Source organism: Halobacillus sp. AWH4_228, assembly GCF_056158365.1.
The window spans coordinates 3,761,262-3,817,034 of the sequence record NZ_JBSWTE010000001.1 but is presented as its reverse complement, the minus strand read 5'-3'; the positions used below and the strand labels follow the sequence as shown (position 1 = coordinate 3,817,034).

The window sequence follows — 55,773 nt, the reverse complement described above, 5'->3', positions numbered from 1 at the left end:
TTCCTTATATTCAGCCGACCACCCGTTATTTTTCAGTCGTCACCCCGATGAGTGAAGAGGAAATCACAGAACAGGTGCAGGCATTTATCGGAAAGGTGAAGGAGTTATTTCAATTGTCATAAAACCTTAACGTCACAGCATGACCATTTTGTTATGATGGAAGGGAGAGAGATTTGGTGCAGATAAGAAAGATGGGGAACAACGATACAGATGAAGTCATCCGCTTGATGGTTGGTGCGATTATGGACATTCCGCTGGACGTGTATACGGATGAACAGAAAAAAGCATGGGCCGGGGCTGTTTCATTGAATGAAAGCTTGTCTGGAAGGCTGCTGAACGGGTTCACCCTGCTTGCCTTGGAACAGGATCAGGTCATTGGAATGGCCTCCTTAACCGATGAGGAATGTATCGATTTCCTATATGTAAGCCCGGATTACCAGCGGACAGGAACAGCATCCATCCTTTTGGAACAGTTGGAAAGAAAGGCTGAATCCATGGGAGCGGTGCGCCTCCATACGGAAGCCAGTTTTGCTGCTGTCCCTTTCTTCATGAAGCACGGGTATGAGAAGATCCGTCATCAAGAGAAGACACTGAACGGAACGGTTATAAAAAATGTTCGAATGTGTAAAAAGGTGCATAACTGATTTAAGACAAGGGTATGGTTCATTGTAAGTCAAGTGAAACGTTTTGCGATGGGAGACGTATATAGAGTAATAAGTAGATTGTCGTCAGATTTCCTGCCAATTCTATTTCATACTGAGGTGAAAACATGCAGAGACTGGACCAGATCGTCGATTACTTGAAGACACTGGGGATCGAGGTTGAAAAAGTGTACCGTACACCGAAGGAAGAGACAAGATAACCGTACTTAACTTATACATGACCAAAGGTATGCTTTTGAAAAGCATGCCTTTTTTTATGATCAGGCGGTTCTCCGGTTTGTTACCGCTTGAAAATCTGGATGGCGGGACTGGATATGTGCCCACAAAATACCGGCACCAGCTGGAAGAAGCAGCCATAGGAAGACAAAGGAGACACCGGAAGTAGAAGCAATGGCTCCAAATACCGGCCCACTGATGACGACAGAAGACTGATTGGCGAGCATACGCAGACTGGAGAGTCTTCCGTGGAAAGCCGGATCCGACGCCATCTGCTGAACCGATTGAAGTAAAGCGCGAATGGATGATGTGCCGAAACCGATAAAGAAAAAACCTATAAAAGCGGGCCATACGTTGGTAGTCAGGCTGACGAGGAGCAGACCACATGAAGTAACGGCAAAGGCCCATACCGCCAGGCTGTTTTTGAATAGTTTCCACCACCACGTCCCCAGCAGCCCGGCTGCCATGCCTCCAATCGAAAACACCGCATCGAGCAGTCCGTAGAGGAAAGCCCCCTGCAGCAGGTGGGCACTGGTATAAACGCTTAAAAAGCCGAGAGAAGTATGAAAGGTCAGCTGCCCGATCATCAAGAGAAAGAACAAACCGTAAAACAGCGGGTGGTGATGGACATAACGGAAGCCTTCCTTCATATCCAGAAAAAATGAAAGGCGTTTCCGCTTTTCTTTTCTAAAGGGAGCTTCATTCAGCTGCATCACGGACAGGGTAGCTGCTGTAAACAGGAGAAGAACGACTGCTAAGGGGATTTCCGCAGGAAGGGTCCCTGCCAGAACCCCGCCTGTGCCTGCACCGATCAGGCTGCCTGTGATCGTCGAGGAATTGGACCAGGAGAAGATTTTCGGAAGCTCGTCTTTCGGAATGATCGCCGCTGTCAGAGCCTGCAGGGCAGGACGGAATAAGGAGCCGGCTGTCTGAAGGAGCATATGGATGAGAATAATCAGCCAGGGGGCTTCTGTATCCACGGCAGATGTCGTCCATAAAAATAAGAGGATGAGCACACTGGATGCTCCGGCAGCTACAGCGAGTTTCTTCCGGCTGTACCGGTCTACAAGTACTCCGAAGAACAGGTTGGAGACCATCCCGGGCAGAAAGCCGAAGCTGACAAATAACCCTGTATACAAAGGGTCGTTCGTCCATTGGAACAAGATCCAGGTGGTCAGCACAAAATACATGGCCCGCCCGCATTCGTATAGAAAGTAACTTCCGAGCAGACGTCCGGTTTTCAAATGAAGCATGTGATCCCTCCTTTTTCCCTTTTATCTTACTGGAAGGATAGAGATTTGAATAATATTTAATTATAATAAAGGGTGATAAGAAAAATGGATAGGGGGAACGTTCGGTGAGAATGGAAGATTATGATCTGTTAATCCAGCTTCATGAATGTGGTACCATCCGTTCGACAGCAAAAAAAATTCTTCTTTCCCAGCCGGCGATCACTCAGAGATTGAAATACATAGAAGAAGAACTGGGAGGAGCCATTTTCGTCCGCACCTCGAAAAAGCTTTGGATCACTCCTTTCGGTGAGCTGACGCTTGCTTCAGCCAGGGAAATCCTGCAAAAGGAAAAAGAGCTCAAAGATAAACTGGCGATGGCAGGAGGGAGGGTGTCGGGCACCCTTTCCATAGGAGCGTCGTCGCTGTACAGCCAGTATTTTCTTCCGGAAATACTCCAGTCATTTACAAAGATGTATCCTGAGGTAACGGTTGATCTTATCACAGGTATCAGCAGTGAAGTCCGCTCATCAGCGCTCGATAATCATCTATCCATCGTGAGAGGGGAGCCGATTTCCGGATTCAACTCGACCCATTTATTGAATGACCCGCTTTATTTATTCGATTTGTTACCTCTCCCCCCTGTAACGGAGAGGCCGTTCATCGAATTCAGAACAGATCCGGACTTTACACGTCTTCTTGAGGAGTGGCGGGAAAATCAGAAGGAACTCACTTACAGGCCGACGATGAAGGTCGATCATTTCGAGACCGCTAAACAAATGATGAAACACGGACTCGGAATGACGGTCCTTCCAGGAAGTATTGCGTACGAGGAAAAGGAAGAGTATGCCTGCCTGCCTCTTGTAGATCAAGAGGGGAATGCTGTAACCAGGGAGACATGGGCATGCGTGAAGCCGGATGTCCGTTCCCTTCCACAGGTAGAGGCCTTTCTTCAACACCTGAAAAAAAGGAGTGGAAATCATGAATGCTCTGGAAAGCGAGCTGATCGAAATCATCCAGGAGAAAACCCCTCACCTCCTTCCGATCTTTGACCAAGCCGATCATTATTTTTCGAGTTATTACATAGGAGCGGGGGCACTTGTGCAGAGTGTATGGAATGAGAAGCATGGGTTTGACCCCGCGTATGGGATAGGAGATGCGGATTTGATCTATTTTGATCCAGAAGGAACATTGGAAGAGGAGCGGCAGTTGGAAAGGGACATGAGAAAGCAGCTTTCCCGCCACCCTTTTGAAGTGGATGTAACGAACGAGGCGCTCGTTCACTTATGGTATGAAGAAAAATTCGACATTCCGCTTGATCCCTATCCGTCCCTCGAAGCAGCCGTGGATACATGGCCGACGACAGCCTCCTCACTCGCTGTCCAAAGAAGAGCACCAGGCACCTTCGATATGTATGCCCCTTTCGGTCTGGAGGATTTATTCAGCTTAATTGTCCGGCCGAACAAGCGGCTGATTCCGGAGGAAGTCTATTTGAAAAAGGCAGCGAAATGGAAAAAACGCTGGCCGAAACTTACTATTTTACCTTGGGAATAGATGGAAGTGGATGGATTAACTTGCAAGGGGTTTGTCATTCATTTTATTATAATAGTATTCATTCCATTTTAAAGGGAGCTGGATGACCGTGAATGAACTTTCGTTTGCTAGATTAGAAGAAATTCAACAAAATGAATTCATAAAAGCTGCGATCGACCGCGTGGGTGCAGGTGTCGTAATTTCAGATCCGGAGCAGGAAGATAATCCGATGATTTACTGTAATAAAGGATTTGAGGAACTGACTGGTTATAAAGCTGAGGAAATTCTCGGACGCAACTGCCGTTTTCTTCAAGGGGAAGACACGAGCGAAAGTCAGGTTGAACGCATCAGAGAAGGATTGAAGAGCAAAGAGCCGGTTCTGCTGGAGATTAAGAACTACCGGAAGGACGGGACACCGTTCTGGAATGAGCTGCAAATCTTCCCGGTCTATATCTCGCAGATGGATCAGACTTATTTTGTAGGGGTTCAGAAAGACGTGACCCAGCGCAGGGAGCAGGAGGAATTGATTGGCCATTACCTTTCTGAAGTGAAGCGGCTTTCCACGCCGATTGTACCTGTGGAAGACAACATTTCTGTACTGCCACTTGTTGGAACAGTGGATGATGAACGGCTGCAGCAGATGTTGGAAGCGGTCAGTCATCACGTTAAAGAAACAAAGGAAGATTATCTCATCATGGATATGTCAGCGGTTCATTCCTACAATGAAGCGGTACATATGGGGATTTATCAAATGAATCAGCTGTTGGACTTGATGGGGACGACGCTGGTCATTACGGGCATTAAGCCGACCTTTGCGATTCAAAGTGCTCCATACGCGGACTTCAGTGAACTTTCGCTGCAGACGTATGCCTCTGTAAAACAGGCGTTGAAACAAATTCCCAGAAGGAAATGATCAAAGCACCGATCTGATGCATTCAGACGGTGCTTTTTTATGTGGAGGAAGAGCGCTTGGTGAGCGAATCACTTCCTGCCCGGCGGTTTATCCATTACGATGTAGAGGAGAATCCGGCTCGAGGTACCTGGATGTCTGCTGATAAAGAGCACGATTCCGGGTGACTCTATTGGAGTACGAATTCACAAATGCGATACGAAGAGAGGGAAGATGGTATGTATATTATTCATGCTGTATTTGAAGTGGCTCCTGATAAGGAACATGGCTTTCTGGAGGAAATCCGTCCACTGATCCAGGCATCCAGAGAGGAAGAGGGAAATGTCTCTTATGATCTGGTCAAGGATATGGACAAAGCATACACCTACAAAATGGTGGAAGTGTGGCAGAACGGGGAAGCCGTAGAGAAGCATAATCAAAGTGAGCATTTCCAGGCGTTTGTCGGAAAAGCTTCTGAATTTCTAGCTGCTCCTCTTTCTATTAAGATATACGAAGGTGAAGAAGTAAAACAAGGATAAAACAGGAACCCGGCTGAAGGCAGCCGGGTTTTTTACATACAAAGAGGAGACGGGAATGATTTATGAAGAGGCAGGGTATGTTGAAAAGAGAATCAAAAGAAGCACCGCGTTGGCTTCATTCCGAGTTGTCAGGTATGATTTAATTATAGATTACGAACCGGGAGTGGATAGGAATGACAGGTATGATTGAAACGTGGATTAAAAACGAACGTCAGGAACGTCTTTTTCAAAAAGCCGGAGCGATTGCGGATGAAGCAAAAAAACACATCCAGGAAACCGATCAGCACGCAGCCTTTTCTCCGCAAACGCTGCAGGTCATGAAGGAAGTGGGGTACCCATCCCTCGCTCTCCCCCCTCAAGACGGCGGAGAAGGCCTTTCCCTGTATGAGCTGCTGCTGCTTCAGGAAAAAATTGCAGAAGGTGATGGTTCCGTCGCTTTGTCCATCGGTTGGCATATGGGCACAATGATGGAACTATCGCAGGAGAAGTTATGGGAACCCGCTTCCTACAACAGACTCGTCCAGGAAGTCGTCTCCAGCCAGAAAGTCGTCAACCGTGCAGCTACAGAACCGGCAACCGGGAGCCCGACCCGCGGAGGAATCCCTGAGACGACCGCAGTGAAAAGGGACGACCGCTATGTCCTCAGCGGACGAAAGTCTTTCACGTCAATGGCTGAGCATCTGGATTATTATATTGTATCCGCCTATGTGGAAGATAAAGACAGTGTCGGATGGTTTATGATCGACCGCCACCAGCCCGGACTTTCGGTGGAACAGACGTGGGATACCCTCGGAATGAGAGGGACGGCCAGTCATGATTTGGTTATGAACGATGTGGAGTTGAATGAAGAGGACCTCGTCGAATTAAAGCAGGAGGGAAAGCCGTCTCCAAAAGGATGGCTGCTTCATATCCCTGCGTGTTACTTAGGCATTGCTGTCGCTGCACGCAATGATGCCGTGGCTTTTGCGAAGGAATTTCAGCCGAACAGTCTCGATCAACCGATCGCAGAAGTCCCTCACATCCAGGATAAAATCGGGGAAATGGAATGGAAGCTGATGCAGGCGCATGCCTACCTTTACAGTGTGGCACGTAAATGGGATGAAGAACCGGAAAAGAGGAAACATATGGGTCCTGACTTGGGCGCTGTGAAGCTTGCGGTTACCAACACAGCGAATGAAGTGGTGGATCTTGCCATGCGGATTGCAGGCGGCCGCGGACTGTCAAAGACTTATCCGTTTGAGAAATACTACCGTGATGTACGTGCCGGGCTGCATAATCCGCCGATGGATGATGCGGTTGTGTCCATGCTTGCCAAGCACGCCATTTCCGATGATCAATAAAAAATCCCAAAGCGGTTCGCCGCTTTGGGATTTTTCTCTTATTGTTCAGCGAGCAGGTCTGCGAAAGCTTTCGCATAAGGGGGAAGATCCGGCGGACGTCTTGCGGACACGATGTGGGCGTCCTGGACGACTGCTTCGTCCACCCATGTGGCTCCTGCATTTGTCATGTCATCTTTAATACCTGGTGTACTGGTTACCGTTCGTCCTTCCAGAATACCTGCAGAAATCAGTACCCAGCCGGCGTGGCAGATCTGACCGATCGGCTTTTCATGTTCATTCATATGCCGGACCATATCGAGAACTTTGTCATATCTGCGGAGCTTGTCTGGAGACCAGCCGCCGGGGACGAGAATTCCGTCATAGTCAGAAGGATCGATTTCATCAAAAGCGAAATCAGATACGGCAGGAACACCGTATTTCCCTGGGTACTCCTCGCCGGCTTTTTCACCGACAAGATGAACCTCAGCTCCTTCCTCCTGCAGACGGAGAAGCGGGTACCATAATTCCAAGTCTTCAAAATCCTTGCTCACAAGAGCGATGATTTTCTTATCTGCTAAACGCATAGACTACCTCCTCCGATTTAATTCCTCTTCATTTTATCAAACCGCTGCGCTGGTTTCGAATCCTGCGAACAGGCCAGTACCCACCAGATGAGCACAGGCTGGAAAAGGGGGCGGATCCAGAGAGCAGCCGGACTTGCTTCCTCCGACCATGGAGCCGGTATAGAATAGATGGCTGCGTAGATATTGGCAGGGAGCACAGCAATCAAGAAGACGGCTGTAGCGAGGCCGGCGGCTTTTCTCGTCTGCGGGAAAACCAAGAGCAGCGACAGCAGCCATTCGGTGATGCCGGACATGTAAACAATTTCAAGCTTCAGCGGCACCCATTGCGGAAGCATCCTGGCAAATCCGTGGTCGTAGATGAAATGAGTGATTCCTGCGTAGAACAAAGCGGCAGCAAAAATATAAAGGCCGATTTTTCGTATCATGTCATAGTCACGCTCCTTTAAAAATATCAGTGCTTTTGAAACCTTTTTTCCCTCCCGGACGTCTATGTAAAAGACCCGTTTGAGAATGCGGGTATACTAGTAAGGTGATTCCGCCTCGTTGTATGAGAAGGAATCAACCACGATTAAGGGGTCGACGTTATGAAAAAACTGACAAGTATCTGGATGATGGCTCTGCTTCTCTTTTCTGTTTGGGCGGTGCCTCTGGAAAGTTACGCCTCTACAGGAGACCAGGGCATCAATGAAAAGCTGGGACTGCCGATTGTTGTCTACGGTGAAGCCCTTTCAGAAGCGCAGAAATCTGAGGTGGCGGACTTACTCAAGGTGGACCAGCATGAACAGGTCGACGAGTTTTCGGTCAACGGACAGGATCTGAATGAGTACATCGGTGGTAATCCAAATTCGAATATGTATTCTTCTGTGAAAATTCTTCATAAAGACAACGGAGAAGGATTGTCCATTGAAATCGTTACACCAGATAACATAACACAGGTGACTAAAGAAATGTATACGAATGCTCTCCTTACTGCCGGCGTCGAAAACGCTGAAGTGCTGGTGGCTTCCTCTGTGAAAGTGAGTGGACATTCCGCTCTTACCGGGATCTACAAAGCGTATGATGCCAAAGGGGTGAAACTGGATGAGAGCCGTATGAAAGTCGCGAGCGATGAACTGGATATTGCGACAGATATTGCAGAAGAAGAAGGGATTGACCAGGATAAAGTCAGCGAACTGCTGACGGAAATCAAGAAAGCCATCGCTGAGCAGGATCCAGCAACGAAGGAAGAGGTCGAGCAGATTGTTCAGGAGCAGCTGCAGACGCTGAACATCGAACTCAGTGAAGAAGACCGCCAGCGATTGACGGATTTGTTTGATCAAATGAGAAATTTGAATATCAATTTCGATCAAGTGAAAAACCAACTGGATGATCTGACAGGCAGCATCCAGGATATCATCAATGATGATGGGTTCTGGAACAGCTTCCGTAATGCCGTTCAAAGCTTCTTCCAGTCTTTGAAAAACTTCATAAGCTCCTTGTTCAATTAAGCCGGTTCTCCGGCTTTTATATCGGTGGATGTCTGCCGTGGGCAGGTATTCAACTGACTTGGTCAGGAAGGACGCCTGCCGAAAGAAAAGCCGCTCTCCCTATAAGGAGAGCGGCTTTTGGCTGTAGAAAAAGACTGTGTTAACCAGTTAGAGTTGTCCATTAGTCGTGTAAAGGGTCACATTCCGCTTATTGGTGGATGAATGCCGCGGGCACGCCCTCAGCTAACTTGGTCAGGAAGGCCGCCTGCCCAAGTGGATCTTCGGCCTGTGCTGTTCCCGCAGGCATCACCACCGAACGCTCCTCATCGACGGTAGAATATAGAGGAGAGAGATTGTGCACGAAGCAGGTTCGCGGATTCAAAAGAACGGCACGAGCTGCGCTATGGCCGCTTGCGTGGAAAAGAAAAAGGGAAAGAACAGGCGCTGATGACGGCTGCCTGCCGGAATATGAAAAAGATTGTCCTCCATCCAGCAAGGGTGAGCGGGGTGGAGGAGAGTCTTTTTCAATTTTAAAGAACTTCCAAGGAGCGGTGCCCCTTCCACTCCTGCGGAAGAACGAGTGGTCCGAGATCACCGAGCGTGGGTTTTGCGAGGAAGCTCGGGCGCTCGTCCGCGGAAAGGGAAGGGGCTTTCGCTCCTGGCGGTAAGAAACAAAAAAAGCTTGTAAAGAAACAGAGGTTTCTCTACAAGCTGAAGCCGCTCTCTATGAGGAGAGCGGCTTCTTGTTTATGAATCCACGGCGGTTTTCGTATCTTCGACAATCTGTTCGAAAGGAACGTCGGTGTCCCCTCTATATTTTTTCAGGACTTTCCCGTCTTCTCCTACTAAGTAAAAGGATGTACCGTGGGTGACCTGGTCATTGCCCTCCGTCTTTAAAACAGAGGCTTTGAAGCTTTCCCGTGCAAAGTCTTGAATCTCTTCCTGTGTATATTCCGTCAAAAATGTCCAGTTGGATTCATCCACGCCGTATTTGCTTCCGAACTCCTTCAACTTGTCTGGTGTGTCGACGGTCGGGTCTACACTGAATGAGACACTATGTACATCCACGCCTTCTTCTTTCAACATTTCTTTCACTTTCACCATGTTTCTTGTCATAGGCGGGCAGACTGTGTTGCAGTTGGTGAAAATGAAGTCCGCCAGCCATACTTCGCCTTCCAGTTCATCAGTGGAAAAAGATTCCCCATTCTGGGTGGTCCCTTCGAATGACTGGATCTCCCAGTCCAATGTATCTTCCAATTCGCTGGATCCACAGGCCGCTAGTATAAGGGCGAGGCTGAGCAATCCGCCTAAGAGTAACAAGCGCTTCATAGGTTTCTCCTTCCAGGTTATAAAGTCTCTTCTAGTTTACGACCGCCTTAAACAACGTGTCAATCGGCTGAGGGACTGTTCTTAAATTGGACAAATATACCTGCTTGTATAACCCTTTCAGTCCAGGGAATCCTAAGGGTCCATGATATTCGATCAGGGAGTGACAGGGTATGCCTTATTATACGGACAGCCATTCCGGAAAAGCATTGTTTTATGAGGATTCAGGGGAAGGGCAGCCGGTCGTTTTCATCCATCCGCCGGGAATGGGACGGATGGTGTTTAAAATGCAGCACGAGCTGGCAGCAAAGTACCGCATCCTTCTACCGGATTTGAGTGGGAACGGAGATTCTGATGTGGTAACACACTCCCCTGACATTACCTGGTATGCAAGGGAAGTGATCAGTCTGCTGGATCATCTCCAGCTGGAATCTGCTGTCATCGCCGGCTATTCATGCGGAGGGATGGTGGCTCAGGAGACGGCTTTGACCTACCCTGAACGAGCCAGAGCAGTCATTCTTGCAGGAGGATTTCCAAAAGTTGAAACCGGCGGGCTCCGTTTTGAGTTCCACGGGGGGATGTACTGGGTGGAGAAGAGCCCTGAAACCCTCGCTAAGCTGTTAAGTCATTCTCATTTCAGGGATGAAAAACTGAAGCGGGAGCTGAATGAACATATGGCGAAGTCGGATCCGGAAGCATGGCATGCCTTTTATGACCGGGCACTTCATTATGACTGCAGCCACCGGCTGGAGAACTTAAGGCAGCCGCTGCTTCTGGTTTATGGGAGCAAGGAGTTCTGGATCAGTGAACACAGTCATTTTTATCAGGCGTGTCCGCAGGCGAAGATGGTCGTCATCGAGGACGCCTATCATCAGACACCTGCGACTCACTATGACCGTTTCAATGAAGCCGCATCTCAATTCATAGACGCATTATAAAAGCAGAGGCTGTGCCTCTGCTTTCAGCTTGCTGGAAAGATACTTTTTTCATCCCGGGGTCATGCTCCTACAGCGTGTAGGTGGTCACGTTCCGCTTATCGGTGGGTGCCTGCCGCAGGCGTCACCACCGATAAGCTCTACGTCACCTCTTTCATCATCTCAATCATGGGAACAAAGTACTTTCTTCTTATGGACGTTAGTGCGCAAAGAGAAGGTTCAGAGTTCCTGTAAAGCTGTGCCTCTGCTTTCTTATTGGGGTTTCAAATCAAATGTCGTGTCGACTTCTTTTCCATACACCATCTGGTTGACGGTAATAGTGAGCGTCGAGGCTTCCTGAAAGTTGTTGGTCGGGAAAGATATCGTGGCCATCCCATCGGTACCTGCATAATCGGCCTGGACTTCCTGGCCGTTATCTCCCAGAACAGAAACGAAAGAAGAAGGTTCTTCTTGTCCTTGTTCTGATGCAGGAAGGGGATGAAAGGATTCTCCGACCAGCTTTTCGTTTTGGTGGTAGTCGTGCGGGCTGTAGCTCAATTCCAAGCTCATGTGCTGGTCACTTGTTGTTTCCACGCTGTCCAGGTAAATATCCGTTTGGCGCGCTTCTCCGATTTTTTCGCTGATCCGTTTAGAAGTAGACGCGTTCAAGTCCATATGGTCTATATCTACAGTAAACGAATAAGAGGCATCTTCCTTAAGGTGGATATCTTCTACAACAAGCGTAAGCTCTTCAGGAATCTCTCCTAATGGTTGAAACCGCCCTTCATAAGTGCCGGCGTTCTCTTCCTGATCATAACCGAGAAATACCGGGATCTTCTCGCCTGTGTCCATCTTAAAGTAGGAATTCATCGTATGATTGAACACATCATCTTCATCTTCAATGGCCATTCTCACTTTTCCATAGGATGCTCGGACTTGGACTTCTTCGGGTTCAATGACAAGACCATCTTTTTCGTAGGTCCCGGTGGTGGTGAATGTTTTCAAGATATTCGCTTCCTCATTGTATACATAAGAAACAGGTGCGGCTTCTGTTTCATAGGTCTCGCCGTCCATTTGAAAGGTCAGGGATGTGGGAACCGTCCGGTTAACCTCTTCAACCTTCGTCTCAAAATCATTTAGTTCCCAAGGGTCATTGACCGGAGGGGTGGAGACTGCTCCATACAGGCGGTTTTCGTAGATCACAGCTTCCTGGTTACCAACCCCATCCTGCCTGAGGTCCAATGTCTGGGCACCGTTATCCTCTGTCGCTTTCATATGGATGGAATGCAGCGACGGCATATTCCCGATCCCCTCCGTTTCCTCCGTCTCAGAAACGAGGGCAGATAAATCAATACGGTACAAGAAGTGGATGAATTGTTCCCCATGCCACACTTCGTAAATCTGAGCCCTGCCGTCGCGTCCCGGCAGCGAAGCCGAAGCTTCGGTTGTTGTGGTCAGCCCTTCTTCCCGTGCAAGGGCCAGGCCCGGAATGCGCTCTTCAAAAAACTCGTGAAGACGCTCCTCTGACTCGATTTCCTTCCAGCTGCCAGGAACGTCTTCCATATCGACAGGCTTGGCTTTTCTATGTAAGGAACCGTCTTCTTCGTGAACCAATTTGGAGGAGTCTTGAGAACCTGTATAAATGTATGTACCTCCTGCAAAAAGGGTCAGGACAGCGCCAATGATGAGCCACTTCCATTTTCCTATGTTTTCCCCCATGGTGAATTCACCCTTTCATCATGCTTGTCACGCTCCCTTCTATACTAACAGAATTTTCTATATTTTTGAGAGGTCATAAAAATAACCCGCGGATAAACGCAGGTCATTTTTCGTCATCGGAGTAATGATGGAGCAGGGAGTCTCCTTCCGAATGGTTATGATCTTCCTGTAAGGCTTGCGGGGGCTCGTGGGAGAAAGCCTGATTGAATTTTGCTGACCGGTTAAAAGCTTCTGCCGCCTCATTCGATCGTTCGACACGGCCGCGGCGTGTTTTCTTTTCGCTCATCGTTCCACCTCCTTTTGTTTAAGATTTCCTCCTTGCTGTTAAATTAAACTTCTGGATATCATAGATCGTAATCACAGAAAGATCCGTATATAGGGAGAGGGGCTTAAGAGATGGAGGAAATGCTGGATATTTTTAATGAAAAGGAAGAAAAAACGGGTGTTAAGGCACGCGGGGAGGTTCACAGAGATGGAGACTGGCACGAAACGTTTCACTGCTGGTTTGTAAATAAAATCGATACAAAGTGGCATGTGCTGATGCAGAAAAGGGCCTTTGATAAAGAAGATTATCCCGGCTTATATGATATAACGGCCGCCGGACACATCGAAGCAGGAGAGGGATTGATGAAAGGGGGACTGCGCGAAATTCAGGAAGAATTGGGGCTGTCACTGGAACGTTCTGCTTTAACACCGGCAGGATATGTGAAGGAGGAATTGATTGGGAAAGACAAGGTGGACCGGGAAATCTGCCGGTTGTTTTTCTATCATTGGCCTGGCGGGGATATGCCGGTGGGAGTTGAAGTGGCTGACGTTCTTGCCATCCCTCTGGATCAGTTATCCTTCTTAATGACGGGAGAGAGGGAAGTGGCTGCAGGTGTTTCGATTTGCACCGGGGAATCAGAAACTATGAAGGCGGAATCATTTGTTCCTCATACCCCTGCCTATCAAAGCCAGTTGCTGAAGGCTTTGTCTGAATATGTCGAAAAACTTTGACAATAACACCTCTCCATCGATATAATTTTTGATTAAGTGATCAGAAAGGAGTCGACGAATGACACACCCAAGCTTTGAAACAAAAATTGTCCACCATAAACAGGATCAATCACAGGTGCATAACAGCAAGACGACACCGATTTATCAGACATCCGCCTTTACCTTCAAGGACCTGGACCATCTGGAAAGTTACTATGAAGGGGAAAGTCCATACTTATATACAAGAGAAAAAAATCCGAATACCGATGAACTTGCGGGAACGGTTGCTGAGCTCGAAGGTGCTCCATCTGGAGTCGCTTCCTCCTCAGGAATGTCAGCCATCCTTGCAGGCATTCTGGCGGCTGTTGAACCCGGAGGCCATATTGTAGCCGCAGAAGATGTGTATGGAGGTACGCACAAACTCCTGACTAAAGAACTGCCATCCTTCGGAATCGACGTCACCATGGTATCCTTTAACAATTTGGACGAGGTGGAGAAATCCATCCAGCCTCATACCCATCTGCTTTATACGGAATCGATTTCCAACCCGTTCCTACGCGTGGAAGACTTGAAAGGTCTGAGCAGTCTCGCTCAAAAACACGGCATAAAGACGATGGTGGATAATACATTCGCCACCCCCTATCTTGTCCAGCCCTATCAGTATGGAGTGGACCTTGTTGTGCACAGTGCAACGAAATACATAGGCGGTCATAGTGATGTCACGTGCGGCGTCCTTGCCGGTTCGGAAGCATTGATTTCCAAAGCAGCCCAGAAAATCGTGACTCTTGGAGCAAATTTAAGTCCGTTTGAAGCTTGGTTGACCCAGAGAGGAGCCAAAACCCTTGCACTCCGGATGAAACAACAGTCTGCGAATGCAAAAAGTGTTGCAGAGGCACTTCGGGAGCATATTGGGGTTAAAAAGGTGTTTTATCCTGAATACGTATCTGAACGTGGTCATGGAGCGATTGTTACCATCGAGCTCAATGAGAGCGTGGATGTGGAAGCCTTTTTCAAATCTCTTGGATGGATCAAAATTGCACCGACACTCGCTGGTGTCCAGACAACTGTGTCCTACCCTGTCCGTACGTCGCACAGGGCTCTGTCAGAAACTGAACGTGAAAAAATCGGAGTGAACGATTACGTCATCCGCTTATCCATAGGAATTGAGAGCGATGAAGATATCATTCATCAGCTGAAAAGAACCATTGACGCTTCAATAAAATAAAAATTCAGAATGTTATTGACATTGATGCAGATGGTCAGCTATAATTCACAACATAATCAAAATTAAATAACTAGTACTCTTATTAAGAGCGGCTGAGGGAATAGGCCCTGTGAAGCCCGGCAACCTTCAAACATCGGTTTGAAAAGGTGCCAAGTCCTACAGATCATGGATCTGGTAGATAAGAGGAGGATATCAGCACGTTCAGCCCTCTTCTTATATGGAAGAGGGCTTTTTGCATGGATAAAGACGCTGTAAGGACCAGTTTCTTTTTAAAACTGATTAAAATGATGAGAATAATAAACTTTAGGAGGCCATACAATGACCAACTCTTTTGAAGGCTACGATATTGATACCATTTCTCTGCACGGTGGACAGTCACCAGATCCTACGACCGGTTCAAGGGCCGTTCCGATTTACCAGACCACATCCTATGTGTTTCATGATACCGATCACGCCCAGAGCCTTTTTGCCCTCGATGAACCGGGGAATATTTACTCCCGGCTCGGAAATCCGACGGTGGACGTATTCGAAAAACGCATGGCTCTTCTGGAAGGCGGAGTAGCCTCGGTAGCGACGGCTTCAGGCATGTCCGCCATTGCACTGGCCATTTTGAATGTAGCTGGTGCAGGAGATGAAGTCGTGGCAGCATCCAATTTATACGGCGGAACTTATAATTTATTCGCCAACACTTTACCGCGGTATGGCATTAATGTTCATTTTGTTGACCCGGTCGATCCGGACAATTTCAGACAGGCCATCAATGAGAATACGAAGGCCGTCTTCGCTGAGACCATCGGCAACCCGAGTCTTCACGTGCTTGATTTTGAGAAGGTGTCCGCCATTGCCCATGAACATCAGGTTCCATTGATCGTCGATAACACGTTTGCCACACCTTACACGTGCCGTCCGATTGAACACGGAGCTGACATTGTCGTCCATTCGGCCACGAAATGGATTGGTGGCCATGGAACAGCTATCGGCGGCGTCGTTGTCGACGGCGGGCAGTTTGACTGGGGCAATGGAAAGTTCCCTGTTTTCACAGAGCCGGATCCGAGCTACAACGGGATCGTTTATACAGCCGATTTCGGCACGCTCGCCTACATTACAAAACTCAGGGTTCAGCTGCTTCGTGACTTTGGCTCCTGCCTCAGTCCGCAGAACGCTTTCCTTCTGCTCCAGGGACTTGAAACGCTACATTTGCGGGTGGAACGTCATTCAGATAATGCCCGGGAAGTGGCTGAATACTTGGCGGAACACCCCGATGTGGAGTGGGTTTCCTACCCCGGCTTGAAAAACCATCCGGCCCATGAACTGGCCAATCAATATTTAGAGGGCGGCTACGGTTCCATTGTCGTATTTGGAATCAAAGGAGGCAGAGAAGCTGGGAGTCAGGTGATCAACAACATCTCGTTGTGGTCCCATGTCGCCAATGTCGGCGATGCGAAATCTCTGATCATCCACCCGGCGTCTACGACCCACCAGCAGCTTTCTGTTGAAGAGCTTGCGGCGACCGGAGTGACGGAAGAGCTGATTCGTCTTTCCATCGGACTCGAATCCAGCAAGGATTTAATCAATGACCTGGATCGGGCCATTGCCAAGGCAACAGGCAATGATTCCGGAAAGCGGGCAATCACAGAGAATGATGAAGGTGTCATCAAGTGGGCGCTCAGCTCTGCGAAGATTACAGAAGGAGGAGAAACACGTCCGAAACGCCTGGCTGTCGTCGGTCTCAGTGGAAAGCCTTCCCGTCCGAGTCACCGACTCGCAAGAAAAATGCAGCGGCTCGGGTATCAGATCGTCCCGGTGAACCCTCGGGAGGAGGAGGTGCTTGGCGAGAAAGCTTACCCGGATTTGAGATCGATCCCATTCAGCATCGACGTCGTCCAGGTGTTCCGCAGCCCTGAGGCCGCCATTGAGATTGCCCGGGAAGCAGCGGACATCCAGCCTGGTGTGTTCTGGCTCCAGGAAGGTGTCATTTCTCCAAAAGCAGCGGAAATTGCCAGTGAAGCAGGTCTGGAAGTTGTCCATAACCGTTGTACCTACAAAGAAGCACAGCGGCTGCGCGGAAGCATAGATACGTACGCATGCGAAATTTAAATAGGGGAAGGGGTAAAAAGATGAATTGGAAAAAAGCCATAGCTGTCCTCAGTGCAGCGGCCGCCATCGGGCTTGCCGGTTGTTCAAGTAATGCCGAAGGTCAGGAGGATCAGCCGGATAAGGTAACCCTTGATTATGCCTACTACTCTCCAACCAGTCTGGTCTTGAAAGAAAAGGGATGGGCCGAGGAAGCGTTTGAAGAACTGGGCATCGAAGTGGAATGGGTGCTCAGCCAGGGAAGCAACAAGGCGCTTGAGTTTTTGAATTCAAGCAGCGTTGATTTTGGTTCTACAGCCGGAGCAGCCGCGTTGATGGCTAAAGCGAATAATGCTCCTGTAGAATCCGTCTATCTCTATTCCAAGCCGGAATGGACGGCTTTAGTCACGAATCCGGATTCTGGCATATCTACTGTAGAGGATTTAAAAGGGAAGAAAGTCGCCGCCACGCTTGGAACCGACCCTTATATTTTTCTTGTTCGTGCTTTAAAGGACCACGGACTGAGTGTGGATGATATTGAGCTTGTCAATCTGCAGCATCCCGAAGGGGCTTCTGCCTTGAACTCCGGCAATGTCGATGCATGGGCAGGGCTTGATCCCCACATGGCACGTAATGAACTGGAAGCAGGGGCAGAGTTGTTTTACCGTACGCCTGAATTCAATACGTACGGAACGTTGAACGTCCGCTCTGCGTTTGCGGATGACCATCCTGACGTCGTCAAAGATGTGATTAAAGCCTACGAAAAAGCGCGGGAGTGGACGATAGAACACCCGGATGAAGCCGCTGAAATTCTGGCCGAGGAAGCCAATCTCGATCTTGAGGTAGCGAAGAAAAGCCTGGATCGCAACGACCTGTCGGATCCTGTTCCGGGAGCTGCTTTAAAAGAAACGATTCAAGGAGCCGGCACGGTCCTTCAGGAAGAAGAAGTGATCAAACCGGATGTGGATATTGATCAGTTGACGGAAGATCTTGTCCGGCCGGAATTTGCAGAAGAAGTGATTGAATAAGGAGGTCCAACGATGTCCAGTCGTACAGAAGCTGCTGTTTCATCACCAGCTGTGCAGCGAACGAAAATCAAACCGGCTCCTAAAAGGAAGTGGGGAGGGGCGTTGTTAGGGCTGGTCCTCCCGGTGCTCATCCTTATTCTGTGGGAAACAGCTTCCCGGGCGGGATGGGTGGCTCCTTACCTGCTTCCTTCTCCAACAGCTGTCGTTGAAGAAATGACCGGCATGGCACAGGAAGGGGAATTGTGGGGGCACATCAGCATCACCCTCTACCGTGTTTTTGCAGGATTTCTTGCTGGTCTGGCCGCGGCTGTTGTACTGGGGGCGGCTACAGGGTACAGCCGGATCGCCCGTCAGCTGCTTGATCCGATGCTCCAGGCCCTTAGAGCGATCCCATCGCTTGCCTGGGTGCCTTTGTTCGTCCTTTGGATCGGCATCGGTGAAGCGTCGAAAATTACGCTTGTTGCTGTAGGGGTATTTTTCCCTGTGTATTTAAATTTAACGTCAGGCATTCAGGGAGTCGATCGTAAACTGATCGAAGTCGGGCGTATCTATCACTTTACGAGTCTGCAGCAGATTAAAAAAATCATTCTTCCTGCCGCGCTTCCATCTTTCATCGTTGGTCTCAGGAGCGGTCTCAGCCTCGGCTGGATGTTCGTAGTGGCCGCTGAGCTGCTGGGTGCCAGCCAGGGACTTGGTTATTTGATGGTGTACGGTCAGAATACGTCTGCCCCTGCCCTTGTTATAGGAAGCATCCTGCTCTTTGCTGTTTTCGGCAAGGTTACGGATGAAATATTGAAGAGAATACAGACGAGAGCATTGAAGTGGCAGGATAATTTAGAAAATGCCTGACAGAAAGGAACGATCCATGTGCTGGCAGTCAATCAAGTGTCACGAACGTTCCAATCCGGAACGACAGGATTTGAAAATATAGATTTACAGGTAAAAAGAGGAGAAGTTGTCGGAGTGCTCGGCACGAGTGGATGTGGGAAGAGTACGCTTCTTCGTGTTCTTTCCGGTCTGGATCAGGAGTACGAAGGGAGCATCCAGACAAAGTCTGAAAACCGTGAGAGTGCCTTTGGGATGATGTTTCAAGAACCGCGTCTGATGCCGTGGCTGGATGTCCTTGACAACGTCACGTTCGGTTTTTCCAGGCCGTCCAAAAAGGAGCCCGCCTTGGAACTGATAGAAACTGTAGGATTAAAGGGGTTTGAACATCATTATCCAAAGGACTTATCCGGTGGTATGGCACAGCGGGCTGCTATCGCAAGGTCGCTGCTCAGCCAGCCTGACATCCTTCTCCTTGATGAACCCTTCAGTGCCCTGGATGCTTTTACGAAAATGCAGCTGCAGGACCTTCTGCTTTCTATATGGGAGAAACACCATACGACAACACTCCTTGTGACTCACGATATTGATGAAGCTCTATATCTGTGTGACCGCATTGTCATCATGAGAGGGCAGCCGGGACAGATCGAGTCGGAACTGTTCATCCAGAGGCCGAAGCCGAGAAAGCGTGGCGATGCCGTTCTAGGTGAATTGAAAGAGCAGATCCTCAAGGAACTGGACTTTACGAAACGATAAGGAGGTACATCTATGACAAACGCGACAATCCCTCCGGAGAAGGGAGACTACCAAGTCGGACGCGAATGGAGGGAAGGCGCTCCATTTCATTGGAAGGATATTCATTCCAACTTTACCTGGCACGAGACCGGAAAGGTGAATATGGCCTATGAGTGTGTCGACCGGCACGTGGCGGAAGGCAGAGGGAACAAAACCGCGCTGCATTATTTGTCGGATGAAGAAGAAATCACCTATACGTATGCCGAGCTTCAGCGTGAAGTGAACCGATGGGCGCGTGTGCTTCAGAGGCATGGGGTGAAGAAGGGGGATTTTGTTTTTGTTTTCCTCCCAAAGCATCCTTCCTGTCATATTGCCATGCTGGCCGCCATCAAGCTGGGAGCTGTCGTCGGGCCATTGTTTGAAGCCTTTATGGAAGAAGCCGTAAAGGATAGGATCAACGACTGTGAAGGGGAATATTTAATAACCGACCACTCTTTTCTGGATCGTGTCCTTCGGGAGGACATCCCAAGCCTGAAAAGTATTTTTGTTACCGACAGGCAGGGCGGGGACTACATTTCCATTATAAAAGAAGCGGAAAAGGAAGATCCGGAGCTCGAAACGGTATGGGTCGATCTGGAAGACGGTTTAAACATTCATTACACAAGCGGCTCTACCGGGAAGCCGAAAGGCATCATCCATGCCCACCGTAATATGATCCAGCAGTACCAGACAGGACGCTGGGTACTGGACCTCCATGAATCGGATATATATTGGTGTACCGCCCACCCTGGCTGGGTGACAGGTACGGTATACGGCGTGTTTGCTCCTCTGTTGAACGGGGTGACCACAGTCATTCACGGAGGGCGCTTTTCTGCTGAAGCGTGGTATGAGGTGCTGGAACGCGCGGGTGTAACCGTCTGGTACAGCGCACCGACCGCTTTCCGTATGCTGAAATCCCAGCCGGAACGTCTGCATAAAGACTATGACTTATCTAAACTACGACATGTCCTGAGTGTCGGAGAGCCGTTGAACCCGGAAGTTATTCACTGGGCTTACGAAACGTGGAGCCTGAGAATCCACGATACTTGGTGGATGACGGAAACAGGCGCCCAGCTTGTAGCCAATCTGCCGACGAGAACCATCAAACCTGGATCCATGGGCCGGCCGATACCGGGAATAAAGGCAGCGGTGCTGGATGATGATGGAAATGAGCTTCCCTCCAATAAAACAGGCCATCTTGCCATACAGGCATCCTGGCCGTCCATGATGAAGGAAGTTTGGAAAAATCCCGAAAAGTATCAGACGTATTTCCCGTTCGGAGGAGACTGGTATCTCGCTGGTGACCTTGCGTATATGGATGAAGACGGCTATATTTTCTTCCAGGGCCGGAGTGATGATATGATCAACTCTTCTGGAGAGAGGATCGGACCTTTTGAAATTGAAAGCAAGCTGATGGAGCATCCTGCTGTAAAAGAGTCCGGAGTCATCGGAAAACCGGATGATGTACGCGGAGAAATCGTCAAAGCCTATATCATTTTAAATGAGAAGTATGAAGGAACGGAAGAGTTAGCGCAAGAAATCCGGATCTTCGTGAAGAGTGGGCTCGCGGCACACGCTGCGCCAAGGGAAATAGCATTTATAGAAGAGCTTCCTAAAACACAGATTAGTGGTAAGGTTCTGCGGAGGGAACTTAAGAAGTGGGAAAGTGAAGGGGTTCTTTAATAAGAACGGCCGCTTGAGAGGCGGCTGTTTTTTTATGCATGGATTGTATATAATATACAACGCCTTTTATATTTTTATAAAATTGTAATATATTCTAAAATTTCTCATAATCCTGTAAAGACTGTCCTACAGCGGTTCTTCCGGCCGGTGAATCGCAGCAATCTCTCCAGTATGCGGATGCATAAAAAACTGCCAGCAAATTCTATTCAAAATTTAGTCATTCTGTGCTATAATCTATAAAGCACGATCCATCCACATGGTTGCAGCCAATAGTTAATGTCCGAAACTACGCCTACACACTCACACCCAAAGAGGTACAAACGCCCCGCTGCGTACGTCTTTTTTTAATGGTTCAAGACTGTTTTTTTCACTTTTTTTAAGAAATCAAGCTTGAAGGAAATAATAAGAAAGCGCTATCATATCTGTTTTCAGGAGGTTACGTCATGAAGTTAACAACCAAGATTTTTATTGGTTTAATCCTTGGTGCTGCGGTAGGTCTGGGTCTCCATTTAGCTGCACCCGATCTATTTACAACTTTGGATGCCTATATTTTCAGTCCATTGGGGACCGTCTTCTTAAATCTTATTAAGATGCTCGTCGTCCCGATTGTCTTCTTCTCCATCACTTTGGGAACGGCTTCCCTGGGTGATCCGAAGAAACTGGGGAGAATCGGCGGGAAAACCATCGGCTTCTTTCTAGCTACAACAACGATCGCCATTTCCATTGCGATCGGGCTTGCCTACCTCTTCCAGCCGGGCGATATTAATATCAGTACGGCTAATGCGGAGTATGAAGCCCAGGAGGCACCTGGTGTTGTAGAAACCTTTACGAACATTATTCCGACCAACCCGATCCAGTCTATGACGGATGGAAATATGCTGCAAATCATTGCCTTTGCGATCTTTATCGGTTTTGCTCTTGCTATGCTCGGCAAGAAAACAGAAGGGATCTATAAACTGGTGGAGCAGGGGAACGAAATTATGATGTTCCTCGTTAATCTGATTATGCGTTTTGCGCCGTATGGTGCTTTTGGTCTTCTTGCTTCCGCTATCGGAACAATGGGCATTGACGGTATGCGTGCGATGGGTATGTATATGTTTGTCGTCCTTCTCGGGCTGTTCATCCATGCCATTGTCACGTACGGTTCTGCTGTATCCTTCCTGGGTAAGATGAATCCGATTACGTTCTTCAAAGGGTTTTTCCCTGCTATGACGGTTGGATTCAGTACATCCAGTTCAAGTTCCACGCTGCCGATCTCTATGAAAACGGCGCAGGAAAACTTAAATGTCCCTAAACCTGTCAGTAGTTTCGTTCAGCCTCTCGGGGCCACCATCAACATGGACGGGACAGCAATTATGCAGGGTGTGGCGACGATTTTCATCGCCCAGGTTTATGGATCTGATTTATCTTTCACTTCATTAATTATGGTCGTGTTAACTGCCGTACTTGCGAGTATCGGTACGGCCGGAGTGCCGGGTGTCGGTCTGATCATGCTTGCCATGGTACTGAATCAGGTATCCCTGCCGGTCGAAGGTATTGCGTTGATTATCGGTATTGACCGTCTTCTTGATATGACAAGAACAGCTCTTAACATTACTGGAGATGCTGCGTGTGCAGTTGTTGTCGCTGAATCCGAGAAAAAGCACGGTGGATTGGATGAGGAAACACAACGTATGCAAGCATAAACGGAACACTGAAAAAGTGCAACCTTTTGGTTGCACTTTTTTTATTTTCTAAAAGTCTGCTGTGCCGGGCTTCATTCTGTTTCAAATGGAAGGAGGGAGCGCTGGGGATCATCCACGTCTCGACGTGTAAGGAAAGTCCTGCAGGGGTATAGTAGAAGATAGATATAAAAGTAGGAAGAGGTGAGTGTTCCCATGTTTTATTCTGTAACATTTCAAAAAATTATCTACTTAACCGCCATCGGGGTGATTATCGGGGCAGTTGTCGGTTTTTCCGCTGTTCTCGGGTTCGATCTCGGTGGAACATCCTTTATCCTTTCCATGTTTCTGAGTATTCTGCTCGTTTATGTAACGGCTATGTATGCAGAGCTCTATCACATCAGGGAGGCTATCAATAAACAGCGCAGAGAAGACCGGCGTTAACGAGGGCCGTTAAGCAGGCTGTAGGAAAGGACGACCAGATAGATGAGAGCGAGAATTGCGACTGTCCAGTAGGTTCCTCTTGATAACTTTTTGAAAATCACGAAAAAAGTAGCGGTTACAGCGGAGAGGATGAAGATCCAATAAAATGCTTCCATCTTGATGCTCCTTTCTTTCTTTATATACTAAAGCCCTTCTTTGGGATGGGCAAGACCTGTTTACGGATGAAGGAACAGGGGAAAAAGGAGTTTAGTAGCAGCTATGCATGTGGAAAGGAGGGGCTGCTTTGTCTGTCTTTGAACTGCTTTTTATGGTGGTGACCGTTTTCTGGATTGCGGAGTTTTTTATTTTCCGAAACGACAGATCTGACGGTGGTGACCAGGAACGCCGCTCCTTTCCGCTGATTTTTATCATTGTTGTCCTGACCGTCGGTTCTTCTCTTGGATTAAGAGAAGGCGCGGTGGGAATCACCACTGCCCAATGGGTATGGTGGACAGGACTGATCTTGTATGCTTCAGGGACGGCTCTCCGGTATTGGGGGATTCTCCATTTGAAGGAGCAGTTTACAAGGAATGTGGCGGTACGGAAAGGGGACAGACTCGTGAGTTCAGGACCTTATCGGCTGCTGCGTCATCCTTTGTATACAGGGTTGTTTTTCATTGTTGTCGGCTTTTGTCTCGGAACCGGCAATGTCTATCCCGCTGTTCTATTTGGCATACTGATAACGATCGCTTTACTACATAGAATCCGGCTCGAAGAAGCGATGTTGACGAAAGAACACGGCGAGATGTACAGGGAATGGTGTGGAAAAAGGTACCGCTTCATTCCTTTTGTTTATTAATTTTGGAGGTGGATGGGTTTGAATAAGAAAACAGCGATTGTTGTAGGTGCAGGACTGGGCGGGATGTCCGCTGCAATCCGGTTGTCCGCAGATGGATATAATGTAAAGGTCATTGAAAAGAACAGCAACATCGGCGGAAAGTTGAACCGCCGCGAGGGAAAAGGCTTTACGTTTGATACAGGACCATCCATATTGACGATGCCGTGGGTGCTGGAGCAGCTCTTCGCCAGTGTTCACCGACGTCTGGAAGACTATATTACAGTGGAGCGGGTGGAGCCGCAGTGGCGCACCTTCTTTGAAGACGGTACACAGGTGGATGTAACGAGTGACCTTCCGAATATGTTGGAGGAAATGTCCAAAGTGACGAACCGTCCGAACCGAAAGCTGACGGATTTCCTTTCCTACAGCCAGGATATGTATGAATTGTGCATGAAGAGCTTTTATAAGTACAGCATCCAGGACTTGAAAGACTTGAAGAAACATCATAAGCTGAACGAATTGATGCAGATGGATCCGCTCAGTACGGTTGCGAAGTCCACGCATAAACAATTCAACAATCCTTATTTAGAGCAGCTTTTCAACTATTTCGTCATGTATGTGGGATCCAACCCATATTCAGCCCCTGCCATCTTGAATCAGCTCGTTTACGTCCAGCTGGGTCTTGGCATTCATTATGTCAAAGGCGGCATGTATAAGATTGCGGAGGGGATGGGCCGGTTGATGGACGAACTCCGCGTCGATGTTCATCTGAATACACCTGTGCAGCGCCTTGTTGTCGAAAATGACCGCGTGACAGGTGTGGAAACGGAAGATGGCACGCTGCACGAGGCTGATATTGTCGTTTCCAACCTCGAAGCGATTCCAGCTTACAGAAAGCTGGCACCGAAGACTTCCAAAGTGAAGAAGGAAACGAAATCTCTGGAGAAGAAGTTCGATCCGACGGTTTCCGGTCTTGTTCTGCTTCTTGGTACAGACCGCAAGTTCGATCACTTGAAGCACCATAACTTCCTGTTCTCTGAAGATCCTGAAAAAGAATTCAAGCAGATTTTTGAAGAAGGAAAGCCTGCGGACGACCCGACCATCTACATCGGTATTTCTGCTCGTTCGGACGAAACCCAGGCGCCGGAAGGCAAGGACAACTTGTTTGTCCTGACCCACGTGCCGCCGATGACAGGTAAAAAACAGAAACCTGTGGACTGGGACGCCTACAGGGAAGTAGTTCTGGATAAGCTGGAACGTATGGGAATTGAAGGACTGCGTGATTCCATCGAGTTTGAATACCGGTTCACCCCGGAAGACTTGGAAGCTCTCTATGGTCCGAACGGCGGTTCTATTTATGGCATTGCAGCGGATAAGAAATCCAACGGTGGATTTAAAATTCCTTCCAAGAGTCAGGTGTTTGAAGGCTTGTACTTTGTCGGCGGGTCCACCCACCCGGGAGGCGGTGTCCCTATGGTGACACTTTCCGGCCAGCTGACCGCTGATTTGATTAAAGAGTATGAAAATGAAGCCGTACCTCAATCCTGAATACGTCTATATCCAGAAAAGACCAGCAAAAAGCGCTGGTCTTTTCGTTTATACACGGTTTACCGGGGGTATGGGGTAGGAGTTGCGAGAATTGAGTCTGGAGTGATTATATGAGCAGCTGGATCATTTTTGCGCTCTTTATATTATCAGGAGTCAGCACCTTTTTTGTGGCTTCCCGATTATCGATATATGGAGATGCGGTAAAAGAAAAAACGAAAGCGTCCTCTGCATTTATGGGAGCGATCATCGGAATCGCCATATCCCTGCCGGAGTTGACATCAAGTGTTACGGCAATCATCATTGACAGTCCTGATCTGGCTGTTGGTAATTTAATTGGGAGTAACTTGTTTAATATTATGGGTCTGGCTATTTTTGACATCGTTTATCGAAGGTACCAAATCCTTACCCATGCCACGGCGGAAAGCAAGATGTACGGCTGGCTGGTTATTTATATGACGATCATCGTCATAGCTGGATTGAGTCTGACGCTGCCGACGCATATATTCCATATCAGTTATACATCCATCGCTGTCATTATGCTGTATTTCATCGGGTCTAAATTCATCAATAACCGGACGTCCTATCAAGGGAGGAAAGTTAAGAAGCAGAATGAGCGGTATAAGGACTTTACGTACAAGCAGGTATTGTTCAGGTTTATTATGTATGCTTTGTTGATTATGGTGATAGGGAGTGTGCTGACGATTACAGCCGAACGGATATCTGTAATTACTGGTATCGGAGCTTCGTTTATCGGAGCCTTCCTAGTAGCGATCAGTACATCGCTTCCTGATGCCGTCAGTGTAGGAACGGCTTTGAAGCTGAGGAATTTCAACCTCGGCATCAGTTCGCTCCTGGGCAGTAACGCCTTCAATTTGATGATCCTGGCAATTACCGATTTGATTTACATCAAAGGGAATCTGCTTCAGCAGTCCTCTCCTGCGAACCTTTTTACAGGAGCGGCTTCGATTTTATTTATCCTGCTGATTATTTACAGCATTACCAGGAAAAAGGTGCAGCCTTGGAGCTACATGCTTCCTTCCGTTTTAATCATCATCAGTTATTTTGTGACGACGTATCTCGTTTTTCAGATCAAATAATAAAGCAGGGGGGAGCTTTCCTCCTGCTTTTTTTATTCAGATAGGCGTGGGCGGTCCGGAGCAAGCGGAGGCTGCTCGATCCAGCCTTTTTTAATTCCGATATGAAAACCTTCTGCGGAAAAGCGGGCGCTTTCCAAAAGGAGCCGGGCGGTGGCCAGAGACAGATCTTTGCGTGCTGTTTGAGCCAGGGCCGTTCCGTAGTTGGCCATTCCGTTCGATGCAGCAAGTCCAGCGTGGTAAAACATCAGTTTGTCAGAAAACAAAGGAACATCAGATTCCGTCACTTCAGGGTCCCACAGCTGGGGAGCGGGCAGGTCTTCCGCCATCAATTGATTGATGAAAAAATGGATATGCTTATGGGCGGTTTTTCGTCCCTTCACCATATACTTTCGCAATTCATCGGAGTCAGCGGATTGACTGAAGGCGATCATCAATGACTTCCCAAGCATATTCGTATCAAGGTTGATGTACAATTCTTTGATTTCCAAAGCAGAAATCGCCCGCTGTGACCCTTTGATGTGGCCCAGAAACGACCGGTCCTCCACCATTTTGACGTCGGTAGGTATAGGAATGGCTGGTGTGCGGATGACAATCCCCTTTTCAAGGAGAGCTTCGATGGCTGCATTAAAAATGTCGGCATATTCCTGTAGACTTTTAAGGAAAAACATCCGGATATCACGGCGGTGAGAGGCGAACATCGCGTTGGAATAATTCAGAATCGATGAGCGGCTCATTTCTTTTAGATAGAAAATATAAAACTTATCCGAAAACAGTCGTGGAGCATCGAGAAACACATCCTGTTCACCGAAGCCCTCCGGCGTTTTCATGCCTTCCTGATCGAAAATCTGCCGATAGTGCTTGATCCGTTTCTTTACTAAAGAGGCATTGAGTTCCAGAAGTCTATGGGCATCTCTGTCTTTGACGTTTTGGAGGAAGCTGTCCATCACGCAGTTGATCATTGTTTCTCCTAGATACCCGGCCCATAGCACTCCGATTTCGCCTGAAGTTAATGGAACAATACGTCCATCCTGGCTCATATGACACACCTTCCTGTTTTATGAATGATTATTTTGAGAGGCTGCATAATACTGGATCCAAAAGCGGAATTCATCAAATAACAACTCAGGAGAGAGCTCCATATGCTCGAAAAAGTCCTCCAAGAGCGCTGGTTCCATGTCATCCAGCAGTCCTGTTACATACAGGGGTGTTTTAAATCGATGGTAGACACTGCTATACCCGTAATCGCTGAAAATGTCAGCCATATCCTGCTCTGTCACAAATACCGCCTCCTTTTCTTATAGCGTGTCATCCTCCTGCTGGATTATACGACAGAAGAAGGAAATCCGGAGGTCCGCGTGTAACAGCGGGGTCCTGGTGGAACATAAATAAAAAAGAAAAGGGGGAGATGGCTGTGAAATGGCCCGAAGAGCTGGTTAATGAGGCGGAAAAGAATATGGAACCTTACGATGTGGAGGGATTTGTTCTTGGGTCCGGGGATGAGAAAGCGGACATTATGATTGTCGGAGAGGCACCGGGGGAGAATGAAGCGGTTAAAGGCCGGCCGTTCATCGGCCGTGCCGGAGACGAGCTGAACAAGCACCTGGATTATGCGGGCCTCTCACGGGAAGAGGTTTATATTACAAGCGTTGTGAGGAGCCGTCCTTACAAGTGGGTGGATACAAATAAAAAAGGGAGTGGAGGGAGGCGGAAGGCGAACCGGAAGCCCAATCAAAAAGAAATCGATGCCCACGCCCACCTGCTGGACTACCAGATTGCCGAAATGGATCCGAAAATCATTATTGCCCTCGGAGGTGTGGCTTATCAACGGCTGACCGGGAGAAAAGATAAGATGACAGACGTGATTGGGCAATCCTTTCAGGTTCCTGTTCAGAAAAAAGGGGACACTGGCTACGAGCTGACTGAAAAAACATACACAATCATTCCGTTGTATCACCCGGCTGCGGTTTTTTACAATCCGGGGATTAAAGATACCATCTGGGAGTCTTTGGATCATCTGAAGAACGAGATAGAAAAGAACAGCCGCGGGGAAGGGTGACTGTTCTTGTGTGGAAGATTCAGGTCAGGGAGAGGTTTCGAATTTGATGCTAATCATTTATTCAGCTGTCCGAACTGTTTGAAGGGAGTTTTTCAAATACAAAATACCCTTGTGTGCTGACAGTGGGCGATCCGATTCCTGTGCTGCGCCAGCTTTGGACGGCTACTTTGTCTGTTTGTTTTTCTCCTTTGATTGTATAAATCTTCGCTTCCGGCTGGAAGCTGTTCACCTGGGCCAAAGGTTCGGCTTCTTCGCCGGGAGACTGGTGGCCGATCACGCCTACGACTTCACCAAGCTGTTCTTTGGAAACAAGAGTGTTGGTCTGATAAAATTCCTCATCTTCATAAATGATATATGTTTCCCGAACCATCGTTGAAGAGGTATGAGCAATATCGGCTCCTGCTGGGGGGGCGGGTGCTTTCACATGGATTGGAGTGGATTGGTAGGCCATTGAACCAGCTTCTTCTGTAGAGGGGCCGTTTGTGTTCCACGTGACTGTAAAAGCAGCAGCTGTAACGAAAGCCGGGACCCACACCCTTGTTTTCATCAAGAAGCTGGACTTGTGCCGGGTCTTTCTCTGCTTCATCGTGTGAATCACGTTTTTCTTCATATAACGCTCATCAAATGGAACATGGCCGTACTTGACGCGGTGGTTCATTTTCTTTAATTTTCTGTCCGTCAAATCATTCACTCTGTGAACTCCCTTCCGTTGTCATCCGTTCCTGAAGAAGCTGGCGGGCCCGTCTCAACCTTGTCTTAACTGTATTCGGACTGGTATTCAAGACGTCTGCCATGCTTTTGATATCAAATTCTTCAAAGTAGTATAAGATGATGATTTCCCGGTATTTATCCTCTAGAGTTAATACGTGGGCAAGAAGTGCTTCGTCTTCATCCCGGCGAATCACCAATTCCTCCGGGTTTTCTCTCGGGGAAGGAATCGACCTGAACAGTTCGGTTCCTTTTTTAACGACACGCTTCATATAGGAGCTTTTTAAATGGTCTTTACATAAGTTGACGTTAATTTTGTACAGCCATGTTTTAATAGAAGATTCTTGTTTGAAGGCATGGTAGCTTTGGTAGGCTTTGATGAAGGTTTCCTGTGTAATGTCCTCGGCTGCTGCATAATCTTTTACATAAGAGTAAGCGAGCCACTTGAGATCATGGCCGTATTGACGTATCCATTCTTCAATCCGTTGTTCATCCAGTTCATCGGGTTCATAAGCAGGCTGCGGCCGCTGTCTGCGTATCAATTTGTCCCACCTCATCTGTTTAGACGACACTCCCCGGAAAAAAGTTTTCATCCGTTGTCTTTTACTCTTATATTCGTCGTAATGACTGTTTTATCCTTGTCTGTTATCAGGATCATAAAAGCTGTTCCACGTGAAACCTGGCGGATGATAAAGAATGATAGGTGCAGACCGTGTAGAAATAAGGAAGCTGATGGAGGAATAACGGCGTGTGAGCGGTAAACTTTTTTCTTATGTTCTCTCCTATTTATGCTATAATAAAAGAGAATCGGCGGCAGATGCAGCTGCCGCCGCGATACCGTTCGCACAGGAAGACAGGATAGACCTTCACGTTCGTGAAGGTCTATTTTTTATTGTTCATTTTTATGATGAGCGCAAGGAGGGTAATGATGAATGTTCCAAACGCAAACATGATCATGAGGGCTTCATATGTGCTCATTTCAGGCCTCACACCCTTTCTAGTACAAAGTTCTGTTTATGATAGGGAACGGTATCTATCTACAAGGATACCATAATTTTCGAAAAATAAGAACGTGTGTTCGTAAAATAGACGAAAGGAACTAAAAAGGGATAGATTCACGGTGAAGTGAATCTATCCCTTATAGCAGGGGCAGGGTACTGCTTTTTCTCTTATTGTGCGGTTTTTTCCTTCGGTTTTTCCGGGGCCTGTTCAGACTGCAGGTCATTTAAACGGTGCAGCAATCCGACTCCGAAATCTTTAGAACCGTAATCAAGGTTTTCGTTGAAGATTCCTCTGGAGCTTTCATACGCCTGAGAACCATGTTCGGCGAAGTCCAGTCCGGCAATTTCTTCCTGACGGGAAACGCGGATGCCCACAACTGCTTTAATGACAGCCACCGTAGCAGCAGTTGTTACCATTGTCCAGGCAATGACAGCAAGTATGCCGACGGCCTGGATGCCAAGAAGGGATGCTCCGTCTCCGTATAGTAAACCGCCTTCGACAGCGAACAATCCGACGGCCAATGTCCCCCAGATTCCACAGATGCCGTGCACTGCGATCGCACCTACAGGGTCATCGATACGTACGACGCGGTCCAGGAACTGTACGGCCTCCACGAGAATGACACCGGCAATCAACCCGATCACAATGGCTCCGGCCAGGGAAACGTTTGCTGTGCCGGCTGTGATCCCGACAAGGCCGGCAAGGGCGCCGTTTAATGTCAGGGAGGCGTCGATACGTTTGAACTTCGCATACGAGTAGAAACCTGACCCGAGTACACCGGCAGAAGCGGACAGCAGTGTAGTTGCAATGACAGAAGGGACGAGGGAAGGGTCGGCAGCCAGTGTGCTTCCGCCGTTGAACCCGAACCAGCCAAACCATAGGATGAAAACACCGAGAGCGCCGAGAGGGATGTTATGTCCAGGAATGACATTCACGGTTTTTCCACTGTATTTCCCGATACGAGGTCCGAGGAATAGAACGGCCGTGACCGCACCCAGGGCGCCCGTGAGGTGGACGACGGTGGACCCGGCAAAGTCTACGAACCCAAGTTCAGCGAGCCAGCCTCCACCCCATACCCAGTGGCCGACAACAGGATATATGAAACCAGTCATGACAATCGTAAGTAAAAGGTAGGATCCCAGTTTAATACGTTCCGCTACAGCACCTGAAATGATGGTTGCACAGGTAGCGGCAAAGACAGCCTGGAAGACGAAGAATCCGATTTGATCCTCCTGTCCGGATAATAGGAAGCCGTCTAGACCGATGAGGCCGCCTCCGGACGATCCGAACATGATGCCGTAACCAACAATGAAATAGAGAACAGCGGCTATCGACATTGTCATGAAGTTTTTCATGAGGATGTTTAAAGCGTTCTTCGAGCGTGTGAATCCGGATTCGACCATCGCAAAGCCTGCGTGCATAAAGAATACTAAAAAGGCGGCAATCATTACCCAGGCCATATCAACGGATTGAAGTACAGATTCAGCGGTTACGGTCGTCTGAGCGCTGGCGGCGACAGGAAAGCTGAAAAGAGCCAGCAGTGATAAAGGAATAACTTTCTTCATAAATGGATCGTCCTCTCCTATAAATTAAATAAGTGCCTGTTTGCCAGTTTCCCCTGTCCGGATCCGGAAGACCTCATCGATGGTGGATACGAATATTTTCCCATCCCCGACTTCATCAGTAGCGCAGGCTTCCAGGATGACATCAACGACAGAGCCGAGCTCGTGGTTCTCAATGACCATTTCAACCTTAACCTTCGGGTACAATTTAATTTCAAAACGGTTCCCTCGGAAGATTCCTTCCTGACCTTTCTGTTGACCGCATCCAGCTACTTCTGAAACGGTAAGCCCCTTGACTCCGAGGGCGTCCAGCTGCTGCCGGAGCTCTTGGAAAGCTTCGGGACGGATGATGGCTTCGACCTTTTTCATAAGCTCATTTCCTCCTCATATTCATGTCAGGAAATATGACATGCGTAGTAGTTGTTATTTACTATATAAGAAATATTCTGAAAAATCAATACCTTTATTGTAAATATGTAAGGAAAGTTGACATGTTCGTGAGGGGAGAAAAAAGCCTGCCGGAACGCAAGGGTCCCCGGCAGGCTTTTCGGCAGGCTTATAAGTCATCAAATCCGTTCGTATCGGATACTTTTGTATATTGCCTGGATTTCTGTTCGAAGAAATCCGATTTTCCTTCATCCACGTCCTGATAGGCACGGATCCACTTGAATGGATTTGTATCCTGTTCAGGGTAAGGCTTATCCGTGCCAAGCATCCGGCACCGTTTGTTTGCGATATAGCGGATATAATCTTCAAGATCATCCATCGGTATGCCCGGAAACTGATCTCCGATAAGGTGGCGTCCCCATTTGATCTCAAGCTCTGTCGCTGTTTTAAACGTTTCTTTCGCGAATTCACGGTAAGCATCGGCATCAAGCTGAGGGTTTTCATTCAACGTCTCATTGAATATCCGCGTGAACAAGCTCACGTGAATCTGTTCATCGCGATTAATGTAGTTGATCATCGTACTGGTGGAGACCATTTTCTGATTACGGGCAAGGTTATAGAAAAAGGCGAACCCGGCATAGAAAAAGAGTCCTTCCAGGACAACGTCATAGACGATAGATTTCAAAAAGGAATCCAGGGAGGGGGCATCAATGAAATCCTGATAGCCGTCGGTAATGAACTGATTGCGCTCCATCAGGACGTCATCGTGCTTCCAGTATTCAAAAATCTTTTCCTGTTCCTGTTGGTCTACGAGGGAGGACAGGACATAAGAGTAGGACTGGTTATGGACAACTTCCTGGAACGCCAGCACCTGCATGAGAGCGGACAAACTGGAATCGGTTAGATAATCCGAGATTTTTCCTGAGTAATCAGTCTGGACCGAATCCAGAAAAGCGAGCAGACCGATAATCTTCTTGAATGATTCCTGTTCCTGGGCGCTCAGCTCCGGCCACTGCTTCAGGTCGTTGCTCATGTTGATTTCACTCGGAATCCAGAAGTTGGCGAGCATCGTTTTATACATCGGGTAGGCCCACGGATAGCGGGTGTCATCCCAGTTCAATATATTGGAGCTGCGTCCGTTGACGATTCCGGTGGACGCATTAGGTGCTTCGTGGTCGACTAACTTTCGTTTGTTTAATGTTTCCATAAGTCTTGGTCTCCTTTTTACGATGAGCAGCTTTCACAAGCATCAAAGTCTCCGGAACTTGAAGTGGAGCGGGTATAGTAAGTGGTTTTCAGACCGTTTTTCCATGCATCCATATGCAGCGCAAGCAGTTCCTTGGCCTGAATGGTATTTCTGACATACAGGTTGAAGGAAATGGACTGATCGATATATTTCTGGCGGATGCCGTTCTGGCGGATGCTTGCGTGCTGATCCACATCATAAGCGGATGGATAGTACCCGTAGGTTTCATGGTTCAGTTCGGGAGCTGTCACCGGGATTTTATAATTTTTCTTTTCTTCGGAGTAGAATTTCTTGAATACCGGATCAATACTTGCTGTACTGCCGGCAATTAAGGAGGTACTGGAGTTTGGCGCCACAGCCATCAAATAACCGTTTCTCATGCCTTGCTGGGAGACTTTCTTCTGCAGGGCTTTCCAGTTCCACGTGCCTTCCTGGTCAAACGACCGTTTAACAAAAAATTCTCCGGTTTCCCAGTCGGATCCCTCGAAATATGGATAGCTTCCTTTTTCAGCGGCCAGCTCACTGCTTGCTTCAATGGCGTGATAGGCAAGCGCTTCATATACCTCCGATGTATATCCGAGAGCCTCATCTGATTCCCAGTCCAGCTGCTTCTTGGCGAGAAGGTGTGCCCAGCCGAAGGTACCGAGACCGACGCCGCGGTAGGAATGGTTTGTTAACTGCGCTTGAAGGACAGGAATCGTATTTTGTTCAATGACATTATCCAGCATACGAACCTGGATGCTTACGAGGCGCTTCATAACGCCCGCAGGAACGGCACGGCCTAAGTTGACACTGGACAGGTTACAGACGACAAAATCCCCCGGGGTTTTTACCGAAATGATTTTTCCGTCCTCGACATACTGTTCCTCCTGCACAGTCGCTTTTTGATTCTGGGCAATTTCTGTACAAAGGTTACTGCAGTAAACCATGCCCTGATGGCTGTTGGGGTTCATACGGTTCACTTCATCCCGATAGAACATGTAAGGGGTCCCGGTTTCCAGCTGACCGATCATGATCCGCTTCATAATTTCAATGGCGGGTACTTTTTCCCTGGACAAATCAGGGTTTTCGATACAGGCCTGGTATTTTTCCCGGAAAGAACCGGCTCCTTTATGTTCATCAAAGTGGTCTTCCAGAGAAAAGCCCATAACCGTACGAACTTCGTGAGGATCGAATAAATACCAGTCCTCCCGGTTTTCCACCGCTTCCATAAATAAGTCGGGGATGGATACCCCTGTAAACAAATCGTGGGTGCGCTGACGTTCATCTCCGTTGTTCAGCCGGCTGTCCAGAAACGGGAAGATATCCTTATGCCATATGTCCAGATACACGGCGACCGCTCCCTGACGCTGGCCGAGCTGATCCACGCTGACCGCGGTGTTGTTCAACTGTTTCATCCATGGAAGGACCCCTGAGGAAACGCCTTTGAATCCACGGATATCGCTGCCGCGGCTGCGGATTTTACCTAAGTATACACCGATGCCCCCGCCATGCTTGCTCAAATTGGCAATGTCTGTGTTGCTGTCATAGATGGACTGGAGGGAATCATCGATGGTATCAATGAAACAGGAGCTTAACTGTCCATATCTCTTTCCGGCGTTGGAAAGGGTCGGGGTAGCAACGGTCATGTACAGGTGACTGAGAGCCCAGTACGCTTCCTTCACAAGAGAGAGACGCTTGTTTTCATCTTCCTGAGCCATTAAAACCATGGCAATAATCATAAAACGCTCTTGAGGGAGCTCGAAAATCTCCCCGGACTTACTTTTTGCCAAATAACGGTCCGACAGCGTTTTCAGACCGATATACGTAAATAAGTGATCCCGTTCCGGCGTGATAACCTGTTCCAGTTCATCCAGTTCTTCTTTTTTGTAATAAGTGAGCAGCTTGTGTGTGTAAATCTGTTTCTCGATCAACGTCTCAATCAAGCCATGAAAATTTTGATAGGCCTTCGTTGTGCTGCGGTTCCCTGCAGAGGCTTCGTACATACGGGTGAGCAGGATCCGGCTGGCCGCATAAGTCCAGTCCGGTGCCGCTTCATCTATTTCGGCGAGGCACTCGAGGATAAGGGCATCTGCCTGTTCATCATAGGGTTTGTCTGCGATCTGTGAAGACTGCTTTTCTAAAAAATCGTCCAGGGGAAGCTGAGGAAAGTCGTCCTTCCATTGTTGAATCTTGTCCGTCCAGCTTGTCGTCGTTAATGTGGCAGCCATAGTGTCACTCCTTTTTTTTCATAAAAAAAACCGCTCTTTGGGGGTGAGCGGATGAAACCATGAAACGAAAAAAAGGAAGAGACAAGGCTCTTTCATTTCATCGCTTCATCTTCTCAATCCCCGAAGAAGTTGAAACTGCGACGAATGAAGACAGGTCTCCTGGCTGACACTCGTTCTTACTCCGGTCCTTCCCGTGCGTGGCACAGTGGTTTTACCGTTTCGCGAGTGCTGACAGTTGCGGGGGCAGCTCCGGTTTTTCACCGGATTCCCTATTAAGCCTTGTGGCATCTTCGATTCGTTCATACTATATATAGTGTTTTTGTTGTTGTTTAATAGCTTATCTAGTGTTTTTATCATAACGTGGGTGGATGAATCATGCAACTCTTTTCTTTTGGATGGTTGGTAGGATTCCCCTTTTTCGATAAGGGAAACCAGTGAGTGGCGCGGTTTTATATACTATAATGAAAGTGGGAGAAAAATTTTTCAGGAGGGTTCAGAATGAGTGAAACATTTAACTGGCATAAGGAAGCAGAACGCCAATGGGACAGCCGTTCAGATATGTGGGAAGAAAAGAGCCGCACCATGTGGGAAGAGGGAAGCAGGAAGAGCATTGTCCCTTTTGTGAAAAAATATCTGCCGGCCGGCACAATTGCGGACCTTGGCTGTGGAGATGGATACGGTTCCTATATGTTATCCAAGGAAGGGTATGATGTGACAGGCGTGGACCTTTCCAAAGATATGGTGAACAAGGCCAATCAACGGGTGGACGATCATGCGCAGCTGAGGTTTGTGCAGGGCGATTTGGCGGATCTGCCTTTTGAAGATGAACAGTTCGATGGCGGAATGGCTGTTAATTCACTGGAATGGACAGAAGTACCTGCAGCGGGGCTGGAGGAAATGAAGCGGGTGCTGAAGCCGGGTGGACGCCTCTGTATAGGGCTTCTTGGCCCGACAGCAATGCCGAGAGTGAACAGCTACCGAAGGCTGTATGGGGAAAAAGTGATCTGCAATACGATGATGCCATGGGAATTACAGCAGCTGGCTGTTGAAAATGGCTGGGAAGTGATCGATGGAGAAGGCGTTTATAAAAGAGGGGTGGAACCTCACCTGCTTGCCGATCTTGATGAGGATTTGAAGCAGGCGCTGACATTTATGTGGCTGTTCATTTTGGAGAAAAAATAAACCGGCACCTATGAACAGGTGCCGGGAGTGTGGACTATAAATGCTCGTCAAAAGAGTTAAGGTTATCTTCGTCCGTTTCATCCCAAAGGAAAACGGCAAGCATCCGGTCCACTTCTGCAAGCTCATGCAGACCGGAATGTGTGGCCAGATTGTTGAAAATCAGCTCCTCTTTGTACTGACCGAAGGGAACAATCTTCTCCAGTCTGCTGACACTGGAAGAGTGGACGAGTCCATCCCAATGGTCTTCTTCCGGTTCCGTTCCGTTGATGACGCCCGCAATGGCAAGCACTTCAATTTCGGGCGGGAAGTTTTCCTTGTTTTCTTCCATTTGTCGGAGAGCTTCTGACCCGGGCTGGAGATCTGTGGTCGCCTCCCCGTAGTTGGACGCAAAGTAGCCTTCCTTTTTAATGCCATTGAACGGACTTGCAATGACGGCCAGTTTTTCGACCTTGGGCGCCGGCAGGTCGGACTCTGACATGAGGTACCCGGCAGAAGCCAGGCCGCCCATCGAATGACCGACTAGATTCACCTGCTGGATCTTATGTTCCGTCCGCAGCTTCTTCATCACCTGCTGAAGCCAGTACGTCTGGTCCTGGATGCTTGCCCGGTTGTTTTCGAAAAGTACCTGGACAAATGGGCGGGGTGTACTGGAGAAGTTTCCTTGAATCGATACCATACCGGATGCAGAAACATAAATGGTCATATGTTTTTTCCCCCATTGAAGGTTTTCCATCCGGTCTATCATCGACTGAAAGCTGCGCGGGCCGCCTTTATATCCATGTACAAACAATGTCGGTGTCAGCTCAGAGCGTTCCACCGGTTCAGAGCTGCTTGATTTTGCGCTTATAAAAAATATGAGAAGACCGATAAAAACCGAGCCTATGAAAATGAGGCTCCATTTTTTTGTAAACAGCTGCCGATTCAACACACTTCCTCCTGTTCCTTCTGTTAGATGATCGTTTCTTTTTATTTTAGCACAGACCCGGGTGGGCGCTGCGCATAGATGTACTATACCCCGGTGGTGTGAACTTCATGTCAATGATTTATCCCGGCACACTTTTTGGTTTACTTCCATTATTTCGGGGAAAACTGACTGTGAAATCAAAGAAATGAAAAGTGGAAAGGAGCATGACATTGAATCAGGAAGAATTGAAGCAGCAGATCCATCAACTGATGGATAATCATAAAGTTGGAACACTGGCTACGGTAAAGGACAGCAAACCGCACACCCGTTACATGACTTTTTTCAACGACGAGAATTTCACGTTTTTCACCCCGACGAGCAAGGAAACACATAAAGCGGAGGAGATCGAGGGAAATCCACACGTTCATATCCTTCTGGGATATGAAGGAGAAGGCTACGGCGATACCTACCTGGAAGTACAAGGGCAGGCGAAAATCCGCAGTGATCAGGAGATTAAAGAGTGGATTTGGAATGATGAGATGACACGATGGTTCGATGGCAAGGATGATCCTGAATTTGTCGTTCTTGAAATCCTCCCGGAAACGATCCGTTACATGAACAAAGGTTCCCATACACCGGAAACCCTGGAATTATAAGAACAACAAACAGCAGGCTGTCGAGCCTGCTGTTTTTAGGTTTCCAGCCCACATGGATCGTCTTCGTATTCAACTTCAATTGTTATGTGCTCCAGCTGGATGGATGTCAGTGTGTTTTTTACCCCTTCCTTAATGGAACAGATCTCCTGTTTCCCCGCATTTCCTGCCACGACTACGTGGGTGGAAAAAGCATGGTTTTCCCCATCAAGAGACCACAGGTGGGTATGATGGCTGGATAACACCCCTGGAAGGTCATCGATTTTTTTGATGATTTGTTTAAGGTCCACATCAGATGGAACAGCTTCCAGAAACAGCTTCATCGTTTGGACAAGATTTTTGACGACATTATACAAAATAAACAGCGTGATTCCAATGGAAGCCACAGGGTCCAGGATCGGTACGTCAAAGAACATCATGATAACACTGGCGATGAGAACAGCGATCCACCCGAGGACATCCTCAAGAAGGTGCCATGTCAGAACTTTCTGGTTCATGGAATCCCCGCCGCGCAGACGGAAAACGGCAGCTCCGTTAATGACGATGCCGAGAATGGCCACGGCCAGCATCCCCCCGGCATGGGGTTCAGGGGGATCGAAAAGCCGGGGAACGGCTTCGACGAATATGAAAATGGATCCTACGATCAGGACGATACTATTGATAAGAGCGGCCAGAAGGGAGAAGCGCCGGTAGCCGAAGGAAAAGCTTTCGGATGTTCTTTTTTTGGAGAACTTCTGTAAAAACCATGCAAGGCCTAGAGATAGCGAGTCTCCGAGGTCATGCAGCGCATCGGATAATATCGCCATACTATTCGTTAACAATCCGCCGATGATTTCAATTATGGTAAAAGCGAAATTCAGAAAGAAAGCGGTTTTGATTTTTCCGGTTATCGAGTCTGCGTGATGATGATGGTGATGACCCATCCTTAAACCTCCCTTTATATGAATATATGTTCATATATTAAAAATAAGCAAAGAAGAAGAGGTTGTCAAACGATTTTCCATCGTTCCCCCTGAGGGGGGGAGACTCCTCTTCTCCTGCCATGCCTTTCAGCCATCGACTGGGTAAAAACGTCGGTAGATATGGTAATAGTCAAGCTTATGCCCTGTCGTCATGGCTAGCCTCTCCATCTCTTGAAGCAGGAAGGTTTTGTCGAGTTCATAAATGACTTTCTCTTCAATGTGATCAATTGTATTGCAGGCAAATTCCCAAAGCATTTCGTGTTTGGATTCATCAATGGATTCAGCAATAGATGCGATTGAACCGACAAGGTCGGTAATAATCAGATGGTTGTCCCGGGCATAATGCCGGATATAGCCGAAACCCCGGTAGATGTAGTACTCAAAGGATTCGGAAAGCAGGATGACACGAACCTGCCCGTCCTTATCCATCAAGTAAGGGGTGAAGGTAATATAATCTTCGACGGTGAGCATCAGTTCTGACATGCGGTAAATGGTATTGGAAGCCGTTTTGGGATCATCATTGCTGATGGATTTGATCGCAATTTCGGCAAGCTTATGCATCCCCATCTGCAGGTCCTGCAGCTCCGTCTCCTTATAGCCGATGCTGATCATCCGGATGTATTTCTCCTTTTCGATATGATCAGCTCCAGGCCCCCAGTAGCTGATCAGTTCATTTCCCCGCAGGATATAATCACCGACCTGTGCTTTGAATTGAACGATAATGTTATCTTTCCGAGCTTCTTCGATCATCGTCTGGTAATCGACAAGCTGGACATATCCGGATTGAACAGCACTGATAGGGAACGTCTTTTCCTGATAATCCTCCAGCAGATTGTCCGGGTTTTCACAGCGGTGAGCTTCAAGGTCTTTTCGGAGTGTCTGATTGATGATTTTCTCCGATGACTGCTTCATGGAGTCCGTGATGTTATGTACCTGCATCCATGTTGTCGCATGGTTGATGAAGTAAATAAACGTCACAGATGAAGTAAAGGCCATTAGAATCGTAATGGTCGGGACGGCCACAAAATACTCATATTCGGTATTCCCGATGAAAAGAAATACAAGAAGCACGTAAACAAAGTTCCCATTAAAAATACCCAGAGCGTGCTGGGTCCGTTTATCAGAAACAAAGTTAATAAGCATCCTTGGAGAGAATTGTCCGCTGAAAGTTGTAAGCACAACAAGCAGGGAGTTCAATGTAAAGGCACTCAATGTAAGAATTCCGCCGATCAGCGTACTGACGAGCATTCGTGTGATATCGGCATTAATCCGGAAGAACTCATGTGTATATTGTTCCAGCTGAAAAGACAAGTCCAGATACAGGGTGGCTATGACGAAAAGAATCGAAGCGGCAATATAAATGAGCGGCATATACCAAATGGTCATTTGGATTTCATGTTTCCGCTGACGCTTCGACATCTCAAAATATTTACGTAAAGATATCGGGAGTATCTTCAAAAGCATGGGTGTTCCCTCCTTTTTTTTGGGTGGAATCGTTATGAAAGAGACCACTTTATAATTCCCTTTCCTTCTTTTGTTAAAACCGTCATAATTGTAGGAAAATAGAGGGAGAGTGATCAGGAATGGACTTGAACTGGATGGAAAAAACGTATGAGCAGCTGACAAAGGAGGAACTGTACAGCATCTTGAAATTACGCGTCGAGGTATTCGTCGTAGAGCAGGAATGTCCGTATCCGGAAATTGACGGACGTGACCCCGAATGCCTGCACATCTGGATGGAGGGTGAAGGAAGAGTGGCTGCTTACTGCCGGATCGTCCCCCCGGTTGAGGATAATAACTCCTACAGCATCGGCCGTGTCATTGTACATAAGGATTATCGTGGAAAAGGAACGGCACGGAAGTTGATGGATAAGGCCATTCAAGCTGTCGAAACGAATTACCATACCGATCACATTTGGCTTTCAGGACAGGAACATTTAAGAGGGTTTTACGCTTCTTTCGGATTTGAGGAAATGACCGGCGTCTATCTTGAAGACGGCATTCCCCACGTGGATATGAAGAAGAATTTGTAAAGTGTCCAAATGTTTGAAAGGCATCCAGGCGGGAATGATAGCCCTGTATAGTTCCTGAATGGAGGTAATTGAGAAATGAGTCCACAAACATTTACGAAACAATATATCAATGGCCAATGGAAAAATGGCTCCAGTGAGAAATTTGTAGAGAATGTCAATCCATATACAGAGCAGTCCATCGCATCGATCCCGTCCGCCAACCAAGACGATTTGAATGAGGCATATGACGCGGCTGTCCAGGCGCAGGAAGGCTGGATGACAACGCTGCCTGCCGAGAAGCAGACGTATTTTGATCAGCTGCTTCACGTCGTGCAGGAGCGGAAAGAAGAAATCGTCGACTGGCTTGTGAAGGAATCCGGAAGTACGATCGTCAAAGCTGAAGTAGAATATCAGGCGGCTGTGTCCATCATCCGTGAATCCGCCAGTTTCCCGACGAGAATGTCCGGCTCAATTCTTCCGTCCAACACGCCGGGTAAGGAAAACCGGGTCTACCGTTCTCCTAAAGGGGTAATCGGCATTATCGGCCCATGGAACTTCCCATTCCACCTTGCTTTGAGATCCATTGCGCCAGCTGTTGCGACAGGAAATACGGTCGTCGTTAAACCAGCTTCTGATGCACCGGTAACGTCCGGCCTGCTCATTGCTGATTTATTTGAAGAAGCCGGCTTTCCGGAAGGTGTGATTAACGTTGTTGTCGGCCGTGGATCTGAAATCGGCGACGCTTTTGTTACTCACCCAGCCGCTAAGCTGATTTCCTTTACCGGTTCAACAGAAGTGGGCAGCCATATTGGAGAGCTGGCCGGTAAACACATTAAAGACACAGCGCTTGAACTTGGCGGGAACAACGCCATGATCGTCCTTGATGATGCAGATGTGGAGAAAGCCGTGCAGGCCGCTGCTTTCGGTAAATTCCTGCACCAGGGCCAGATCTGCATGTCTCTGAACAGAATCATCGTTCATGAAAGTGTTCATGATGCGTTCGTCGAGCAGTTCAAACAAAAAGTGGAAAGCCTGAAAGTCGGTGACCCTTCTGAAAAAGATACGGCGGTCGGACCATTGATCAACCGCGATGCTGTCGAGCGTATACAGGAAGATCTGCAAAAGACCCTTGATCAAGGGGCGGAAGTACTTACAGGTGGAGAAGCAGACGGAAATGTTCTGCAGCCGACGGTGCTGACCGGTGTCACCAACGATATGCCGATTGCCAATAATGAAGTGTTCGGCCCTGTAGCTTCTGTCATCAAAGTGTCTTCGGAGGAAGAAGCGATTACAGTCGCGAATGGTTCTCCTTACGGTTTAAGTGGGTCTGTTTTCACCCGTGACGTCCACCGCGGCGTTGAAGTAGCGAAGCGTGTGGAAACGGGTATGATTCACATCAATGACCAGTCTGTGAACGATGAAGCGCATGTCGCTTTCGGAGGAGAAAAAGAGTCAGGCCTTGGTCGTTTCGGTGGCGAGTGGGCCCTCGACAAATTTACAACCGTAAAATGGATCGGAGTCATGAATGGCTACCGTGAATATCCATTTTAATCAAATGAAAAGCCCGGACCTTTTTAACAAGGTCCGGGCTTTTTTTGGAATGATATCGTTGTGGGTTCTCCAGAACTCTTCTGCCGTCAGGAAGGCTGCAAAAGGATAAATAGTAGTGGAAAGGGAGGAGTGATGTTACAAATACTTCTCTATTTCCCATTTAGGGCCATGGGCAATTAACACGTTGAGTTTATCGGCATATTCTTTTGCATCTTCTTTGCGAGTAAATATCCGCTCTCTCCGGTCGATGGGATCCCTGAGGATTTCAATTACACTGCTGTCTTTTCGTATGAGCGCGTACATTCAAACCCCTCCTATAAGATATGTGTAATCTTTGTATAATATATATTTAAATCGATTTACAGTGAAAGTGCAACTTTTATTTTACGATAAAATCGAAATGATTAAGAAGAATTTCAACAAAAAACGCCTGTTCCTTGTAGAACAGGCGTTTTTGAGATTTTATTTTTCCGCGAATTTTTTGAAGCGTACAACAGCTTCCTTCAGTGTTTCTTCTGAATTATTCAAGCCGATACGCACATATCCTTCTCCACTCGCTCCAAACCCGATGCCGGGGGCCACAAACAATCCGGTTTCCTCAAGCAGGGCATCCGCAAAGGACTGGGAGGTATAGCCTTCCGGCACGCTCAGCCAGGCGAAAAATGAACCTTTGCACGGCTCTACATGGTATCCAGCCTCTTCCAGGCCGGATAAAAGGAGATCGCGGCGCTGCTCATACGTAGCTGCCAGTTCCTCTACACCAGTCTGGGAACTTAGGAGGGCTGTAGCAGACGCTTTCTGGAGGCCGCCGAAAATACTGCAGAAATAGTGGTCCTGGATGGTTTCGATGGCTTTAATAACGCTGGGGTTCCCAACGGCGAAGGCCACGCGCCAACCGGCCATGTTAAAGGTTTTGGACATCGTGTAAACTTCTACACCCACATTTTTGGCACCTTCCACCTGCATGAAACTAAGCGGTTTGACGCCGTCAAAACCGATGGCTCCATAGGCGAAATCATGAATCACGCAGACATCATGATTTTCGGCTTCTTTGATCGTTTCTTCGTAAAAAGCCTTGTCCGCTGTTGCCCCGGTCGGATTGTTCGGATAATTGAGGAACATAAGCCTGGCTTTTTCCCAGCTTTCGGCATCAATGGCTTCATAGTCCGGGAGGAAGTGGTTTTCAGCCAGCAGCGGCATCGGCTTCATTTCCGCTCCGACCATTTCGATTCCTGACCAATAATCCGGGTACCCGGGATCAGGCACGAGCGCGACATCTCCAGGATCAAGGAAGCACTGGCTTAACTCCACCAGGCCGGTTTTACTGCCGGGCATGATGGCGATCTCTGTTTCAGGGTCCAGGTCTACATCATACTCGCGCTTGTAAAACTCAGCGATCGCTTCCTTAAAGAACGGATATCCGTGGAAAGGAGGGTACTGATGAAATTCAGGGTTGTCGGCAGCTTCCTTCAAGGATTCAACAATGTGATCAGGAGTCGGCTGATCCGGGTTCCCCTGACCGAGGTTAATAGTGTCCCAGCCTTTATTTTCATAGGCATTTAATTTATCAATCAGCGTTGCGAAAAATTGATCCGGCAGACGCTGGATGGCTTTGGATGTTTGGAATTCTTTCATGGATGGTCACCTCAGACATATGTTTTTGGAAAAGTCGAACAAAAAGATAATATAGACAGTGTAACATGACGGAAGTTTGAGTGGGAACATTAATGGTAAAGAAGTAAAGATAGAAGGAACGTCTGCAAACAGGAAAAGGAGTGGGAAGAATGGATTATGTGATCATTGGCGGCGATGCGGCCGGAATGAGTGCGGCGATGCAGATCGTCCGTAACACAGAAGGCAGTACCATTACAGTACTGGAGAAAGGGGAGATTACTTCATACGGCCAGTGTGGTCTGCCCTATGTACTCAAAGGTGTGGTGGATTCAACGGAAGATCTCATTGCAAGAAAACCGGAAACCTTCCGTGAGAAATACGGCATTGATGTACGCATCCGTCACGAAGTGGAACAGGTGGATTGTGACCGGAAAAAAATCTACGCCAGAAACCTTGACGGTGACGAGCAGGTGGAAATCACGTACGATAAGCTCTTGATTGCTTCCGGTGCATCCCCCATCGTCCCACCGTGGAATGGACGGCATCTGGACGGGATTTATACGTTGAAGACCATTCCTGATATTGAGGAAATCATGGCAGGAACGACGGAAGAGACAGAACATGTAACGATTATCGGGGGAGGGTATATCGGTCTTGAAATGGCGGAAAGCTACCGCGCCCTTGGAAAACAGGTGAGAATCATTGACCGTGGTGCTCAGCTTGCGAAAATTTTTGATGAAGACATGGGAGAACTGGTGCATGAGGAGGCCCGCACAAATGGTCTGGAACTCCATCTCAATGAATCTGTCGAAGGATTCAGGGGGGATGAACAGGTGGAAACCGTTGTCACGGACAAAGGAACGTATGCAACGGATCTCGTTCTTGTGGCTGCTGGTGTGACACCCAATACATCATTTCTTGAAGGGACAGGCATATACAAAGGGATCAAAGACGCTGTAGCCGTGAATGCTTTTATGGAAACCAGCATTCTGGACATTTATGCCGCGGGTGACTGTGCCGTTCAATATCACCGGGTCAAGGAAAAGATGGATTACATCCCGCTGGGGACCCATGCCAACAAACAGGGGCAGATCGCAGGATTGAATATGGCAGGCGTCCGTACACCTTTCCGTGGAATTACAGGCACATCCATTTTGAAATTTTTCGACTTGACGCTCGGGCGCACCGGCCTGTCCGTAAGGGAAGCCGAACAGGAGCAATTTTCAGTGAAGACGAAGACTGTCCAATCCACACATGAAGCGGGTTACTACTCCAAGGATAACCCGATGACTGTAAAAGTGATTTACGATGCGGAAACCCGCCAGCTTCTGGGTGGTCAAATCATTGGAAAGGACGGGGTGGATAAACGGATCGACGTCCTTGCCACCGCCTTGTTCCACAAAATGAAGGTGGATGATCTGCAGGATCTGGATCTCAGCTATGCGCCTCCTTATAACAGCGTATGGGATCCGATCCAGCAGGCGGCACGTAAAGCAGACTGATTGATAGGGGATTCTATGGGAATATGGTAGGATGGGGGATGAGCAACCTACAGGAGGATGTCATGCTGTGAATACAGATCTCTATACAAAGGCGGAGGAATTCATCCGCCTGTTCTACTATGAGCAACAACTTTCCGGAGTGGAGGACCGACTGGATGAAGTCCGGCAGTCCATCGACGAGGAAGGTACTTATACCCATACCTCTACGGAATTGGAATTCGGTGCCAAGGTGGCATGGCGGAACAGCAACCGTTGTATCGGCCGCCTGTTCTGGGATACGCTGCGCGTCTTTGATGCCCGCCATCTTGATACAGCCGAAGCTATGCGGGATGCCTTGTATGACCATATCGATTACGCTACAAATGGAGGACGCATCCGTTCAACAATCACCATTTTCAAACCGGAAACGGAAGAGCACCAGATCCGGCTTTGGAATCACCAGCTGATCCGGTACGCCGGCTATGAAGAAAATGGGAAGGTGACCGGGGATCCAGCTTCCGTGGAATTCACTAAACGCTGTCAGGAACTTGGATGGCAGGGGGAAGGAACGGCTTATGATGTTCTTCCTTTAGTCATTGAAGCGGATCATGGGCAGCCGCAGTGGTTTGAAATCCCTAAGGAGAAAATTTTAGAAGTCCCGCTGAGACATCCGGATTTTGACTGGTTTAAGGATTTGGAGTTGAAATGGTATGCTGTCCCCATTATTTCCGATATGCGTCTTGAAATCGGCGGGTTGAATTATACTGCAGCCCCGTTCAACGGGTGGTATATGGAAACGGAAATCGGAGCCCGTAACCTGGCTGATGAATTCCGTTATAATCTGCTCCCGGCAGTCGCTGAAGCGATGGGGCTGAATACGCGCCGCAATACATCGTTATGGAAGGACCGGGCCTTGATCGAATTGAATCAGGCCGTTCTTCATTCCTACCAGATGGATGGTGTGAATATCGTCGATCATCATACAGCTGCCAAGCAGTTTCAACGGTTTGAACAGAAAGAAAATAAATGTGGACGTCAGGCGACAGGTGATTGGACATGGTTGATTCCGCCTGTATCGCCCGCCGCGACGCACATTTTCCATTCTTCCTATGAAAACCGGATGGATTCACCGAATTATTTCTATCAAACGCCAGCCTATGAATAAGAAAACCGTCGGACCTATGAAGGCCCGGCGGTTTTTTAATGGATCAGGTGGATATCGATTTAATTTTCCGTATATCCATGATTTTATGCCGGTCACCATTTTTTTTGGTAGATATCAACGAAATCATTGATAGAGGTCAGGACGTCGGTCCTGGAAAATCGGAATCTGCTTCCGGATCGCCTCCACCTCGGAAAAATCGACTTCTCCGTATACGATTTCTTCGTCCAGCCCTCCTTCGGCTGCAATCGTCCCCCATGGATCAATGATGAGCGAGTGACCTCCGAATGTATTATTCGGGTCGGAACCGGAGCGGTTACAGGCCATGACGAAGCATTGGTTTTCAATTGCGCGGCTGATCAACAAACTGCGCCAGTGATCGACGCGGGGCTTCGGCCATTCTGCGACAACCAACAGGCCGCGGGCTCCGCCGAGCATTTCCGTACGCATCCATTCAGGGAAGCGGATGTCGTAGCAGATGGCCCCTGCCAGCGGGATGTTATGTAAGTGGAAGTTTCCCTGCGTGTCTCCGGACTCCAGATATTTTTCTTCGTCCATCAGACGGAATAAGTGGACTTTACGATAGTTCAGCACACGCTCTCCGTTTTCATTGTAAGCGACCATCGTATTATAAAAGGACTCCTTGTCCCGTTCAGCAATGGAGCCTGCAATGGTTACCCTGTGGTCGCGGGCAAGCTTCTTCAGCAGCTGGTGGGTCGGCCCTTCCAGGTCTTCAGCGATTTCTTCAAGGCGTGTCAGGTCATACCCGGTTGTCCAAAGCTCTGGAAGCAGGATCAAAGTACTTCCCTGGTCGGCCGCTTCTTTTATTTTGGCCTGCGCCGTATTCCGGTTGGCAGACGGATCACCGAAGGCAATATCCATTTGAATCATAGCGATCTTCGTTTTCATTATCATCACCTCATTTTTTCCTAGTGTATCAAATAATTCTGACGTTTTCCTGCATTCCGTGTCTTTTTAGGAAGCGTGCTACAATAGAAAAAAAGATAGAAAGAGGAATGTGCGATGTTTGAACTTTTTCTTCCTATGCTGGAACGGCTTGGAATCATCGTCACGGCTGCCTTTATCTTTACCCGGTTCCACTTTTTCCGTGAACTGGCCGACCAGAAGATATTAACAGGGAAACAGCAGATGACTGCGATCGGATTTTTCGGCCTGTTCGGAATGATCGGCACATATACAGGCATTACGTATGATACAAGTTCCCTGGAATTCGGTCGTTGGGCGTATCAACTGGTGGATACAGAAGCACTGGCGAACTCCAGGGTTATCGGTATCGTGGCCGCTGGTCTGTTCGGTGGTTGGCGTATCGGCCTGGGGGCAGGATTGATTGCAGGGTTTCACCGGTATTTCCTCGGAGGATTTACAGGTCTGGCCTGTGGTGTTTCCGCTGTCGTTGCTGGTTTGATTGCCGGATTTTTTCATAAAAAAGGGAAGCCTTTGAAACTGAAAACGGCGTTGTTCGTCGGTGCCCTGGCAGAGACGATCCAAATGGGAATCATCCTCCTGATGGCACAGCCGTTTACAAGAGCGTGGGAGCTGGTTCAGGAAATCGGTCTTCCGATGATTGCTGCCAATGGTGTCGGGTCTGCTCTTTTTCTGCTCATTATCCGTAATGTGTTAAATGAGGAGGAGAAGGCTGGTGCTGTTCAGGCGCAGAAGGCCCTGAAACTGGCTGAATTGACGGTTGCCCACCTGCGTAAAGGCTTGACGAAGGAATCGGCAGCAAGAGCATGCCGGATCATTTATGATAAAGTTGGTGTAAGCGCTATATCCATGACGGATAAGCAGACGATACTGGCTCATGTCGGCCTGGCTGATGATCATCATCATTACGGGGAAGCGATTCAAACCGATGCGACAAGGGAGGTTATCCGCTCCGGCCGCCGCGTGATTGCCGGACATGAGGACATTCAGTGTCAGCACAAAGACTGCCCGCTGGGAGCGGCTGTCATCGTACCTCTGAAAAAACGGGAGGAAGTGGTGGGGACATTGAAATTTTATGTAAGAACAGAGAAAGAAATATCAACGGTCCTTCTGGAACTGATTCAGGGGCTGAGCGCCCTCCTCAGCCAGCAGCTTGAACTGGCAGATGCCGACCAGGCGGAAGAGATGGCAAGAAAAGCCGAAGTGAAGGCGCTGCAGGCACAGGTGAATCCCCACTTTTTGTTCAATTCGTTGAACGTTATCGTTTCTTTGACACGTACAGAGCCGGATAAAGCCCGTTCCCTGCTCATCGCACTCTCTAAATTTTTCCGTCAGAATCTGGGGGCGACAACGAAGACCCGGGTCAGCCTGGCGGAGGAGTTGAAGCATGTGCGTGCCTACCTCTTAATAGAAGAAACACGATTTGTAGACCGATTGAAGATTGATTATGACATCGATGAGTCCGCTTTATCCGCTGAAATAGCCCCGCTTACGCTGCAGCCTCTCGTGGAGAACAGTATGAAACATGGGGTTAAGGATCAGGATGAAGAAGCACGGATTACTCTGGCCATACAGAAGGAGGGGGCCCGTGTGCACGTATCGATTGCTGATAACGGCAGAGGGATAGACCCGGACCGTCTTGAACAGCTTGGGGACGGAGTCGTAGATTCAGATAAAGGGGCGGGATTTGGTTTGTATAATGTCAATAAACGCTTGGAATATATGCATGGGGAAGAAGCGAAACTGCACATCGAAAGCAGGCCCGGAAAGGGAACGCGGATCAGCTTCACTCTTCCTCTGGTGGAACAGGAGGAAACGGCATGACTGACATGAAAGTACTGATTGTCGATGATGAACGCTTCAGCCGTGAAGAATTGAAATTCCTGCTTCAAGATTTTGAACAGATCAAGGTTGTTGGAGAAGCGGCTTCCGGTGATGAAGCCATTGTGGCAGCTTTAAAATACCAGCCGGACGTTATGTTTCTGGATGTTGAGATGCCGAAAATGGATGGACTGGCTGCAGCCTCTGCCGTGAAGGACTTGAAAAAGGTGCCCGAAATCGTGTTCGCTACAGCGTATCCGGATTTTGCCGTAGAAGCGTTCCGCCATCAGGCGCTCGATTATCTGCTTAAGCCGTTTGATGAGAAACAGCTGGCTGAAACGATCAGACGGGTTGAAAAGAAGCTGCAGCCTCAGACAGATCACAGTCCGGGTTCGGTTCCAACCAAGTTTGCAGTTGAGGTGGACGACACCATTGAATACCTCAACCCTTCAGATATTATGTACGTGTACAGAGAGGACAGGGCAACGAAAATCGTCGGCCGGACAGCTGTCTATGAGACAAATGATGCATTGAAAGATGTGGAGGAGCGGCTTCAGCCGTTCTCCTTTTTCAGGATCCATAAGAGCTATCTCGTCAACCTTGATTATATCTACCGGCTCACTCCATGGTTTAATGGAGCCTGGCAGCTCGAACTCCGGGGAGCGGAAGAAAAGCTTTCGGTGAGCAGGAACTATGTAAAGGATTTACGGAAAAAGCTGGAGCTTTAAAAGACGCATTCTTTTTCGATGCGTCTTTTCTGCATGTTGAACACGAGTAACGACATGATAAACAGAACCCCCTCTTTTGTAAGCGTTACCATGATAAACTTTATGCAACCGATTACAAAGAAGAGGGGAGAACAGCTGATGATTACATTTCTAGTCAGTATTGCACTTTTAATCGTCGGATACTTTACTTATGGGAAATATGTAGAAAAGCAGTTCGGAGTTCAAACGGGCCGTGAGACTCCTGCATATACACATGGGGACGGCGTGGATTATCTGCCGATGGGGGAAAAACGGAACTCGTTGATCCAGCTTTTGAACATTGCCGGAGTCGGACCGATTTTCGGTCCTATTCTTGGGGCACTTTATGGTCCTGTCGCGTTTTTGTGGATCGTATTTGGCTGCATCTTCGCTGGTGCTGTGCATGATTATTTAACTGGAATGATATCGATTCGAAACCGTGGGGCTCATCTGCCTGAACTGGCGGGCAGGTTTCTTGGAAAAGTGATGAAGCATGTAGTAAACGCCTTTGCTATCCTGCTTCTCGTTCTCGTCGGAACTGTGTTTGTAACAGCTCCAGCTGATCTTCTGCACAATATGACGAACAGCTGGCTGTCCCTTCCTGTTATTCTGGCAGCAATATTTGTTTATTATCTACTTGCTACGATGCTTCCAATCGATAAAATAATCGGCCGTTTCTATCCGGTCTTCGGAGCGTTGTTATTAATCAGTGCCATTGGAGTCGGCGTATCTCTTGTAGCTACAGGCGCACCGATTCCAGAGTTGTCCATGACGAACATGCACCCTGACAACGCACCGATCTTCCCGCTGTTATTTCTAACGATATCCTGTGGGGCGTTGTCCGGATTTCATGCCACCCAGACGCCGATTATTTCAAGAACGACTCAGAAAGAGAAGCAGGGACGCCGCATTTTTTACGGCATGATGATTGCGGAAGGGATTATTGCCATGATCTGGGCAGCTGCTGCAATGAGCCTGTTCGGCGGATCCGGAGGCTTGAATGAAGTCCTTGCCAGTGGCGGCCCTGCTGCGGTCGTCAGTGAAGTATCGATTGCTATGCTTGGAGCGTTTGGCGGGACGCTTGCTGTTCTTGGTGTCATTATTCTGCCGATCACTTCGGGGGACACAGCTTTCCGTAGTGCCCGGATGATTATCGCCGACTACTTGAACATCTCCCAGAAAAAGCTGACCAGCCGTATCTGGATTGCGCTGCCGTTGTTTGTCATTTCTTTTGCTTTGACACGCATTGACTTCACTCTGCTTTGGAGATACTTCTCCTGGGCGAACCAATCCACGGCTGTCATTGCGCTGTGGGTGGGTGCGATGTATCTGTTCCTCGCCCGAAAAAACTATTGGATCGCCGCTGTTCCGGCCGCATTCATGACGATGGCTACATTCACGTATATCATCAATGCGCCAATCGGATTCGGCCTTCCGTTGAATGTAGCTTATGGGCTGGCTGCGGTCATTACAGTGGGGGTTGTAACAGCTTTCTTTATAGCGGCCAAGCGCGGCCTGCAGCGGAACATCCCGCTGGAAGAAGATTTGAAGCCGACAGCCTGAAGCATCTTCCTTTATATTTCTTAACATCCATGGGCCTTCCATGGATGTTTTTCTTATCGGAAGGAGGGAATGCTTTTTATATGAAAGGGGAGTTGAACATGGAACGAATGATTCATGAAGAAAAAGGAAGACTTTATATGGGAGAAAAACAGGATCCAGCCGCCGAACTGGTTTTTGATGTGGAAGATGATACAATGATCATTCTGAGCACTCATGTGGATCCGGCCGAGCGTGAACAAGGGCTTGGCAGGGAGCTCGTAGATGAAGCTGTGAATTATGCGAGAAAACATAAATTAATGATCGACCCTGTGTGCTCTTTTGCGCATAATGTAATAGAAGAAACCCCGGAATATCAGGTGGTTCGCAAGAAGTAGAGGAGGCGTTTGATTTGGCAGTGATCAGGGAAGTAGAGGACAGGGATTTAATGCACTTTACAAGATATGCCGTGGATTTTCTCCATGCCGTGAAAGATGAACAGGAAGGACAACTCTCAGGAGATGTACTCCGGGAGCGGAAATTCTGGGCTGCTGATCAGTTTACGAATGCCGCGCCGGAACAGAAACTGATCGCCGCCGAAGTGGAAGGCCGGCTGATCGGCTACGGACTTGCTGTAATCAATTCGATTGCCGCTGAGGAAAGAAAGGGACGGATCGAAGAACTGTATGTCGATGAATTTTACCGCAGGGAAGGCATCGGTACACAGTTGTGCCGCTCCTTACTGGATTGGATGCAAGCGCAGGACGTCGAAGACATCCAAGTGGAATGGCAGGGAGCGGGACATGGAGGACAGGAGTTCTTCCAATCGTTCGGATTCATTCCTGTGCGGACGGTGTATCAATATCCTGAACATTTACTCGGCAGGGGTTCGGAAGAATAAGGCCCCGGCTGCAGGGAGGCTGAATCATGAAAAGCGCAATGCTGATCGTCAATCCTTCTTCTGGTAAAGAGGAAGCCCTTACGTATGTGGCTGAAATTCAGGAGATACTTGAAGATAAGGGATATGCTGTGAAAGAGGTGCAGACCGAAAAAGAATTGGATGCTACCAAATACTGCCGGAATGCCTGTAAAGAAGCGTATGATCTGGTCGTTTCTCTTGGAGGAGATGGAACACTTCATGAAACCATTAACGGCATGGTCGACCAGGAACACCGGCCTCTTCTGGCTGTTATTCCACTGGGGACCGTCAATGATTTCGCCAGAGCTTTGAATATACCGCTTCATCCAGATGAAGCGGTCCAGCTGCTGCGTAATGACCATTCCCGGAAAGTGGATATAGGTAAAGTGAACGACCGGTATTTTGTGAATATTACAGCTGTCGGAGCTCTCGCAGAAGCGACGTATGAAGTCAGTCCGGAGCAGAAGACGCGTTTCGGTCCGCTTGCCTATGTGATGGAAGGAATCAAAACGCTCTCTTCAGACGGAACAAGTCCGCTGACCATTCAGTTCGATGACCATAAAACGTGGGAAGGGGACGCGTTCCTTTTTCTGGCCGCTCTAACAAATTCTACAGGTGGATTTGAGCGCCTGGCGCCTGACGCAGAAGTGGATGACGGGATGCTGCACTGTTTCATTCTTCCGCGTATGAACATGATGCGCCTTGCCTCTATCGTTACATCCATTTTAAGAGGCGAATTGCAGGAAGATTCCTCGGTTGAGTATTTCAAATCCCGCCGGGTGGAGATCTCTTCCGGGGAAACGGTGAAAACCAATGTGGATGGGGAGGAGGGAGATCCTCTTCCGGTCGTTCTTGATGTTCTTCCTTCTCATATAGAAGTAATCTCTGTACCTTAGGACGGTGTCGCAGGACCCGTCCTTTTTTCCTGGGCTTTTTGAATGGATGTCCGTTGTTTGAACGTTCATAATAGAAGGGTGAGGTGATGGAAAAATGAAAAAACCGGATCTGGAGGATTACCTGCAGGAAGGGATATACGGAAGCAGAGAAACCAACCCGGGTGAACGCAGACAATTTTTAGGTACGCTGCGGGAACGGATTCTCCTTGCGCTGACAAACGGACAAGTGATACAGGAGGAAGGTTTTGGGGAGCTGGAAAAGGAAATGAGCCGCAACCCCGACGCGACGCTGTTATTGAACGGGGAGATCAGCTACCGCTTTTTATCGCCGTTAAAGGATACAGCGGAAAAGCATAACATTCATCATACAACCATCTCCAACCAGGATACCGAAACGGAGTACGGGGCAGTGTTAACGCTCGATTATGCGGTGGAAAAAGAAGAGATTCATTATCATCCCCCCGCAGTAAAGGAAGAAGCTCCCGAGCGTAAAAGTTTCTTAAAACGATGGTTTGGAATATGAAAAGGACTGCCGGGAGCAGTCCTTTTTTTATTATTGATATTGTTTGAGGAACCGTGCTAAGCCAGTAAATATAAGTACAAATGAGAACAGAATCATCGCAATGTAGCCTGCATAGTACAAGAACTGATCAAAGAAATTTCCACCCGTATCACCTAAGCTGAACAGGGCGTAACCAGCGAGCAGAGCAGCCAGGAAATAAAATGCATTGTTGTTGAATTCCATGATGGTTTCCCACCTCCTTTGTACTTTCAATATATGAGGAGCAGGCAGGCAATATTTATCTTTTGGAAAATATTTTGTCCTTCATGAAAAACAAAAAAAAAACTCCCTTTTGAAAACAAAAGGGAGATGGTGCTCGTCTTTCGATGAGGGAAGACGTACCATGAAATCTACAGGTTATTTTTCCTGGCGGGGAAAAATAATAGGGTCATTCGACGTAAGAGACAAAAGAGTGTACCTATGTAAGAACAGTTACGATGTAACAATCGCTGAAGACGTGGACAACCTGCACGCCATCCCACTTACGGTGATGAGGAAACTCTTTTGCTTCTTTTATTGTACCACTGCTCCGGTGGGTTCTGCTTTGGGAAAAAGAGAGCGTGAAACGGTACTTAAATGAGTGATTCAGGAAAGTTTTTTCTCAAGTTTTGTCTAAGTCTGGAAACTTGTAAAAATGATCCAACAAGTGATTGTCGGAAGTTGACGCATCCTGTACACTTTACATATCAATGAGACGAGGTGGAAGCAATGGATGTCAACAAGCTTCAATGGATGATGCAGATGCAGAGCTTTTCTTTTTTGGGCAGCGCTCAGCAGGGGAATGGTGGACAGGATCTGCAGGGTTTGTCCTTTCAGGATTTGTTTCAAGCGGCAGTCAGTCAGGCGTTTGCGGCAGGGGTTTCTCCCGTGTCGATGAATACAGAGTCCCTTTATTTAAACGGGGCAGATCGACCTTTGGCTTCTCCGGTGACAACAGCACCGAAGCAGCAGCCGGCTCCTGCTGGACAAACAAAAGAATCAGGAAGCCTGGATGATTGGATATTGAAGGCATCTTCCCAATACGGGGTGGATGAAAGTCTGATTCGTTCTGTCATTCAGACCGAATCCAATTTTGATGCAGATGTTGTGAGTCATGCCGGAGCCCAG

General features: G+C 48.2%; 59 protein-coding genes, 1 pseudogene and 2 riboswitches (2 of these 62 running past the window's edge). Of the genes and pseudogenes, 37 read left to right on the top strand and 23 right to left on the bottom strand.

All coding sequences use genetic code 11. The features are described from left to right. Together ACXADP_RS19685 and ACXADP_RS19680 are read left to right on the top strand one after the other, a co-directional pair. Nucleotides 1-122, top strand: partial view of a LysR substrate-binding domain-containing protein gene (locus tag ACXADP_RS19685; protein ID WP_474967101.1) — the final stretch only. It extends 769 nt beyond the left edge of the window; only the last 122 of its 891 coding nucleotides appear in the window; its start codon lies beyond the left edge, outside the window; the stop codon is at nt 120-122. A gap of 54 nt (nt 123-176) precedes the next feature. Then, nucleotides 177-644 (top strand): GNAT family N-acetyltransferase, encoded by a 468-nt coding sequence (locus ACXADP_RS19680; protein ID WP_474967102.1) that lies wholly within the window; start codon nt 177-179, stop codon nt 642-644. A gap of 278 nt (nt 645-922) precedes the next feature. Here ACXADP_RS19680 and ACXADP_RS19675 read toward each other — a convergent pair whose 3' ends face one another. Continuing rightward, on the bottom strand, nt 923-2,131 hold the full coding sequence (locus tag ACXADP_RS19675; protein WP_474972275.1) for an MFS transporter: 1,209 nt from the start codon (nt 2,129-2,131) through the stop codon (nt 923-925). Between the two features lie 110 nt (nt 2,132-2,241). Between ACXADP_RS19675 and ACXADP_RS19670 the strand changes: the two genes are divergently transcribed. From ACXADP_RS19670 to ACXADP_RS19650, 5 genes are all read left to right on the top strand, one after another. After that, nucleotides 2,242-3,159 (top strand): LysR family transcriptional regulator, encoded by a 918-nt coding sequence (locus tag ACXADP_RS19670; protein WP_474970327.1) that lies wholly within the window; start codon nt 2,242-2,244, stop codon nt 3,157-3,159. Then, nucleotides 3,089-3,661: a nucleotidyltransferase family protein gene (locus tag ACXADP_RS19665; RefSeq protein ID WP_474972274.1), complete on the top strand. Its 573-nt coding sequence runs from the start codon at nt 3,089-3,091 to the stop codon at nt 3,659-3,661. The genes ACXADP_RS19670 and ACXADP_RS19665 overlap by 71 nt, the downstream gene beginning before the upstream one ends. Before the next feature lie 88 nt (nt 3,662-3,749). Beyond that, a complete protein-coding gene (gene ytvA / locus ACXADP_RS19660) occupies nt 3,750-4,553 on the top strand; it encodes a YtvA family blue-light photoreceptor (protein WP_474972273.1) in 804 nt (267 codons plus the stop codon). Nucleotides 4,554-4,768: 215 nt separating this feature from the next. Then, on the top strand, nt 4,769-5,068 hold the full coding sequence (locus tag ACXADP_RS19655) for a putative quinol monooxygenase (RefSeq protein WP_474967106.1): 300 nt from the start codon (nt 4,769-4,771) through the stop codon (nt 5,066-5,068). 173 nt (nt 5,069-5,241) lie between these two features. Then, nucleotides 5,242-6,408, top strand: a complete 1,167-nt coding sequence (locus ACXADP_RS19650) for an acyl-CoA dehydrogenase family protein (protein ID WP_474972272.1) — start codon at nt 5,242-5,244, stop codon at nt 6,406-6,408. A 38-nt stretch (nt 6,409-6,446) separates the two neighbouring features. Here the strand turns inward: ACXADP_RS19650 and ACXADP_RS19645 are convergent, their stop codons facing one another. Next, nucleotides 6,447-6,971, bottom strand: coding sequence for a type 1 glutamine amidotransferase domain-containing protein (locus ACXADP_RS19645; RefSeq protein ID WP_474967109.1), 525 nt, complete (start codon nt 6,969-6,971; stop codon nt 6,447-6,449). Nucleotides 6,972-6,988: 17 nt separating this feature from the next. Beyond that, nucleotides 6,989-7,396, bottom strand: a complete 408-nt coding sequence (locus ACXADP_RS19640; RefSeq protein ID WP_035532877.1) for a DoxX family protein — start codon at nt 7,394-7,396, stop codon at nt 6,989-6,991. A 159-nt stretch (nt 7,397-7,555) separates the two neighbouring features. On the opposite strand from ACXADP_RS19640, the gene ACXADP_RS19635 reads away from it, so the two are divergent. Both ACXADP_RS19635 and ACXADP_RS19630 read left to right on the top strand, forming a co-directional pair. Then, on the top strand, nt 7,556-8,458 hold the full coding sequence (locus tag ACXADP_RS19635) for a DUF1002 domain-containing protein (protein WP_474967110.1): 903 nt from the start codon (nt 7,556-7,558) through the stop codon (nt 8,456-8,458). A gap of 348 nt (nt 8,459-8,806) precedes the next feature. Continuing rightward, nucleotides 8,807-8,971: pseudogene (locus ACXADP_RS19630) on the top strand (IS5/IS1182 family transposase); the annotation flags it as partial. A 213-nt stretch (nt 8,972-9,184) separates the two neighbouring features. Here the strand turns inward: ACXADP_RS19630 and ACXADP_RS19625 are convergent. Next, a complete protein-coding gene (locus ACXADP_RS19625; protein WP_474972271.1) occupies nt 9,185-9,766 on the bottom strand; it encodes an SCO family protein in 582 nt (193 codons plus the stop codon). Between the two features lie 170 nt (nt 9,767-9,936). Here ACXADP_RS19625 and ACXADP_RS19620 point away from each other — a divergent pair, with 170 nt between their 5' ends. Further along, a complete protein-coding gene (locus ACXADP_RS19620; protein ID WP_474967112.1) occupies nt 9,937-10,701 on the top strand; it encodes an alpha/beta fold hydrolase in 765 nt (254 codons plus the stop codon). Between the two features lie 249 nt (nt 10,702-10,950). On the opposite strand, the gene ACXADP_RS19615 is transcribed toward ACXADP_RS19620, so the two are convergent. Then, the gene (locus ACXADP_RS19615) at nt 10,951-12,396 is read right to left on the bottom strand and encodes a hypothetical protein (RefSeq protein WP_474967113.1); all 1,446 of its coding nucleotides are present in this window, start codon (nt 12,394-12,396) and stop codon (nt 10,951-10,953) included. 103 nt (nt 12,397-12,499) lie between these two features. Beyond that, on the bottom strand, nt 12,500-12,682 hold the full coding sequence (locus ACXADP_RS19610; RefSeq protein WP_474972270.1) for a hypothetical protein: 183 nt from the start codon (nt 12,680-12,682) through the stop codon (nt 12,500-12,502). Between the two features lie 110 nt (nt 12,683-12,792). On the opposite strand from ACXADP_RS19610, the gene ACXADP_RS19605 reads away from it, so the two are divergent. From ACXADP_RS19605 to ACXADP_RS19565, 9 genes are all read left to right on the top strand, one after another. Beyond that, nucleotides 12,793-13,392: an NUDIX hydrolase gene (locus tag ACXADP_RS19605; protein WP_474972269.1), complete on the top strand. Its 600-nt coding sequence runs from the start codon at nt 12,793-12,795 to the stop codon at nt 13,390-13,392. A 58-nt stretch (nt 13,393-13,450) separates the two neighbouring features. Further along, nucleotides 13,451-14,596, top strand: coding sequence for a trans-sulfuration enzyme family protein (locus tag ACXADP_RS19600; protein WP_474972268.1), 1,146 nt, complete (start codon nt 13,451-13,453; stop codon nt 14,594-14,596). A gap of 76 nt (nt 14,597-14,672) precedes the next feature. Continuing rightward, nucleotides 14,673-14,781, top strand: a riboswitch (SAM riboswitch). Between the two features lie 133 nt (nt 14,782-14,914). After that, nucleotides 14,915-16,693, top strand: a complete 1,779-nt coding sequence (locus tag ACXADP_RS19595) for a PLP-dependent aspartate aminotransferase family protein (RefSeq protein WP_474972267.1) — start codon at nt 14,915-14,917, stop codon at nt 16,691-16,693. 20 nt (nt 16,694-16,713) lie between these two features. Further along, nucleotides 16,714-17,697, top strand: a complete 984-nt coding sequence (locus tag ACXADP_RS19590) for an aliphatic sulfonate ABC transporter substrate-binding protein (RefSeq protein ID WP_474972266.1) — start codon at nt 16,714-16,716, stop codon at nt 17,695-17,697. Nucleotides 17,698-17,709: 12 nt separating this feature from the next. After that, on the top strand, nt 17,710-18,546 hold the full coding sequence (locus tag ACXADP_RS19585) for an ABC transporter permease (protein ID WP_474967119.1): 837 nt from the start codon (nt 17,710-17,712) through the stop codon (nt 18,544-18,546). Between the two features lie 18 nt (nt 18,547-18,564). Beyond that, the gene (locus tag ACXADP_RS19580; protein WP_474967120.1) at nt 18,565-19,278 is read left to right on the top strand and encodes an ABC transporter ATP-binding protein; all 714 of its coding nucleotides are present in this window, start codon (nt 18,565-18,567) and stop codon (nt 19,276-19,278) included. A gap of 12 nt (nt 19,279-19,290) precedes the next feature. Next, a complete protein-coding gene (gene acsA, locus ACXADP_RS19575) occupies nt 19,291-20,979 on the top strand; it encodes an acetate--CoA ligase (RefSeq protein ID WP_474972265.1) in 1,689 nt (562 codons plus the stop codon). A gap of 443 nt (nt 20,980-21,422) precedes the next feature. Beyond that, entirely contained in the window at nt 21,423-22,664 is a 1,242-nt protein-coding gene (locus ACXADP_RS19570; protein ID WP_474972264.1) for a dicarboxylate/amino acid:cation symporter, read from the top strand. A 192-nt stretch (nt 22,665-22,856) separates the two neighbouring features. Further along, nucleotides 22,857-23,084: a hypothetical protein gene (locus tag ACXADP_RS19565; protein WP_474967123.1), complete on the top strand. Its 228-nt coding sequence runs from the start codon at nt 22,857-22,859 to the stop codon at nt 23,082-23,084. Here the strand turns inward: ACXADP_RS19565 and ACXADP_RS19560 are convergent. Beyond that, nucleotides 23,081-23,239: a hypothetical protein gene (locus tag ACXADP_RS19560; RefSeq protein ID WP_474972263.1), complete on the bottom strand. Its 159-nt coding sequence runs from the start codon at nt 23,237-23,239 to the stop codon at nt 23,081-23,083. The genes ACXADP_RS19565 and ACXADP_RS19560 overlap by 4 nt on opposite strands. 128 nt (nt 23,240-23,367) lie before the next feature. Here ACXADP_RS19560 and ACXADP_RS19555 point away from each other — a divergent pair, with 128 nt between their 5' ends. The 3 genes from ACXADP_RS19555 (at nt 23,368) to ACXADP_RS19545 (ending at nt 26,546) form a co-directional block, all read left to right on the top strand. Beyond that, nucleotides 23,368-23,922, top strand: coding sequence for a methyltransferase family protein (locus ACXADP_RS19555; RefSeq protein WP_474972262.1), 555 nt, complete (start codon nt 23,368-23,370; stop codon nt 23,920-23,922). A 12-nt stretch (nt 23,923-23,934) separates the two neighbouring features. Beyond that, on the top strand, nt 23,935-25,449 hold the full coding sequence (locus ACXADP_RS19550; RefSeq protein WP_474967126.1) for a phytoene desaturase family protein: 1,515 nt from the start codon (nt 23,935-23,937) through the stop codon (nt 25,447-25,449). 110 nt (nt 25,450-25,559) lie between these two features. Beyond that, on the top strand, nt 25,560-26,546 hold the full coding sequence (locus ACXADP_RS19545) for a sodium:calcium antiporter (protein ID WP_474967127.1): 987 nt from the start codon (nt 25,560-25,562) through the stop codon (nt 26,544-26,546). A 32-nt stretch (nt 26,547-26,578) separates the two neighbouring features. On the opposite strand, the gene ACXADP_RS19540 is transcribed toward ACXADP_RS19545, so the two are convergent. Together ACXADP_RS19540 and ACXADP_RS19535 are read right to left on the bottom strand one after the other, a co-directional pair. Continuing rightward, nucleotides 26,579-27,583 (bottom strand): DUF3231 family protein, encoded by a 1,005-nt coding sequence (locus ACXADP_RS19540; protein WP_474972261.1) that lies wholly within the window; start codon nt 27,581-27,583, stop codon nt 26,579-26,581. A gap of 18 nt (nt 27,584-27,601) precedes the next feature. Next, on the bottom strand, nt 27,602-27,823 hold the full coding sequence (locus tag ACXADP_RS19535; protein ID WP_474972260.1) for a hypothetical protein: 222 nt from the start codon (nt 27,821-27,823) through the stop codon (nt 27,602-27,604). 134 nt (nt 27,824-27,957) lie between these two features. Here ACXADP_RS19535 and ACXADP_RS19530 point away from each other — a divergent pair, with 134 nt between their 5' ends. After that, a complete protein-coding gene (locus tag ACXADP_RS19530) occupies nt 27,958-28,602 on the top strand; it encodes a uracil-DNA glycosylase (protein WP_474972259.1) in 645 nt (214 codons plus the stop codon). A gap of 61 nt (nt 28,603-28,663) precedes the next feature. Here ACXADP_RS19530 and ACXADP_RS19525 read toward each other — a convergent pair whose 3' ends face one another. The 7 genes from ACXADP_RS19525 to ACXADP_RS19495 all read right to left on the bottom strand — a co-directional run bounded on the left by ACXADP_RS19525 (nt 28,664) and on the right by ACXADP_RS19495 (nt 35,717). Then, nucleotides 28,664-29,293 carry a hypothetical protein gene (locus ACXADP_RS19525; RefSeq protein ID WP_474972258.1) on the bottom strand — a complete coding sequence of 210 codons (630 nt, stop codon included), beginning with the start codon at nt 29,291-29,293 and terminating at the stop codon, nt 28,664-28,666. Then, nucleotides 29,286-29,852: a sigma-70 family RNA polymerase sigma factor gene (locus ACXADP_RS19520; protein ID WP_474972257.1), complete on the bottom strand. Its 567-nt coding sequence runs from the start codon at nt 29,850-29,852 to the stop codon at nt 29,286-29,288. The genes ACXADP_RS19525 and ACXADP_RS19520 overlap by 8 nt, the downstream gene beginning before the upstream one ends. A gap of 340 nt (nt 29,853-30,192) precedes the next feature. After that, on the bottom strand, nt 30,193-30,288 hold the full coding sequence (locus ACXADP_RS19515) for a putative holin-like toxin (protein WP_156896547.1): 96 nt from the start codon (nt 30,286-30,288) through the stop codon (nt 30,193-30,195). A 191-nt stretch (nt 30,289-30,479) separates the two neighbouring features. After that, entirely contained in the window at nt 30,480-31,877 is a 1,398-nt protein-coding gene (locus tag ACXADP_RS19510; RefSeq protein ID WP_474972256.1) for an ammonium transporter, read from the bottom strand. Nucleotides 31,878-31,901: 24 nt separating this feature from the next. Beyond that, nucleotides 31,902-32,243, bottom strand: coding sequence for a P-II family nitrogen regulator (locus tag ACXADP_RS19505; RefSeq protein WP_474967134.1), 342 nt, complete (start codon nt 32,241-32,243; stop codon nt 31,902-31,904). Between the two features lie 187 nt (nt 32,244-32,430). Then, nucleotides 32,431-33,468 carry a ribonucleotide-diphosphate reductase subunit beta gene (locus ACXADP_RS19500; protein WP_474972255.1) on the bottom strand — a complete coding sequence of 346 codons (1,038 nt, stop codon included), beginning with the start codon at nt 33,466-33,468 and terminating at the stop codon, nt 32,431-32,433. A gap of 17 nt (nt 33,469-33,485) precedes the next feature. After that, nucleotides 33,486-35,717, bottom strand: a complete 2,232-nt coding sequence (locus ACXADP_RS19495) for a ribonucleoside-diphosphate reductase subunit alpha (protein ID WP_474972254.1) — start codon at nt 35,715-35,717, stop codon at nt 33,486-33,488. 133 nt (nt 35,718-35,850) lie between these two features. Further along, nucleotides 35,851-36,024, bottom strand: a riboswitch (cobalamin riboswitch). Between the two features lie 191 nt (nt 36,025-36,215). On the opposite strand from ACXADP_RS19495, the gene ACXADP_RS19490 reads away from it, so the two are divergent. Next, nucleotides 36,216-36,899 carry a class I SAM-dependent methyltransferase gene (locus ACXADP_RS19490; protein WP_474972253.1) on the top strand — a complete coding sequence of 228 codons (684 nt, stop codon included), beginning with the start codon at nt 36,216-36,218 and terminating at the stop codon, nt 36,897-36,899. 34 nt (nt 36,900-36,933) lie between these two features. On the opposite strand, the gene ACXADP_RS19485 is transcribed toward ACXADP_RS19490, so the two are convergent. Next, nucleotides 36,934-37,824, bottom strand: a complete 891-nt coding sequence (locus ACXADP_RS19485; RefSeq protein WP_474967138.1) for an alpha/beta hydrolase — start codon at nt 37,822-37,824, stop codon at nt 36,934-36,936. 209 nt (nt 37,825-38,033) lie between these two features. Here ACXADP_RS19485 and ACXADP_RS19480 point away from each other — a divergent pair, with 209 nt between their 5' ends. After that, on the top strand, nt 38,034-38,459 hold the full coding sequence (locus ACXADP_RS19480) for a pyridoxamine 5'-phosphate oxidase family protein (RefSeq protein WP_474970328.1): 426 nt from the start codon (nt 38,034-38,036) through the stop codon (nt 38,457-38,459). Nucleotides 38,460-38,494: 35 nt separating this feature from the next. On the opposite strand, the gene ACXADP_RS19475 is transcribed toward ACXADP_RS19480, so the two are convergent. Together ACXADP_RS19475 and ACXADP_RS19470 are read right to left on the bottom strand one after the other, a co-directional pair. Further along, nucleotides 38,495-39,379, bottom strand: coding sequence for a cation diffusion facilitator family transporter (locus ACXADP_RS19475; protein ID WP_474972252.1), 885 nt, complete (start codon nt 39,377-39,379; stop codon nt 38,495-38,497). Nucleotides 39,380-39,505: 126 nt separating this feature from the next. After that, the gene (locus tag ACXADP_RS19470; RefSeq protein WP_474972251.1) at nt 39,506-40,882 is read right to left on the bottom strand and encodes a DUF2254 domain-containing protein; all 1,377 of its coding nucleotides are present in this window, start codon (nt 40,880-40,882) and stop codon (nt 39,506-39,508) included. 119 nt (nt 40,883-41,001) lie between these two features. Here ACXADP_RS19470 and ACXADP_RS19465 point away from each other — a divergent pair, with 119 nt between their 5' ends. Continuing rightward, nucleotides 41,002-41,451: a GNAT family N-acetyltransferase gene (locus tag ACXADP_RS19465; protein WP_474972250.1), complete on the top strand. Its 450-nt coding sequence runs from the start codon at nt 41,002-41,004 to the stop codon at nt 41,449-41,451. A 75-nt stretch (nt 41,452-41,526) separates the two neighbouring features. Continuing rightward, nucleotides 41,527-42,981 (top strand): aldehyde dehydrogenase family protein, encoded by a 1,455-nt coding sequence (locus tag ACXADP_RS19460; protein ID WP_474967142.1) that lies wholly within the window; start codon nt 41,527-41,529, stop codon nt 42,979-42,981. Between the two features lie 135 nt (nt 42,982-43,116). Here the strand turns inward: ACXADP_RS19460 and ACXADP_RS19455 are convergent, their stop codons facing one another. Continuing rightward, entirely contained in the window at nt 43,117-43,284 is a 168-nt protein-coding gene (locus ACXADP_RS19455; RefSeq protein ID WP_474967143.1) for a hypothetical protein, read from the bottom strand. 159 nt (nt 43,285-43,443) lie between these two features. Further along, nucleotides 43,444-44,616, bottom strand: a complete 1,173-nt coding sequence (locus ACXADP_RS19450; protein ID WP_474972249.1) for an aminotransferase class I/II-fold pyridoxal phosphate-dependent enzyme — start codon at nt 44,614-44,616, stop codon at nt 43,444-43,446. A gap of 149 nt (nt 44,617-44,765) precedes the next feature. Between ACXADP_RS19450 and ACXADP_RS19445 the strand changes: the two genes are divergently transcribed. Together ACXADP_RS19445 and ACXADP_RS19440 are read left to right on the top strand one after the other, a co-directional pair. Further along, nucleotides 44,766-46,097 carry an FAD-dependent oxidoreductase gene (locus tag ACXADP_RS19445; RefSeq protein ID WP_474967145.1) on the top strand — a complete coding sequence of 444 codons (1,332 nt, stop codon included), beginning with the start codon at nt 44,766-44,768 and terminating at the stop codon, nt 46,095-46,097. Nucleotides 46,098-46,164: 67 nt separating this feature from the next. Further along, complete coding sequence (locus ACXADP_RS19440; protein ID WP_474967146.1) at nt 46,165-47,241, top strand: nitric oxide synthase oxygenase; 1,077 nt, start codon at nt 46,165-46,167, stop codon at nt 47,239-47,241. Between the two features lie 123 nt (nt 47,242-47,364). Here the strand turns inward: ACXADP_RS19440 and ACXADP_RS19435 are convergent, their stop codons facing one another. Then, nucleotides 47,365-48,147, bottom strand: coding sequence for a carbon-nitrogen family hydrolase (locus ACXADP_RS19435; protein WP_474967147.1), 783 nt, complete (start codon nt 48,145-48,147; stop codon nt 47,365-47,367). 114 nt (nt 48,148-48,261) lie between these two features. Here ACXADP_RS19435 and ACXADP_RS19430 point away from each other — a divergent pair, with 114 nt between their 5' ends. The 7 genes from ACXADP_RS19430 to ACXADP_RS19400 all read left to right on the top strand — a co-directional run bounded on the left by ACXADP_RS19430 (nt 48,262) and on the right by ACXADP_RS19400 (nt 54,627). Then, the gene (locus ACXADP_RS19430) at nt 48,262-50,007 is read left to right on the top strand and encodes a LytS/YhcK type 5TM receptor domain-containing protein (protein ID WP_474967148.1); all 1,746 of its coding nucleotides are present in this window, start codon (nt 48,262-48,264) and stop codon (nt 50,005-50,007) included. Further along, nucleotides 50,004-50,732 carry a LytR/AlgR family response regulator transcription factor gene (locus ACXADP_RS19425; RefSeq protein WP_474972248.1) on the top strand — a complete coding sequence of 243 codons (729 nt, stop codon included), beginning with the start codon at nt 50,004-50,006 and terminating at the stop codon, nt 50,730-50,732. The genes ACXADP_RS19430 and ACXADP_RS19425 overlap by 4 nt, the downstream gene beginning before the upstream one ends. 138 nt (nt 50,733-50,870) lie before the next feature. Next, nucleotides 50,871-52,313 carry a carbon starvation CstA family protein gene (locus ACXADP_RS19420; protein ID WP_474967150.1) on the top strand — a complete coding sequence of 481 codons (1,443 nt, stop codon included), beginning with the start codon at nt 50,871-50,873 and terminating at the stop codon, nt 52,311-52,313. 98 nt (nt 52,314-52,411) lie between these two features. After that, entirely contained in the window at nt 52,412-52,687 is a 276-nt protein-coding gene (locus tag ACXADP_RS19415; RefSeq protein ID WP_474967151.1) for a GNAT family N-acetyltransferase, read from the top strand. A 20-nt stretch (nt 52,688-52,707) separates the two neighbouring features. After that, nucleotides 52,708-53,190 (top strand): GNAT family N-acetyltransferase, encoded by a 483-nt coding sequence (locus tag ACXADP_RS19410; RefSeq protein ID WP_474970329.1) that lies wholly within the window; start codon nt 52,708-52,710, stop codon nt 53,188-53,190. 26 nt (nt 53,191-53,216) lie between these two features. After that, nucleotides 53,217-54,104, top strand: a complete 888-nt coding sequence (locus ACXADP_RS19405) for a diacylglycerol/lipid kinase family protein (protein WP_474967152.1) — start codon at nt 53,217-53,219, stop codon at nt 54,102-54,104. Between the two features lie 94 nt (nt 54,105-54,198). Then, complete coding sequence (locus tag ACXADP_RS19400; protein WP_474972247.1) at nt 54,199-54,627, top strand: YueI family protein; 429 nt, start codon at nt 54,199-54,201, stop codon at nt 54,625-54,627. 30 nt (nt 54,628-54,657) lie between these two features. On the opposite strand, the gene ACXADP_RS19395 is transcribed toward ACXADP_RS19400, so the two are convergent. Beyond that, nucleotides 54,658-54,849 (bottom strand): hypothetical protein, encoded by a 192-nt coding sequence (locus ACXADP_RS19395; protein WP_027956831.1) that lies wholly within the window; start codon nt 54,847-54,849, stop codon nt 54,658-54,660. Nucleotides 54,850-55,374: 525 nt separating this feature from the next. Between ACXADP_RS19395 and ACXADP_RS19390 the strand changes: the two genes are divergently transcribed. Beyond that, on the top strand, nt 55,375-55,773 hold the 5' portion of the coding sequence (locus tag ACXADP_RS19390) for a lytic transglycosylase domain-containing protein (RefSeq protein ID WP_474967154.1). It continues 243 nt past the right edge of the window; the window shows 399 of its 642 coding nt (coding positions 1-399); the start codon lies at nt 55,375-55,377; the stop codon falls past the right edge of the window.

Bases quoted from the DNA above. Each gene is read 5' to 3' on its own strand.
- ACXADP_RS19645 (WP_474967109.1), bottom strand. From the start codon at position 6,971: ATGCGTTTAGCAGATAAGAAAATCATCGCTCTTGTGAGCAAGGATTTT.
- ACXADP_RS19650 (WP_474972272.1), top strand. From the start codon at position 5,242: ATGACAGGTATGATTGAAACGTGGATTAAAAACGAACGTCAGGAACGT.
- ACXADP_RS19460 (WP_474967142.1), top strand. From the start codon at position 41,527: ATGAGTCCACAAACATTTACGAAACAATATATCAATGGCCAATGGAAA.
- ACXADP_RS19510 (WP_474972256.1), bottom strand. From the start codon at position 31,877: ATGAAGAAAGTTATTCCTTTATCACTGCTGGCTCTTTTCAGCTTTCCT.
- ACXADP_RS19415 (WP_474967151.1), top strand. From the start codon at position 52,412: ATGGAACGAATGATTCATGAAGAAAAAGGAAGACTTTATATGGGAGAA.
- ACXADP_RS19540 (WP_474972261.1), bottom strand. From the start codon at position 27,583: ATGAGCCAGGATGGACGTATTGTTCCATTAACTTCAGGCGAAATCGGA.
- ACXADP_RS19490 (WP_474972253.1), top strand. From the start codon at position 36,216: ATGAGTGAAACATTTAACTGGCATAAGGAAGCAGAACGCCAATGGGAC.
- ACXADP_RS19420 (WP_474967150.1), top strand. From the start codon at position 50,871: ATGATTACATTTCTAGTCAGTATTGCACTTTTAATCGTCGGATACTTT.
- ACXADP_RS19585 (WP_474967119.1), top strand. From the start codon at position 17,710: ATGTCCAGTCGTACAGAAGCTGCTGTTTCATCACCAGCTGTGCAGCGA.
- ACXADP_RS19505 (WP_474967134.1), bottom strand. From the start codon at position 32,243: ATGAAAAAGGTCGAAGCCATCATCCGTCCCGAAGCTTTCCAAGAGCTC.
- ACXADP_RS19425 (WP_474972248.1), top strand. From the start codon at position 50,004: ATGACTGACATGAAAGTACTGATTGTCGATGATGAACGCTTCAGCCGT.
- acsA (WP_474972265.1), top strand. From the start codon at position 19,291: ATGACAAACGCGACAATCCCTCCGGAGAAGGGAGACTACCAAGTCGGA.
- ACXADP_RS19515 (WP_156896547.1), bottom strand. From the start codon at position 30,288: ATGAGCACATATGAAGCCCTCATGATCATGTTTGCGTTTGGAACATTC.
- ACXADP_RS19570 (WP_474972264.1), top strand. From the start codon at position 21,423: ATGAAGTTAACAACCAAGATTTTTATTGGTTTAATCCTTGGTGCTGCG.
- ACXADP_RS19610 (WP_474972270.1), bottom strand. From the start codon at position 12,682: ATGAGCGAAAAGAAAACACGCCGCGGCCGTGTCGAACGATCGAATGAG.
- ACXADP_RS19635 (WP_474967110.1), top strand. From the start codon at position 7,556: ATGAAAAAACTGACAAGTATCTGGATGATGGCTCTGCTTCTCTTTTCT.
- ACXADP_RS19595 (WP_474972267.1), top strand. From the start codon at position 14,915: ATGACCAACTCTTTTGAAGGCTACGATATTGATACCATTTCTCTGCAC.
- ACXADP_RS19625 (WP_474972271.1), bottom strand. From the start codon at position 9,766: ATGAAGCGCTTGTTACTCTTAGGCGGATTGCTCAGCCTCGCCCTTATA.
- ACXADP_RS19450 (WP_474972249.1), bottom strand. From the start codon at position 44,616: ATGAAAGAATTCCAAACATCCAAAGCCATCCAGCGTCTGCCGGATCAA.
- ACXADP_RS19605 (WP_474972269.1), top strand. From the start codon at position 12,793: ATGGAGGAAATGCTGGATATTTTTAATGAAAAGGAAGAAAAAACGGGT.
- ACXADP_RS19395 (WP_027956831.1), bottom strand. From the start codon at position 54,849: ATGGAATTCAACAACAATGCATTTTATTTCCTGGCTGCTCTGCTCGCT.
- ACXADP_RS19430 (WP_474967148.1), top strand. From the start codon at position 48,262: ATGTTTGAACTTTTTCTTCCTATGCTGGAACGGCTTGGAATCATCGTC.
- ACXADP_RS19400 (WP_474972247.1), top strand. From the start codon at position 54,199: ATGAAAAAACCGGATCTGGAGGATTACCTGCAGGAAGGGATATACGGA.
- ACXADP_RS19405 (WP_474967152.1), top strand. From the start codon at position 53,217: ATGAAAAGCGCAATGCTGATCGTCAATCCTTCTTCTGGTAAAGAGGAA.
- ACXADP_RS19475 (WP_474972252.1), bottom strand. From the start codon at position 39,379: ATGGGTCATCACCATCATCATCACGCAGACTCGATAACCGGAAAAATC.
- ACXADP_RS19565 (WP_474967123.1), top strand. From the start codon at position 22,857: ATGTTTTATTCTGTAACATTTCAAAAAATTATCTACTTAACCGCCATC.
- ACXADP_RS19495 (WP_474972254.1), bottom strand. From the start codon at position 35,717: ATGGCTGCCACATTAACGACGACAAGCTGGACGGACAAGATTCAACAA.
- ACXADP_RS19615 (WP_474967113.1), bottom strand. From the start codon at position 12,396: ATGGGGGAAAACATAGGAAAATGGAAGTGGCTCATCATTGGCGCTGTC.
- ACXADP_RS19550 (WP_474967126.1), top strand. From the start codon at position 23,935: ATGGGTTTGAATAAGAAAACAGCGATTGTTGTAGGTGCAGGACTGGGC.
- ACXADP_RS19445 (WP_474967145.1), top strand. From the start codon at position 44,766: ATGGATTATGTGATCATTGGCGGCGATGCGGCCGGAATGAGTGCGGCG.
- ACXADP_RS19655 (WP_474967106.1), top strand. From the start codon at position 4,769: ATGTATATTATTCATGCTGTATTTGAAGTGGCTCCTGATAAGGAACAT.
- ACXADP_RS19675 (WP_474972275.1), bottom strand. From the start codon at position 2,131: ATGCTTCATTTGAAAACCGGACGTCTGCTCGGAAGTTACTTTCTATAC.
- ACXADP_RS19670 (WP_474970327.1), top strand. From the start codon at position 2,242: ATGGAAGATTATGATCTGTTAATCCAGCTTCATGAATGTGGTACCATC.
- ACXADP_RS19545 (WP_474967127.1), top strand. From the start codon at position 25,560: ATGAGCAGCTGGATCATTTTTGCGCTCTTTATATTATCAGGAGTCAGC.
- ACXADP_RS19455 (WP_474967143.1), bottom strand. From the start codon at position 43,284: ATGTACGCGCTCATACGAAAAGACAGCAGTGTAATTGAAATCCTCAGG.
- ACXADP_RS19600 (WP_474972268.1), top strand. From the start codon at position 13,451: ATGACACACCCAAGCTTTGAAACAAAAATTGTCCACCATAAACAGGAT.
- ACXADP_RS19470 (WP_474972251.1), bottom strand. From the start codon at position 40,882: ATGCTTTTGAAGATACTCCCGATATCTTTACGTAAATATTTTGAGATG.
- ACXADP_RS19465 (WP_474972250.1), top strand. From the start codon at position 41,002: ATGGACTTGAACTGGATGGAAAAAACGTATGAGCAGCTGACAAAGGAG.
- ACXADP_RS19500 (WP_474972255.1), bottom strand. From the start codon at position 33,468: ATGGAAACATTAAACAAACGAAAGTTAGTCGACCACGAAGCACCTAAT.
- ACXADP_RS19435 (WP_474967147.1), bottom strand. From the start codon at position 48,147: ATGAAAACGAAGATCGCTATGATTCAAATGGATATTGCCTTCGGTGAT.
- ACXADP_RS19590 (WP_474972266.1), top strand. From the start codon at position 16,714: ATGAATTGGAAAAAAGCCATAGCTGTCCTCAGTGCAGCGGCCGCCATC.
- ACXADP_RS19620 (WP_474967112.1), top strand. From the start codon at position 9,937: ATGCCTTATTATACGGACAGCCATTCCGGAAAAGCATTGTTTTATGAG.
- ACXADP_RS19640 (WP_035532877.1), bottom strand. From the start codon at position 7,396: ATGATACGAAAAATCGGCCTTTATATTTTTGCTGCCGCTTTGTTCTAC.
- ACXADP_RS19560 (WP_474972263.1), bottom strand. From the start codon at position 23,239: ATGGAAGCATTTTATTGGATCTTCATCCTCTCCGCTGTAACCGCTACT.
- ACXADP_RS19665 (WP_474972274.1), top strand. From the start codon at position 3,089: ATGAATGCTCTGGAAAGCGAGCTGATCGAAATCATCCAGGAGAAAACC.